Origin of the sequence: Nitrosomonas communis, assembly GCF_024102715.1 — a bacterium.
GTDB lineage: Bacteria > Pseudomonadota > Gammaproteobacteria > Burkholderiales > Nitrosomonadaceae > Nitrosomonas > Nitrosomonas communis_B.
In genome coordinates this window covers 1-42,959 of record NZ_JAGFJM010000002.1, presented here as the reverse complement: position 1 = coordinate 42,959, position 42,959 = coordinate 1, and the positions used below count along the sequence as shown (strand labels likewise).

General features: G+C 45.9%; 42 protein-coding genes and 1 pseudogene. 21 read left to right on the top strand and 22 right to left on the bottom strand.

Annotation, left to right across the window (positions count from 1 at the left end; all coding sequences use genetic code 11):
- Positions 1-15: 15 nt before the first annotated feature.
- A complete protein-coding gene (gene prmB, locus J5I83_RS00235; RefSeq protein ID WP_304052341.1) occupies positions 16-942 on the bottom strand; it encodes a 50S ribosomal protein L3 N(5)-glutamine methyltransferase in 927 nt (308 codons plus the stop codon).
- 83 nt (positions 943-1,025) lie between these two features.
- On the opposite strand from prmB, the gene tadA reads away from it, so the two are divergent.
- Entirely contained in the window at positions 1,026-1,511 is a 486-nt protein-coding gene (gene tadA, locus J5I83_RS00230; RefSeq protein ID WP_304052339.1) for a tRNA adenosine(34) deaminase TadA, read from the top strand.
- Positions 1,508-1,987 (top strand): L,D-transpeptidase, encoded by a 480-nt coding sequence (locus J5I83_RS00225; protein WP_304052338.1) that lies wholly within the window; start codon positions 1,508-1,510, stop codon positions 1,985-1,987. The genes tadA and J5I83_RS00225 overlap by 4 nt, the downstream gene beginning before the upstream one ends.
- A 99-nt stretch (positions 1,988-2,086) precedes the next feature.
- Here the strand turns inward: J5I83_RS00225 and J5I83_RS00220 are convergent, their stop codons facing one another.
- From J5I83_RS00220 to J5I83_RS00205, 4 genes are all read right to left on the bottom strand, one after another.
- A complete protein-coding gene (locus J5I83_RS00220; protein WP_304052337.1) occupies positions 2,087-3,418 on the bottom strand; it encodes a hypothetical protein in 1,332 nt (443 codons plus the stop codon).
- A gap of 136 nt (positions 3,419-3,554) precedes the next feature.
- Entirely contained in the window at positions 3,555-4,217 is a 663-nt protein-coding gene (locus J5I83_RS00215; protein ID WP_304052336.1) for a hypothetical protein, read from the bottom strand.
- A 47-nt stretch (positions 4,218-4,264) separates the two neighbouring features.
- Entirely contained in the window at positions 4,265-4,804 is a 540-nt protein-coding gene (locus J5I83_RS00210) for an NUDIX hydrolase (protein ID WP_304052335.1), read from the bottom strand.
- A gap of 51 nt (positions 4,805-4,855) precedes the next feature.
- Positions 4,856-5,341 (bottom strand): hypothetical protein, encoded by a 486-nt coding sequence (locus tag J5I83_RS00205; RefSeq protein WP_304052334.1) that lies wholly within the window; start codon positions 5,339-5,341, stop codon positions 4,856-4,858.
- A gap of 221 nt (positions 5,342-5,562) precedes the next feature.
- On the opposite strand from J5I83_RS00205, the gene ligA reads away from it, so the two are divergent.
- The 3 genes from ligA (at position 5,563) to def (ending at position 9,485) form a co-directional block, all read left to right on the top strand.
- On the top strand, positions 5,563-7,602 hold the full coding sequence (gene ligA, locus J5I83_RS00200; protein WP_304052333.1) for an NAD-dependent DNA ligase LigA: 2,040 nt from the start codon (positions 5,563-5,565) through the stop codon (positions 7,600-7,602).
- A 613-nt stretch (positions 7,603-8,215) separates the two neighbouring features.
- Positions 8,216-8,962, top strand: a complete 747-nt coding sequence (locus J5I83_RS00195) for an S-methyl-5'-thioinosine phosphorylase (RefSeq protein WP_304052332.1) — start codon at positions 8,216-8,218, stop codon at positions 8,960-8,962.
- On the top strand, positions 8,952-9,485 hold the full coding sequence (gene def / locus J5I83_RS00190; RefSeq protein WP_304052331.1) for a peptide deformylase: 534 nt from the start codon (positions 8,952-8,954) through the stop codon (positions 9,483-9,485). Before J5I83_RS00195 ends, def begins: the two co-directional genes overlap by 11 nt.
- A 23-nt stretch (positions 9,486-9,508) precedes the next feature.
- Here the strand turns inward: def and hemJ are convergent, their stop codons facing one another.
- The 3 genes from hemJ to J5I83_RS00175 all read right to left on the bottom strand — a co-directional run bounded on the left by hemJ (position 9,509) and on the right by J5I83_RS00175 (position 11,524).
- Complete coding sequence (hemJ, locus tag J5I83_RS00185) at positions 9,509-9,922, bottom strand: protoporphyrinogen oxidase HemJ (protein ID WP_304052330.1); 414 nt, start codon at positions 9,920-9,922, stop codon at positions 9,509-9,511.
- A 157-nt stretch (positions 9,923-10,079) separates the two neighbouring features.
- Positions 10,080-10,778: an arginine N-succinyltransferase gene (locus J5I83_RS00180; protein ID WP_304052329.1), complete on the bottom strand. Its 699-nt coding sequence runs from the start codon at positions 10,776-10,778 to the stop codon at positions 10,080-10,082.
- A 20-nt stretch (positions 10,779-10,798) separates the two neighbouring features.
- A complete protein-coding gene (locus J5I83_RS00175) occupies positions 10,799-11,524 on the bottom strand; it encodes a glycosyltransferase (protein WP_304052328.1) in 726 nt (241 codons plus the stop codon).
- 90 nt (positions 11,525-11,614) lie between these two features.
- Between J5I83_RS00175 and J5I83_RS00170 the strand changes: the two genes are divergently transcribed.
- Together J5I83_RS00170 and mnmA are read left to right on the top strand one after the other, a co-directional pair.
- A complete protein-coding gene (locus tag J5I83_RS00170) occupies positions 11,615-12,064 on the top strand; it encodes an NUDIX hydrolase (RefSeq protein WP_304052327.1) in 450 nt (149 codons plus the stop codon).
- Between the two features lie 4 nt (positions 12,065-12,068).
- The gene (gene mnmA, locus J5I83_RS00165; protein ID WP_304052326.1) at positions 12,069-13,154 is read left to right on the top strand and encodes a tRNA 2-thiouridine(34) synthase MnmA; all 1,086 of its coding nucleotides are present in this window, start codon (positions 12,069-12,071) and stop codon (positions 13,152-13,154) included.
- Positions 13,155-13,184: 30 nt separating this feature from the next.
- On the opposite strand, the gene J5I83_RS00160 is transcribed toward mnmA, so the two are convergent.
- Positions 13,185-13,811 carry a glutathione S-transferase gene (locus J5I83_RS00160; RefSeq protein ID WP_304052325.1) on the bottom strand — a complete coding sequence of 209 codons (627 nt, stop codon included), beginning with the start codon at positions 13,809-13,811 and terminating at the stop codon, positions 13,185-13,187.
- Positions 13,812-13,918: 107 nt separating this feature from the next.
- Here J5I83_RS00160 and purB point away from each other — a divergent pair, with 107 nt between their 5' ends.
- From purB to sdhA, 12 genes are all read left to right on the top strand, one after another.
- Positions 13,919-15,295, top strand: a complete 1,377-nt coding sequence (gene purB, locus J5I83_RS00155) for an adenylosuccinate lyase (protein ID WP_304052324.1) — start codon at positions 13,919-13,921, stop codon at positions 15,293-15,295.
- Between the two features lie 152 nt (positions 15,296-15,447).
- The gene (grpE, locus tag J5I83_RS00150) at positions 15,448-16,035 is read left to right on the top strand and encodes a nucleotide exchange factor GrpE (protein WP_304052323.1); all 588 of its coding nucleotides are present in this window, start codon (positions 15,448-15,450) and stop codon (positions 16,033-16,035) included.
- Between the two features lie 74 nt (positions 16,036-16,109).
- The gene (gene dnaK, locus J5I83_RS00145) at positions 16,110-18,041 is read left to right on the top strand and encodes a molecular chaperone DnaK (RefSeq protein WP_304052322.1); all 1,932 of its coding nucleotides are present in this window, start codon (positions 16,110-16,112) and stop codon (positions 18,039-18,041) included.
- 205 nt (positions 18,042-18,246) lie between these two features.
- Positions 18,247-19,362, top strand: a complete 1,116-nt coding sequence (gene dnaJ / locus J5I83_RS00140) for a molecular chaperone DnaJ (RefSeq protein WP_304052321.1) — start codon at positions 18,247-18,249, stop codon at positions 19,360-19,362.
- Between the two features lie 332 nt (positions 19,363-19,694).
- On the top strand, positions 19,695-21,041 hold the full coding sequence (locus J5I83_RS00135; protein ID WP_304052319.1) for a porin: 1,347 nt from the start codon (positions 19,695-19,697) through the stop codon (positions 21,039-21,041).
- A gap of 244 nt (positions 21,042-21,285) precedes the next feature.
- Entirely contained in the window at positions 21,286-21,852 is a 567-nt protein-coding gene (locus J5I83_RS00130; RefSeq protein WP_304052317.1) for an aminodeoxychorismate/anthranilate synthase component II, read from the top strand.
- A 40-nt stretch (positions 21,853-21,892) separates the two neighbouring features.
- Positions 21,893-22,918: an anthranilate phosphoribosyltransferase gene (gene trpD, locus J5I83_RS00125; RefSeq protein WP_304052315.1), complete on the top strand. Its 1,026-nt coding sequence runs from the start codon at positions 21,893-21,895 to the stop codon at positions 22,916-22,918.
- Positions 22,919-22,927: 9 nt separating this feature from the next.
- Positions 22,928-23,821 carry an indole-3-glycerol phosphate synthase TrpC gene (locus tag J5I83_RS00120; protein WP_304052313.1) on the top strand — a complete coding sequence of 298 codons (894 nt, stop codon included), beginning with the start codon at positions 22,928-22,930 and terminating at the stop codon, positions 23,819-23,821.
- A gap of 152 nt (positions 23,822-23,973) precedes the next feature.
- Positions 23,974-25,590 (top strand): OprO/OprP family phosphate-selective porin, encoded by a 1,617-nt coding sequence (locus J5I83_RS00115; protein WP_304052312.1) that lies wholly within the window; start codon positions 23,974-23,976, stop codon positions 25,588-25,590.
- Between the two features lie 215 nt (positions 25,591-25,805).
- Complete coding sequence (gene sdhC / locus J5I83_RS00110) at positions 25,806-26,195, top strand: succinate dehydrogenase, cytochrome b556 subunit (RefSeq protein ID WP_304052310.1); 390 nt, start codon at positions 25,806-25,808, stop codon at positions 26,193-26,195.
- A complete protein-coding gene (gene sdhD, locus J5I83_RS00105) occupies positions 26,189-26,542 on the top strand; it encodes a succinate dehydrogenase, hydrophobic membrane anchor protein (protein WP_304052309.1) in 354 nt (117 codons plus the stop codon). The genes sdhC and sdhD overlap by 7 nt, the downstream gene beginning before the upstream one ends.
- Position 26,543: 1 nt before the next feature.
- On the top strand, positions 26,544-28,307 hold the full coding sequence (gene sdhA, locus J5I83_RS00100; RefSeq protein WP_304052305.1) for a succinate dehydrogenase flavoprotein subunit: 1,764 nt from the start codon (positions 26,544-26,546) through the stop codon (positions 28,305-28,307).
- A 32-nt stretch (positions 28,308-28,339) separates the two neighbouring features.
- Here the strand turns inward: sdhA and ftsB are convergent, their stop codons facing one another.
- The 6 genes from ftsB to J5I83_RS00070 all read right to left on the bottom strand — a co-directional run bounded on the left by ftsB (position 28,340) and on the right by J5I83_RS00070 (position 34,540).
- Complete coding sequence (gene ftsB, locus J5I83_RS00095) at positions 28,340-28,633, bottom strand: cell division protein FtsB (protein ID WP_304052303.1); 294 nt, start codon at positions 28,631-28,633, stop codon at positions 28,340-28,342.
- On the bottom strand, positions 28,633-29,916 hold the full coding sequence (gene eno, locus J5I83_RS00090; protein ID WP_304052301.1) for a phosphopyruvate hydratase: 1,284 nt from the start codon (positions 29,914-29,916) through the stop codon (positions 28,633-28,635). Before eno ends, ftsB begins: the two co-directional genes overlap by 1 nt.
- 163 nt (positions 29,917-30,079) lie before the next feature.
- Positions 30,080-31,741, bottom strand: a complete 1,662-nt coding sequence (locus J5I83_RS00085; protein WP_304052299.1) for a CTP synthase — start codon at positions 31,739-31,741, stop codon at positions 30,080-30,082.
- Positions 31,742-32,620: 879 nt separating this feature from the next.
- Entirely contained in the window at positions 32,621-33,040 is a 420-nt protein-coding gene (locus J5I83_RS00080; RefSeq protein WP_304052298.1) for a biopolymer transporter ExbD, read from the bottom strand.
- Positions 33,040-33,813 carry a MotA/TolQ/ExbB proton channel family protein gene (locus J5I83_RS00075; protein WP_304052297.1) on the bottom strand — a complete coding sequence of 258 codons (774 nt, stop codon included), beginning with the start codon at positions 33,811-33,813 and terminating at the stop codon, positions 33,040-33,042. The genes J5I83_RS00080 and J5I83_RS00075 overlap by 1 nt, the downstream gene beginning before the upstream one ends.
- A gap of 4 nt (positions 33,814-33,817) precedes the next feature.
- Positions 33,818-34,540 carry an energy transducer TonB gene (locus J5I83_RS00070; RefSeq protein ID WP_304052296.1) on the bottom strand — a complete coding sequence of 241 codons (723 nt, stop codon included), beginning with the start codon at positions 34,538-34,540 and terminating at the stop codon, positions 33,818-33,820.
- Positions 34,541-34,874: 334 nt separating this feature from the next.
- Here J5I83_RS00070 and J5I83_RS00065 point away from each other — a divergent pair, with 334 nt between their 5' ends.
- Together J5I83_RS00065 and J5I83_RS00060 are read left to right on the top strand one after the other, a co-directional pair.
- Positions 34,875-35,291, top strand: a complete 417-nt coding sequence (locus J5I83_RS00065; protein WP_304052294.1) for an RDD family protein — start codon at positions 34,875-34,877, stop codon at positions 35,289-35,291.
- 58 nt (positions 35,292-35,349) lie between these two features.
- Entirely contained in the window at positions 35,350-36,585 is a 1,236-nt protein-coding gene (locus tag J5I83_RS00060; protein ID WP_304052293.1) for a dicarboxylate/amino acid:cation symporter, read from the top strand.
- An 80-nt stretch (positions 36,586-36,665) separates the two neighbouring features.
- On the opposite strand, the gene J5I83_RS00055 is transcribed toward J5I83_RS00060, so the two are convergent.
- From J5I83_RS00055 to J5I83_RS00025, 7 genes and pseudogenes are all read right to left on the bottom strand, one after another.
- Positions 36,666-37,277, bottom strand: a complete 612-nt coding sequence (locus J5I83_RS00055) for a hypothetical protein (protein WP_304052291.1) — start codon at positions 37,275-37,277, stop codon at positions 36,666-36,668.
- Positions 37,278-37,403: 126 nt separating this feature from the next.
- Positions 37,404-37,970, bottom strand: a complete 567-nt coding sequence (locus J5I83_RS00050) for an NAD(P)H-dependent oxidoreductase (protein WP_304052290.1) — start codon at positions 37,968-37,970, stop codon at positions 37,404-37,406.
- A 510-nt stretch (positions 37,971-38,480) separates the two neighbouring features.
- Positions 38,481-39,593 carry an NAD(P)-dependent alcohol dehydrogenase gene (locus J5I83_RS00045; RefSeq protein ID WP_304052288.1) on the bottom strand — a complete coding sequence of 371 codons (1,113 nt, stop codon included), beginning with the start codon at positions 39,591-39,593 and terminating at the stop codon, positions 38,481-38,483.
- Positions 39,594-39,689: 96 nt separating this feature from the next.
- Positions 39,690-41,234 carry an FAD-binding oxidoreductase gene (locus J5I83_RS00040; RefSeq protein WP_304052286.1) on the bottom strand — a complete coding sequence of 515 codons (1,545 nt, stop codon included), beginning with the start codon at positions 41,232-41,234 and terminating at the stop codon, positions 39,690-39,692.
- Between the two features lie 12 nt (positions 41,235-41,246).
- On the bottom strand, positions 41,247-42,206 hold the full coding sequence (locus J5I83_RS00035) for a hypothetical protein (protein ID WP_304052284.1): 960 nt from the start codon (positions 42,204-42,206) through the stop codon (positions 41,247-41,249).
- Positions 42,207-42,220: 14 nt separating this feature from the next.
- Complete coding sequence (locus J5I83_RS00030) at positions 42,221-42,550, bottom strand: cytochrome c (RefSeq protein ID WP_304052282.1); 330 nt, start codon at positions 42,548-42,550, stop codon at positions 42,221-42,223.
- A 203-nt stretch (positions 42,551-42,753) separates the two neighbouring features.
- Positions 42,754-42,959: pseudogene (locus tag J5I83_RS00025) on the bottom strand (ABC transporter ATP-binding protein); the annotation flags it as partial.

The following is a 42,959-nucleotide window of genomic DNA, read 5'->3' as shown; positions in this document are numbered from 1 at the left end:
CAAAAAATAAGCAAGCTAAGTTAAATCGCTTCGCTTCAACATGAAAACAAATTGATCACCTGCGCTTGTTTCCAGCCAGGTAAAAGGCGTACGCGGAAAGATTTGCTCAAGGATAGCGCGATTATGGCCAATCTCGACGATCAATATTCCCTGCTCGGTCAGATAGTCAGCGGCCTCGCGCAATATCGTTCGTGTTATGGCCAAGCCATCCAAGCCACCTGTCAGCGCAATCTGCGGTTCATGGTGATACTCTTTGGGGAGTGCTGCCATCGATTCGGCATTGACGTAAGGTGGATTGCTCACGATTACATCATAGCGTCGGCCGTGCAATGCACTGAATAGATTGGACTGAATTGGATTGATGGTATGCGATAGATCATAACGGTTTATATTTTTATGCGCGACATCCAGTGCTTCAGCAGAAATATCCACTGCATCAATCTCTGCATTTTCAAAAGCGTGAGCCAGTAATACAGCCAGACAACCTGAACCAGTGCACAAATCCAGTGCAGAATGGATAGCAGCAGGATGTTTGATCCAGGGCATCAATCGAGTTTGCAATAATTCAGCGATAAAAGAGCGCGGGATGATAACGCGTTGATCGACGTAAAAACTAAAGTCACCTAACCGGGCTTCATTTGTTAGATAGGCAGTTGGAATTCTTTCGCTTACGCGTTGTTCAATGAGATGAATGATCTGATCGCGCTCTGACTGAATGATGCGTGCGTCCAGGAATAGATCTAACTGATCCGGGGTAAGATGCAATGCATGTAAAATCAGATGAGCGGCTTCATCGTAAGCTGTGGGAAAACCATGGCCAAAAAACAAGTTAGCTTGATTGAAATAACTTACTGCAAAACGCAACAGGTCACGTAGTGTATTCAGCTCATTGCGGGCATGATTAATGTTGGGAAGTTTTGATTCTTGGGAAGGCGTTACCATATGTGGCAATAAAAGAAAACTTGCATGCGATGTGAATGTAGCATAAAAGATGCGCTGATGCTTGAATTATTCAATTAAATCATATGAACACACTCTTCAGGAATGACCAATATTTTATGCAGGCAGCACTTGATCTTGCCCTCAAGGCACAGGCGTTGGGAGAAGTTCCAGTCGGCGCAGTGATCGTTAGAAACGGCGAAATCATCGGCCGTGGCTATAATCGTTCTATCAGCGCGATGGATCCCACAGCACATGCAGAGGTAATGGCTTTACGTGATGCAGCCCAGAATTTAGGTAATTATCGTTTATTGGATTGTATGTTGTTCGTTACCCTAGAGCCTTGCACTATGTGCATAGGGGCGCTTTTCCATGCCAGGATCAAGCGTCTTGTGTATGCTGCCGCAGATCCCAAGACAGGTGTCTGCGGAAGCGTGTTGAATTTACCAGCAGAATCAGGACTTAATCATCATTTGGAAGTGAGTGGTGGTGTGCTGGCAGACGAGGCGAGCAGCTTGCTGAAACAATTTTTTATCATGAAGCGGAGTTCTGGCAAGGCCACATTATTATGAGAATCCATATCAGCATTAACCGACAGCAACTTGTGCTGTTGAATGATGAGGGCAAAGTTGTCAGAGATTACTTGATATCTTCTGCCAGAAACGGTGTCGGTCAGCAGCGAGGAAGCTTCTGTACACCACTAGGCAAGCATATTATCCGTGCCAAAATTGGGGATAAATTGCCAGTCAATACCGTCTTCGTCAAACGTCGGCCTACTGGAGAAATTTACACGCCCAAACTGGCAGAACGCTTTCCCGGCCGGGACTGGATCCTGACACGTATCATGTGGTTGTCAGGATGTGAGATCGGTTTTAATCGATTAGGGCTGGTTGATACTATGCGCCGCTATATTTACATCCATGGTAGCCCCGATAGCGCAAAGATGGGCAAGCCCGGTTCGATCGGCTGTATCCGCATGCACAATTGTGATTTGCTGGATTTATTTGAGCAGGTGGCAGTGGGAACAGCCGTTGAGATTACTAGCTGAGCGCATTATTCCCGATTTTATTAGGAGATGGTCTGATATCTTCCCGGAAGCAATTTGTGATTAAGTGGCATGCTATTATCAGTCGAGGTAAAGATCATGCTAAGGGGTAATGGTAATGGTGACAGTGTCGATAAAAGTGCCATTAGCGATACCGTCCAGATTGTCATCAACAGCGAAAGTTATGGTATAAGTGCCGGGAGGAAGTCTATTTGCAGAAACATTCAAAATGGGAAAATGGTCGAATGCCCATAGATCACCACCATAGACGCGAACCGGCTGGTTTGATTGGATAAATTCAAATTGATCATTTAACCAGAATGTTCCCATTGGGGTAAGCGCTTGCACCCAGTAATCTACCTGATTATTTGCATAGACACCGGGATTGAGTGACACAGTAAGCGCCAAGATGTCGTCTTGTGTCAAGGCTAGGGAATCATTTAGCCGATTGGCAAAAATAGTGGGGGTGGGCGTTGATAGCTTGGGAGGATCAGGACTGGGTGCATCATTAAAAAACCATGAGATATTGCTGTTAAAGTAAATTCGACCGTGAATGATTGCGAAATGTACGGGATTGATTGCCATTGCGCTAATTTCACATGCTGAAAGGGATGCTCTACTGTTATCAAAACTAAAAACAATGTCGGCAGTATCAGTGAACCCAACAAATTCCAGTTTTAACGAATAATCATCGGCAGTGTTTGCTAATCCGTCCAGTCCGCTCATAGCCAGCCGCACAGTAGCCACATCATCTGCAGCCAATATACGTTGTATTTCGCCAGCAAAAATTCCCTGCTGCATGACGGCCTCGGTATTCTGGATATTGAATAACGCACCGACGCTACGAGCAGCATTTGCAGCAAAGGTGTTGCCAGGCGGAAGATCGGTTAGATCACGGCTATAAGTCGTTGTATCGACTTTTGTTGCGATACTGAATGGATTGTTGTTGCTTTTACGGAACCAGTGAAGATTAATGTCATCACCGCGTAAATCATCACCGGAACCAATGATGCCATCAGCCCCTTTGTCAAGGTTAAATTGATTGTCAGCACCCTTGATGGATTGAGTAAAATTTCTATCTGTGCCACCCAATCCTGATTCTGAGGCAAGATTGGGATGTCCTAGGCCAATACAATGTCCCAATTCGTGCAGTGCAACCGATTCAAAATCAAATTGGTTGGGAGGAACATTGCCGCTATCTGTGGTGATATTACCGAGTGTAGGAATCAAGTTATTCCAAGTAGTGATGACGTTCTGGATAGGAAGCACCATTTCTTGGGCATGAGGGGATGAGGGTGATATGCCAATCGTTACGGTTAGAATTCCGCCTGCACCACTGTAACCTGGAGGATGAGTAATGATATTGACGCCATATTCTTCTCCTGCGAATCCGAATGTTCCTGCAAAAGAGGACGAAGCTACACTGATTATCATTGAAAGTAATGCTAGCTTTAAGCCGGTGAGTCTGAGAAATTCGGGTTGAAGGCGTATGCGCGTCATCTTGATCTATCAAACATAAATGATCGGCGTTGCTTTAGCTGTCATGATGGGTATGCTGACAGATTTGTGGTTACTTGATTTTTTTAAGATCAGATCGTTGCATAATTGTTTTTAGCTGTTGCTGAATCGAGTGCAGGTGCTGAATTTCCTCAATATCGGGAAATTGTTCAGCTGTCCATTTAAGCCCGTGCCAGGAAATATTTTTTCTTGCATTAAGATCTCCCTGTTCAAATATTTCAGCAGATTGATATCGATTGGGATAAATTTCAATAATAGTAACAGGTGCATCCAAGATACTTTCAATTGGAGAAAAAAGTGCTTCCCGCTGTTGTTTGACTTCTTGTATCTTATTGCGGACAAGCGTCGAATCAAATTCCAGAATTTTTCTTTCTGTTAGTATACGCCATAAGTGATCCAGAGCATTGGGCTCCAGATAAGCTTCATAGGTGCCGGCCTGTTTCATATAGGGCGGGCGATAGATCTGTATATAGCCATCATTGAAAATGGTCAAAGAGGCGCTCTCCAGAGCATCTCTCGTGCCTCCCAGTGTTTCTCGGTAGAATACGATGATTGTGTTTTGCTGATGTGATCCAGAAGCGACCGGGATTAAACGTGATTCAGACGAAGTGGTTATTCCCTGAGCTGCGATACCCTGAATGGTATATAGCATTAAGAGTATCGTCAGCAAGAACGTTATCCACCCGCAACATTTGTTTTCCAGCAGAAATCTCATGATCGATGACCTCACCATCTATTTTGTAAGAAGCCTATTATTGACAATCATGACGGGGCTTGATCGATCACACCCATATGAAAACTAATCTGACCTTGGCGGCGTTCTTCCAGGTAGCGCTTCAAAGGATCATGAATCACGCGGAAAGCTATGTCATTCCATGGAATTTCGTGCTCATCGAAAAGCCTGACTTCCAGACTTTCTATCCCGGGAGAAAAATCCATATCCAGCAAACGAGCCTGAAACAGAAGATAGACTTGACTGATATGAGGCAAATTATAGACAGCGTATAAATCACCAATCTCTACTCTTGCATTGGCTTCTTCCAATGTTTCGCGGGCAGCTGCATGAGCTAATGTTTCATGGTTCTCCATAAATCCTGCAGGTACCGTCCATTTCCCTTGCTTGGGCGCAATTGCACGGCGGCACAATAGAATTTTGTCTTTCCATTCCGGAATACATCCAACGATCATTTTGGGATTCTGGTAATGAATGGTATGGCAAGTGGAACAGATAAAGCGAGGTAACGTGTCACCTTCAGGTATGCGCAATACGAGGGTAGCACTGCAATGACTACAGAATTTCATAGTTGTTGTATCCGGTCAACAAAGGGTATTCCAATACACAAGGCTGCAAATTCATTTTACGATATCAGGCTTTTTAGGGGGAATCACATCGTAATTTAGAGTCCGCGTTCCAATGGGAGGTTTAGGGATGGGCTTGACTGTAGAAATCGCAGGCTTTGCTGCAGGAAATATGTCAACCGCCGTAGTGGGGCTGGCAGTACTTTTATCGTCCGCTGGGCGGTCACTTGATTCGATCTTATTATCGGGCAGCAAGCTCTCATTGCTAATGGAATGAGTCTCTTCTGCGGGTGAAGACTCTGTAATGGCTGCATCATTTTCTTCCGCTAACCACCCATATGAAATGCCAGTGAGTATTGCTGCGAATAACAGTGCCGCTGCCGTTATTTTTCGCCAATCGAAAGGTGGTTTTTCGAAAACTGCAAGGGGTTCATCAGCAGTTTCTTCCGGGTGCGTGCCTTCAAGTGATTGCGGAATCTGATTGAGCTTGATGCGAATCTTGAGTTGTTGGTCGTTCATAATGAGAATGGATAGAAACATATCAACACTACCAGTTATTGTAGTGATCTAGAGATCAAACAGCGAGAAGATTTTAAGGGGAAAGCTGAATTCATGGTGCAAGTGTCATTTGATCGTAGTAGCGCGGATGATCTTTGAATCGTACTGACGTCAGCATTTCTGAAGGGTAAAATCATCAAAGCATACCCAATTAAAAAAACCATCACTGATTTACCTTTACAAGCGAATATCTTGGAATTGACATGAATGACTCCATCGAAACAATCCGGCAGCAAGTGGAAGCATTACGGGCAGCGATTGATATGCATAATTATCGGTATTATGTGCTGGACGCTCCGACCATCCCGGATGTGGAATACGACCGGTTGTTTCGTGAATTGCAGCAAATCGAGCAGCAATATCCTCAACTGGTGACTCCTGATTCTCCTACCCAGCGGGTAGGAGCTGCACCGCTCAAAGAGTTTATCCACGTTACTCATCGTACTCCCATGCTTTCCCTCAATAATGCGTTTGAAGATGCTGAGGTGGAAGCATTTGATCGACGTATACGCGAAGAGTTAAATATCGACGCTGTTGAATATACGGTAGAACCCAAATTTGACGGCTTGGCAGTCAGTCTGACCTATGAGCAAGGTGTATTAACGACAGGTGCAACACGTGGTGATGGCTATACGGGGGAGGATATTACGCTCAATTTGCGCACCATTAAATCGATTCCTTTGCACTTACCCATAGAGCAGCCACCTGCCTTGCTTGAGGTGCGTGGCGAAGTGCTGATATTGAAGGCAGATTTTGAACGGCTTAATCTGGAGCAGCAGAAAAAAGGTGAAAAGATCTTTGCTAACTCACGTAATGCGGCAGCAGGTTCGCTCAGGCAGCTTGATCCTGGCATTACAGCGAAGCGCAGGCTGACTTTCTTTGCCTATGGCGTCGGTGTTCATGAAGGCGAGCCTACGCCCTATAGTCAACACAGTGAAATCATTGCCTACCTGAGATCATTGTATTTTCCGATTGCGCACGAGTATAAAGTGGTTACCGGGGTCACGGCATTATTGGCTTGCTACCATCAGATGGCGACTTTGCGTGATAAGCTACCTTATGATACCGATGGTGTTGTTTATAAAGTGAACAGCTTGACGCAACAGGAAAAACTGGGGTTTGTCTCGCGTGCACCACGATTCGCCATTGCGCATAAATATCCTGCGCAGGAAGCAGCGACCGAATTACTTGGTATTGATGTACAAGTTGGTAGAACGGGCGCTTTGACACCTGTGGCAAGATTGGTGCCAGTTTTTGTCGGCGGTGTGACCGTAACCAATGCGACGCTGCATAATGAAGATGAAGTCAAACGCAAGCAGATTATGATTGGTGATAAGGTCATTGTACGCCGGGCAGGAGATGTCATTCCTGAAGTGGTGGGAATTGTCCCTGAACAGCGGCCACCTCACACAAAACCTTTTTTAATGCCCGATCACTGTCCAGTGTGCGGTGCACGGGCAGTGCGCCTGCCGGGAGAAACAGTCACACGGTGTACCGGTGGTTTGTTTTGTCCGGCGCAGCGCAAGCAGGCGATTTTGCATTTTGCTTCGCGCCGTGCCATGGATATCGAAGGACTCGGTGAAAAATTGGTCGATCAATTGGTAGATCATGCCATCGTGCGTACCCCCGCTGATCTTTATAAACTCGGTATTGCCGCATTGGCCAATCTGGAGCGTATGGCCGAGAAATCAGCTAATAATGTTCTGCTGGCAATTGAAAAAAGCAAACGGACTACGCTTCCCCGCTTTATTTATGCACTGGGCATTCGCCATGTAGGCGAATCTACTGCTAAGGAACTGGCGCATTTTGCCGGCCAGCTTGATCGCTTGATGGCGATGAAGGTGGAACAGTTGCAGCAAATTCCGGATATCGGTCCGGTCGTGGCGCAGAGTATTGCCGATTTTTTTGCCGAGCAGCACAATCGGGAAGTGATCGAGCAATTGCGCAGCAGCGGTGTCAGTTGGCAAGAAAGCGCTGAAGTGGCTATACCAGCCAGCAGCCCTATTCGTGGCAAGACTTTTGTTCTGACTGGAACGTTACCCAACATGAGCCGAGAGACTGCGAAAGAAAGAATCGAGCATTTCGGTGGAAAGGTCACAGGCAGTGTTTCCTCAAAAACTGATTATGTGGTGGTGGGTGCTGATCCTGGTAGCAAATATGGCAAAGCTGTGGAATTGAAAATTATGATATTGGATGAAGCAGCATTGCTGGAATTGCTTGATGGCTGTGCGAGCAGCAGTTGATATTGATATGTTGATTTATTAACCGATCAGAAAGCAAGACAACTGTTGATGGATACAGAGTTGCTCGTATGCGTGCAAATGTTAATGAAAACAGTTGAACATGAGGACAAAGAGATTACCACGGTGTAATCGAGTCAACATTTATTAGTTTTTTGTGTAATAGAAGGTGTGGTGGTGCTTAGGCTCTGGAATTTGGCAGATTTATTTTGTTACGGGTCCTTACCGGATAATAATTGCTTTTACTGATTTTCCCGCTGGATTTCGATTTTTTGTATGAGACTCGCTATAATCGCAAGCTTTGAAGCGAGCGTATTCATTGGAAAGCATCATCGCGCCTGAATTTGACAGAGGGAGTCGTACTGCTTTTGGATGATGTACTTGACGAAGGATTCACACTTGCTACGATTCATTAGCGTATTAGGAATAATGATGCAAAAGCATTTTATAGCGATGCTCACAGATGAAACTATTGATTAGGCAAAACCGGGATGAGCAGATTTTATCGGTATGACATTGCCAGGCTCAATATCTATTTAACTATGGCATGGATAGAGAAGGTCTATGGTGAATATAACTACAATTTATGCCATTAAGGGATAAAGTAGAAAAAAGTATGCTTGCAATTATTGGTGGTAGCGGGATGACCAAGCTTGCTTGTCTGAAAATATCTCATCGGCAGATCGTGAGAACGCCTTATGGTGAGCCATCCGGACCTTTGACCTTTGGCAAAATCCATGATCAGGAAATTGTATTTCTGGCGCGACATGGTCACGGCCATACTATTCCACCACATGCGGTCAATTACCGCGCGAATCTCTGGGCGCTGCATTTATTTAAACCAAAAAAGGTTATTGCGGTCGTATCGGTAGGTGGCATCCGCGCAGATTTGATCCCGGGTAGGGTAGTGGTGCCAGATCAAATTATTGATTATACCTATGGCCGGAATTTCACCTATTTTGATAATACCGATAGGCCTATTACTTATACTGATTTTACCCATCCTTTTTGTCTGGATACGCGCAACTATTTACTGACAGCCGCAAGAGAGGCAAACGAAAACATTATCGATGGGGGAGTTTATGCTGTTACGCAGGGGCCGCGGCTTGAGACGGCGGCAGAGGTGAATCGGTTGGAGCGAGATGGAGTAGATATGATCGGCATGACCGGTATGCCAGAAGCAGTACTCGCCAAGGAATTGGGATTGCCTTATGCCGCCATTGCGGCGGTGGCGAACTATGCGGCAGGGCGTGGCACCAGCGTTCGAGCGATTCCGTTAGAGGAAGTTTATGCCGTTTTGGAGAACGCCATGGTAAGTGTACGAAATATATTGGAACATTTGGTAAAAATAAATGACGATTAGAACTGTTTTGAGAATGGGTGATTCACGCCTGTTACAAGTGGCAAAGAAAGTAAATACATTCAACACACCCGAACTCGATGGGTTGATTCAGGATATGCGCGATACGATGGCTGCGCTAAATGGCGCTGGATTGGCTGCACCGCAAATTGGCATTGATCAGCAGGTGGTTATATTTGGTGTGGAATACAATCCGCGCTATCCGGAGGCTGAGACGGTGCCTTTTACCGTCTTGATTAATCCTGTTTTGACACCTTTGACAAAAAAGATGGAAGAAGACTGGGAAGGATGTTTGAGTGTTCCAGGTATGCGTGGTATGGTTCCCCGCTATACCCGGTTACGCTACCGAGGTGTCGATCAGTATGGCAATACCATTGACCGAAGCGTCGATGGTTTTCATGCGCGTGTGGTGCAACATGAATGTGATCATCTCCACGGCATACTTTATCCGATGCGCATTACGGATTTTCGCAAATTTGGTTTCACGGCAGTATTATTTCCAGGTCAGGAAGTCATGGACGAGTAATCTGTATCAGGGAAGCAGCAAGATTACCAGGGCTTCACCACGACGAGCATGACTACTGCAAATAAGATAACGACAGGAATTTCATTGAACCAGCGATAATAAACATGGCCGTGTTGATTGCGATCATGTTTGAAATTAATCAATAGTTTGCCGCAATAAATATGGTATGCAATCAACAGCAGGACCAGTGCTAATTTGGCATGCAGCCAGGCGCCAGAGAAACCGTAACCGAGCCATAACCAAGTTCCGAATATCAGCGTTAACAATGCTCCTGGTGTCATGATACCGTAATAAAGTTTGCGTTCCATCACTTTGAAGCGTTCATTTCCTGGCTGGTCGTTACACATGGCATGATAAACAAACAATCGAGGTAAATAGAACAAGCCAGCAAACCAGGTAACCATGAAAATAATATGTAATGATTTAATCCAGAGCATAGAGGGTAACCTTTAAATTTTGGGAAAAAGTATGTTCGATAAATCCTGTCATCTTGTAAAGTATAACTGTTAGTTGAATAGTTTTAACTTGTTGGACACCAGCGCAGTGTCAAGCAAAGTTGTTGTATGAGCGCAGGGTTTTGCACGCAAAGGCTGATTATTCTTTAAGCTTGATATTGATTTTGCCATCTGTCACTTGAATATTTTCGACGCCTTCGGAAAAGGATTGCCAGAATCCTGGGTCGACACCAAATTCACTGACCAGATCGATATTTTTTATGCCACCCAGCCAAGCGTTAGGGATGGGGATACCCATGATGCTGACACCTTTGAGGATAATGACGGGTTTGTCATGCTGATAGGCCATGCCGATGCCGGCATTGAAACGGAGTGTTTTGCCACCCAGTACCGGAAAATCCTCTTCAAGTGGAATGAGCAGCTTTGCGCTGACGAGATTATCGGCCAGATCGATGGCCAGCTTCTGTGCAAGATCGGTATTTTTAGCGAGTAATGCATTCAGCTCCCGTTCGGTGAAGCTGATTTCACGCGGGGCATTTTCTTCAGAATAGGGTTCCGGTTTCAGGAATCCGTCTTCACCGATCTCATGATTTTCTTTTTCATTCATTGTGCGCGATGAGAATTCAGGCGCATAGCCGAGCGCATGCAGTTTGGCCGTAAGTGTTTTTTCTTCCTTTGTACTGAGTATAACTGGGGTAAACGAGGTGGTGAAAATGTAGGTCTTGAGTACCCAGTAAGTGCCCGCTATAGTGACAGCGATGGTGAGTAGCACAATCAGCAGGATATGACTCCAGCGCATATGAGCAGTTTCTTTATTGGTGTGTTCAGTAGGATGCATATGTTTAGGTGACTGAGGAGTTAACGTCGCCCGTCATACCACATCGATAGCCATTTTTTGTCATGCAGCGATCGGTAGGGATGGAGGATAAGACGTAAAAATTGTCCAAAAATTTCTCGCTTGCTATAGAGTTTAATTTTTCTTGCCGATGTTACGAGAGGGTGGGTTGTTAGAATCGTAAATTTGAGACGGTGGGCCTGGCCCCACTTTTTGAGTTTTTGACTGAATTCAATCTCCTCTGCTGCGTAGAGTTCCAGATTGAAACCACCTATTTCATGAAATGCTTTACTGTTACATACCATTAATGCACCTGCGGCCCAGCCGAATAAAACGGATAATACTGTCCATAGCTTTAATATTGCATTTGCCCACCAGGGCTGTCCTGGCATCAGCAGGGTGCTGCCAGCACCGACATGCTTGCCTTCCTTGATCAATCGAAAGATATCGGTTAATAATTCCTTGCTCAGCAGACAATCCGCATCCAGAAATATCAGCCAGTCTCCAGTGGCAGCGGCAGTGCCAGCAGTACGTGCGCGGGCAATGTGATTGATTGGTTCAAAAATGACGCGTGCTCCCGCCTGCTTTGCCAGCTTGGCTGTGTTGTCGGTAGAATTGTTATCGACCACGATGATTTCGTGAGTAAAACCAAAATTATGGTTGGCGGCAAGTGCTTCAGTAACAAACTGTAAACACTGACCAATCAAACGTTCTTCGTTGAAAGCTGGAATAATGATTGAAATATGCATGAAAAATATACTCTCATCAATATATTGCTGGCATGATGATAGCAAGTTTTAGAGATACGCTTCTTTATTAAATTAATCCGTACAACAATCATGATTTGGAAACCTAATGTTACGGTTGCCGCCGTTATCGAGCAAAATGGCAAATATCTATTGGTAGAAGAAGATCAACAGGATCAGGGCATACAACTCAATCAGCCCGCCGGGCATTTGGAACCTGGCGAATCCATTATTGAGGCGAGTATCCGGGAAGTACTGGAAGAAACGGCTTATACTTTTATTCCCCAATGGCTGATAGGCATTTACCACTGGCATTCTTACGCTGCTGACACAACTTTCCTGCGTTTTGCGCTGTCTGGTATGGTGACTGACTTTGATCCGAATCGAACGCTGGATAGTGGCATTTTGTGTGCTGCCTGGTTTGATCTGCATGAGATTCGTGAACGCAGTAGCTGCCATCGCAGTCCACTGGTGATGCAATGTATCGAAGATTATTTGGCTGGGAAACGCTATCCTCTGGAAATTATTACACATTATGATTGAAGTCATGAGGAAACAGCGTGTCATAGTAGGGATGTCCGGGGGGGTAGACTCTTCTGTTGCAGCCCTTTTATTAAAAGAACAGGGTTATGAAGTGATCGGTTTGTTCATGAAGAACTGGGAAGATGATGATACTGATGAATATTGTTCATCCCGCCAGGATTTCATCGATGCGGCATCAGTAGCAGACGTTATCGATATTCCGCTGGAAGTAATTAATTTCTCGGCCGAATATAAAGAACGCGTATTCAGTATGTTTCTCGCCGAATATAAAGCCGGGAGAACACCTAATCCGGATGTATTGTGTAATGCTGAAATCAAGTTCAAGGCTTTTCTCGATCATGCTATTACCCTTGGCGCAGATTATATTGCCACGGGCCACTATGCGCAGGTACGTAGGGTCAATGATTCGTATCAGTTATTGAAGGGTGAGGATGGCAACAAGGATCAGAGCTATTTCCTGTATCGTTTAAACCAAGAGCAACTGGCAAAAGCATTATTTCCTGTTGGTCATCTTTACAAGCGCGAGGTGCGTCAAATCGCACTTGAGCACAAGTTACCGAATTTTTCTAAGAAGGACAGCACTGGCATCTGTTTCATCGGCGAGCGGCCCTTCCGTGAGTTTCTCAATCGGTATTTACCGCATGAACCAGGAGAAATCCAGACGCCAGAAGGGAAGGTAGTCGGCAAGCATATCGGCCTGATGTATTACACTATCGGGCAACGGCAGGGACTGGGTATTGGTGGTACCAAAGATGGCACTGAAAAGCCGTGGTTTGTTGCAGCTAAAGATATGGCAAGAAATGTATTGATCGTGGTGCAGGGGCATGACCATGCGACATTGCTCCGATCTACCTTATGGGCGACTGATCTGTCCTGGATCAGTGGTAAGGCACCTCATTGCAACTGGGTGTATGCAGCAAAAACCCGTTACCGACAAATTGATGCACCCTGTGCTATTAACCGTATTGGTCAAGGCAGCTGCCAAATTGACTTTGCGCAGCCACAATGGGCAGTGACTCCAGGGCAATCTGTAGTGGTGTATGAAAGCAAGGTATGTCTCGGTGGAGGGGTGATCACTGGCAGTGAATGATTGGTGTTCATGGCGAACTTGCCGCAGCATTCAACTGGCTTTATCTGTTGGTGCCGTACTGATAAAGGATTCGCGTTGCTCCAGTTTATCAATCAATTTGGCAAGATTGGGATAAGATTTGCGCCAATCGATTTGCGGAAAACGAAATGTCAAATAGCCCATCGCACAGCCCAAAGCGATATCGGCCAGTGTCATTGTCTCTTCTTCACACCAGTCGTTACTGTCCAGTGCCATGGCAGCGGCCGCTAAGCCCAAATCAATTTTCTTTTGCTGACGGCTTATCCATTCTTGATTTTGCTGGTTCTCAGGGCGTTTAAGTTCCAGGAAAATGGTTGCTGCAGCATCACAGATACCATCTGCCAGTGCTTCCCAACGCTTTACTGCCCATCGATGAGGGCCAGATTCTGGAATAAGGCGGAAAGTGGAATCGGTATGCTCCAGAGAATCCAAATATTCTGCAATCACGCGTGAGTCAAACAGTGTTTTCCCATTATCCATAATCAGGACAGGGATCTTACCCAGCGGGTTGTGAGTGGTAACGTGGCTATCGGTATTCCAGGGAATATCGATAGCAAAATCATAGTTGATGTACTTCTCAGTCAGAATAATGCGAATTTTGCGTACATAGGGACAGGTCAATGATCCAATCAGTTTCATGGGGTTATCCTTTGATTAACTGGAGATGCTGATTATACGCAGCTGCGCCATTCATGGTGATAACGGCCTATGTTAAAATATCCATTAAAACAAGGACACAGAAAAAAATGAGTTTTTCCCCTATTTATGCGCTTTCTCCGCTGGATGGTCGCTATCACAATAAAGTTGAGGATTTGCGGCCCTATTTCAGTGAGTTTGCCTTGATTCGCTACCGGGTGCGAGTAGAAATTGAATGGCTCAAGGCATTAAGCAATGAACCAGCCATCTCAGAGGTGCCTGTCTTTTCTCCTGCTACGATGGCGCAACTGGATAATCTGACAGAGAATTTTTCCAGCGCTGATGCGGAAGCGGTCAAAGTGATCGAAATGCATACCAACCATGATGTCAAGGCGGTCGAATATTGGCTGAAAGCATCTTTGTCAGAAAATGCTGAAATTAGTCGCGTGGCTGAATTCATTCACTTTGCCTGCACTTCGGAGGATATCAATAATCTTTCGTACGGCATGATGCTGCAAGCAAGCTGCAATCAGGTGATGCTGCCGATGCTCCAAAAAATTATCGACAGTCTGACGCGCTTGGCGCATCAACTGGCAGATGTTGCCATGCTGGCTCGTACCCATGGTCAACCTGCTACACCCACAACCATGGGTAAGGAAATCGCCAATGTGGTGTATCGTTTGCAGCGTGGCTATGACCAACTTGCGAACGTGTCCATTTTAGGCAAAATCAATGGTGCGGTGGGCAATTACAACGCGCATACCATTGCCTATCCTATGCTGGACTGGGAAAAATTTGCTGGAGCTTTTGTTGAGAAACTAGGCCTGACTTTTAATCCCTATACCACCCAGATTGAGCCGCATGACACCATCGCGGAGCTGTTTGATGCTTATGCACGTATCAATACGATCCTGCTGGATATGGACCGCGATATGTGGGGGTATATTTCACTCGGTTATTTCAGACAGAAAACCAAGGAAGGAGAAGTAGGCTCATCTACCATGCCGCACAAGGTCAACCCCATCGATTTCGAGAACTCGGAGGGCAATCTGGGCATGGCCAACGCGTTACGCAGGCATCTGAGCGATAAGCTTCCTGTCTCACGCTGGCAGCGCGATCTGACTGATTCAACCGTACTGCGCAACATGGGGGTAGCGCTTGGGTATATGTTGTTAGCCTACGATTCCTGTCTAAAAGGATTAGGTAAGCTGGAGATCAATACCGCGCGATTACAACAGGATTTGCAGGATTCCTGGGAGGTGCTGGCAGAACCTATTCAAACGGTCATGCGTCGTTATGGAGTAGCCAATCCTTATGAACAGCTTAAAGCACTGACGCGCGGTAAGGCGGATATTACTCAGGAGACCTTGCATCAGTTTATTGCCAATCTGGCAATTCCTGAAGCTGACAAGAAACGTTTATTGGAATTAACCCCGCAGAATTACACAGGATTGGCGGCCCGGCTGGCCACCAAAATCGGCAGCTAGCGATCACTATTTTCCATCGATTTTTTAGTGTATTAAGAATAACGTTGTAGCAATTTTTCTTGTGATTAGGCTATTTGCTAATCTAAATGAGTTGAACGGGTTGAAATTGGAATAACGATCCCAATATAACATCCCACAATCGGGAGGTAAGTATGCAAGAATCAAATAAATCACAAACAGATGAACAGGAGTTGATACCGGTGAGCGGTGAAATAAATGAAGCTGAAGCTTCCAAAGATAAAAATACCCATGAGACCGAGTCACAAGTGGAGATAATGCCCAGTCTTGAGGAGTTACTGAAAGAGGCTGAGTTAAATGCAGCTGAACATCATGATGCCTGGCTGCGTGCCAAAGCAGAAGCTGAAAATATCCGTAAGCGAGCTCAAGCAGATATTGCTAATGCACATAAATATGCTATTGAAAAATTTTCTACTGAATTGCTAGCGGTCATGGATAGCCTTGAAGCTGCGTTGGCGGTCGAGAATGCGACACTGGAGAATTTTAAAAATGGCGTGGAATTGACACAGAAGCAGCTAGCTGCTGTTTTCGAGAAATTCAATATTAAGGTTATCAATCCAGATGGTGAGAAATTTGATCCCCATCAACATCAGGCAATGTGTATGGTGGAATCAGAACTTGCCCCAAATACAGTTACCCAAGTATTACAGAGAGGCTATATGCTGCATGATCGGGTGATTCGTCCGGCAATGGTAGCGGTTTCAAAGGGTAAAGATACTTGAGATTTCGGTAGAAGTCTCCATTTCCAGATTTTAGATAAATTGTTAGTTTTAACCTCTTAAAGGATCGAGCAAGTATGGGAAAAATAATTGGGATCGACCTGGGTACCACCAACTCGTGTGTCGCAGTGATGGAGAGTGGTAAACCCAAGGTGATTGAAAATTCGGAAGGTGCACGAACAACTCCTTCCATCGTGGCTTACACGGATGATAGTGAAATTCTGGTAGGTGCTGCTGCTAAACGGCAAGCCGTGACCAATCCAAAGAATACCTTGTTTGCCGTAAAACGGCTCATCGGCCGCCGTTTCGACGAAGACATGGTGCAGAAGGACATTAAAATGGTGCCGTACAGTATTGTTCGCGCCGATAATAATGATGCCTGGGTTGAAGTACGTGGCAGGAAGATTGCGCCACCTGAGATTTCAGCACAAGTGCTGATAAAAATGAAAAAAACGGCTGAAGATTATCTGGGAGAACCGGTAACCGAAGCAGTCATCACAGTACCTGCCTACTTTAATGATTCGCAACGGCAGGCTACCAAGGATGCAGGCCGGATTGCAGGTTTGGAAGTCAAGCGCATTATCAATGAACCGACTGCGGCTGCTTTGGCTTTCGGCATGGATAAAAAAGAAGGTGACCGTAAGATTGCCGTATATGACTTGGGTGGTGGCACTTTCGATATTTCCATTATTGAAATAGCAGAGGTAGAAGGCGAGCATCAATTTGAGGTGCTTGCTACCAATGGAGATACCTTCCTCGGGGGGGAGGATTTTGACTCGCGGGTGATCGAATATCTGGTTGATGAATTCAAGAAAGAAAGCGGTATTGATCTGAGAAAAGACATGCTAGCCCTGCAGCGTCTGAAAGATGCAGCAGAGAAGGCCAAAATTGAGCTGTCATCCAGTCAACAGACAGAGGTCAATCTGCCTTATATCACGGCAGATGCTTCAGGACCGAAACATCTTGCGATCAAAATCACCCGCGCCAAATTGGAGAGTTTGGTGGAAGAATTGGTCGAACGCACGATTGCACCATGCCGTACTGCAATTAAAGATGCAGGTTTGTCTTTCTCGGATATCGATGACGTGATTCTGGTGGGTGGACAAACCCGCATGCCTAAAGTGCAGGATAAGGTTAAAGAGATTTTTGGCAAAGAGCCACGTAAGGATGTCAATCCGGATGAAGCGGTGGCAATTGGCGCGGCGATTCAGGGTGGTGTATTAAAGGGTGATGTCAAGGACGTGCTGTTGTTGGATGTGACGCCGTTATCGTTAGGCATTGAAACCCTCGGTGGTGTCATGACCAAGCTGATTCAAAAGAATACGACCATCCCGACCAAAGCACAGCAGGTGTTTTCCACGGCGGATGATAATCAGACTGCAGTGACGATTCACGTACTGCAAGGTGAGCGGGAAATGGCATCGGGTAATAAAAGCTTGGGACAGTTTAATCTGACAGATATTCCATCAGCGCCACGCGGCATGCCGCAAATTGAAGTGACTTTCGATATTGATGCAAACGGTATATTGCATGTATCAGCCAAAGACAAAGCGACTGGTAAGGAAAACAAAATCAAGATTCAGGCGAGCTCAGGTTTGTCGGAAGATGAAATTCAACGCATGGTCAAGGATGCCGAGGCACATGCTGAAGAGGATAAGAAAGTATTGGAACTGGTCAACAGCCGCAATCAGTGCGATGCCATGATTCACTCAGTCAGAAAGTCGCTGACAGAACATGGCGACAAACTGGCAGCAGATGAAAAAGCAAAAATAGAAGCTGCACTGAAAGATGCGGAAGATGCACTTAAGTCAAATGACAAGGATACAATTGAAGCAAAAACCCAAGCACTAACCGAAGCTTCTCAAAAACTGGCAGAAAAGATTTATTCGCAGGAACAGACACAGTCAGCGCATGCTAAGACTGAATCAGCTTCTGCTAAGAAAGATGAGAAGACAGTAGAAGGTGAAGTGGTTGATGCTGAATTTGAAGAAGTGAAAGATAAGAAATAATTTCTTTTTAGCTAGTTGTAATTGGCGCTAAGACGCAGAGATGCGAGGATAAAAAGATTCCTTGTTTGCTCTGCGTTTTGATATTTCCTTGTAGGAAAATCATTAACTTTTTAAATCAGAATTAAACTGGATTTGAATAAAGGTAGCAAAATGATCATCCAGTCAATTTGCTGCTTTGACCAGATCCTGATAGCCGGAAATTTTTATGAGCAAACGCGATTATTATGATGTGCTTGGTGTCGGCAGAGATGCTGACGAGAGTGAAATTAAAAAAGCTTATCGTAAGCTGGCGATGAAATATCATCCAGACCGGAATGCTGGCGATGCAAAGGCGGAGGAGCGTTTCAAAGAAGCTAAAGAAGCGTATGAGATCCTGTCTGATGCCAGTAAACGGACTGCCTATGATCAGTATGGCCATGCAGGTGTAGATGCTAGTGCGGCAGCAGGTGCGGGGGCGCATGGATTTGGCGATGCATTCAGCGATATTTTCAGTGATATTTTTGGCATGCGTGGTGGCGGAGGGCGATCCAACATTCATCGCGGTGCAGATTTACGCTATAACCTGGAAATTACCTTAGAACAAGCTGCCCGTGGTGCTGAAACCAAGATTCGCATTCCTACCATGGTGATTTGTGATACTTGCCATGGTGATGGTGCCAAGCCTGGCACTTCACCGAAAACCTGCACGACATGTGATGGGCATGGTCAGGTCAGAATGCAGCAAGGTTTTTTCTCTATCCAGCAAACATGTCCCAAATGTCATGGCAGTGGCAAAATTATTGCTACCCCATGCTCATCATGCCATGGCGCGGGCCGCGTCAAGCAGCATAAAACCTTGAGTATTAAAATCCCGCAAGGTGTTGACGAAGGTAATCGCATTCGTATCTCAGGCGAGGGTGAAGCGGGGATCAATGGCGGCCCGCCAGGGGATCTGTATGTTGTAATTCATTTATCAAGCCATCCCGTGTTCCAACGTGATGGCAATGATTTACATTGTGAGATACCCATTAGCTTTACCGCAGCAGCTTTGGGTGGAGAAATTGAGATCCCTACTCTGGATGGTCATGCGAGAATCAAGATTCCTGCGGAAACACAAACCGGCAAGATTTTCCGTTTGCGGAACAAAGGAGTAAAAGGTGTACGTAGTCACGCTGCTGGTGATCTCTTATGTCATGTGGTGGTGGAAACACCTGTCAACCTTACTTCACGCCAGAAGGAATTGTTGCAGGAGCTGGAAGATATTAGCCAGAAAGATAATTCTCGTCATAGTCCACGAGCTAAATCATGGATGGAAAAAGCGCGTGAATTCTTCTCAGAATGAAGTTAAATCTGCTTGCTTTATCTCATCAGTTATTGACAGTAGGTGTAAGGGATAGGTCTGGCAGGCGCTGGTTTATTGAGAGATAATTATCATCTCATAGATAATTTTTAATCTTCTAGAAGGGTAGTGAGTTTGCGTGCAAGAGTACAAAAAAGTGAAAATTTTTTAGATGCTTTTTAAGCTCTGCCTGCATTTAATTACTGTCGCAATCCATCATATCTGACCCAATGCGTTACGCTGCTTGCGGTATTAATCACGGCGCAACTGGCAATTATTTAAAGTGACATAGCTTTTTATCTTGATTTAGCAAAGTAACTGCAAAGTAGAAATATATGTTGAAATATCCGCAATGGCTGCACTTTGCTGTAATGGTCAGTATGCTGGTTATCATTTCACATGCTGATAACCTTGGAGCTAATAATCTAATAAACTTTTTAAAGAGCAGTAGAGTAGAATTGGGTGGCTGGATTAATGCTGGCGCAACTTTTAATCCCAGTCAGACTGACGGCTATAATGGCCCTGTCATTTTTGCCGATCAAGCCAATCGGTTCCAGCTCAATCAATTCAATGTGTTTATGCGCCGTTCCGTAGTATCAACAGGTGATGCATGGGATTTTGGTGGACGCGTTGATTTCATGTTTGGAACAGATGCTATTTTTACGCAAGCTTTTGGTGTGCCAACTTTCGACGTCAATACTGGCGAGCCACGCAGTAGAAGTAACTGGGATCTGGATTTGTGCTGTGCTTCTACGCGTACTTACGGTATTGCACTTCCACAAACTTACTTAGAAGCTTATGCGCCCCTTGGGAAGGGACTCAACGTCAAAATAGGTCATTTCTACACCCCCACTGGTTTTGAAACAGTGCCTGCACCCGATAACTTCTTTTATACGCGCGCTTATACCTTGAATATCGGTGAGCCTTTTACGCATACCGGTTTGCTGGCAAATTACCATTTCAATGAGAACTGGTTAATCATGGGGGGGGCGATTACTGGCAGTGCTATGGGTGGCTGGGACGGTGGTTGGGATAAAGAATTGGGTAACTGGGGTGGAATTGCTGGTTTTACTTGGACCAGCGACAATCATGCAACCACACTTCATCTCTCCGGCACTTATAGCGAAACGTCTACACGGAGTAGTGAGCCTTGGGGGTTTTATAACATTGTGCTGCAGCACAAGATTACTCCTAAAACCCTGCTGGTTTTACATCATGTATATGGCCATGCTGGTGGGGTCTTGCTAAATAATCAGAAATACACCAATGTAATAAAAGATGCTGAATGGTATAGTTTTATCACCCATCTCTACTATGATCTCACGGATAGCTTGTCAATAGGAATACGGGGTGAGTGGTTTCGTGATGCTGATGGTTTTCGTAATCCATCGCCTTTCCGGGTAGCGGCTGCTACCAATATTGTGAATGGGAGAGTGGTTAGTTACGCAGGCGATATCAGCAGTGTAACTGTTGCGCCCGCTGATTATTATGCCGTGACTATTGGTATGAACTGGAAGGTGGCTAAGGCACTGAAACTTAAATCGGAATTGTTACGGAAACTTAAGATTCGTCCCAACATACGCTACGATAGGGTAGATGCTTATAAAACTGCTGCTTATAGGCCTTTTGCCGGCAATAAAGATCAGATCTTGTTTTCACTCGATTTCTTACTTCCTTTTTAACAATCGATTAGGGTGCTCAACGTAACAATAGCATATTGGGATTTGTACTTTGGACAGCTAACAAGCTGAAAGATATATCAAATGATAGGGGTCGCTAGAAGTGGTCCTATTAATTTCCGTCACGATGATTAAAGCTGCCGGTTTTAGCTGGTAATTATTTAGTTCGTGATAAAATTGCTACCTGAAAAGCTGATCTAACACCTGCTTATTTCCTGCACGATTACTTGTTTCACTGATATAAAAAATGCTGCTGATGATCGACAATTATGATTCTTTCACCTATAACCTGGTGCAATATTTTGGTGAACTGGGGGAGGAAGTCGAGGTTTTCCGTAATGATGAAATAACGCTGGAACGTATTAAACAGCTTCATCCTGACAGAATAGTCATTTCACCTGGTCCTTGCACGCCGAATGAAGCGGGGATTTCCGTGCCATTGCTTAGGGATTATAGTGGACACGTTCCTACACTGGGGGTATGCCTGGGTCACCAGAGCATCGGACAGGCGTTCGGTGGTCGCATTGTTCACGCCAAACAACTCATGCATGGCAAGACTTCTCTGATTTTCCACCATGATGTCGGGGTATTTCGTGGCTTACCCAATCCGTTTGTGGCGACACGCTATCATTCTCTCGTAATTGAACGCGAAAGCTTGCCGGATTGCCTGGAGATTACCGCCTGGACAGAAGATGGCGAAATCATGGGAGTGCGTCATAAATCACTACCGATTGAGGGGGTACAGTTTCACCCGGAATCGATCCTGAGCGAGCATGGTCACCAACTACTCAAAAATTTTCTGGTTGGCGGGTGAACAGTCAGATATTCAGTCCTTTCATCAAGTAATTTAATCAGTGAGCCCACAAGAGATATTGATTCGCCTGATCGAGCATCGGGAAATTCCATACGATGACATGCTGGTGCTGATGCGGCAAATCATGTGTGGTGAGTTGTCACCGGTGATGATCGCGGCAATCATCGCCGGTTTGCGCGTAAAAAAAGAAACTATCAATGAGATTGCTGCCGCAGCGCAGGTGATGCGCGAGTTTGCCAGCCGGGTGGATGTGTCTGATCTGACCCATCTGGTCGATACCTGTGGTACCGGCGGCGATACTTCCCATACTTTCAATGTATCGACTGCATCCGCCTTTGTTGCGGCTGCAGCAGGTGCGCAAGTGGCCAAACATGGCGGTCGTTCGGTTTCCAGTAAATCGGGCAGTGCGGATGTGCTGGAAGCAATAGGAATCAATTTGACTCAAACACCTCAGCAAATCGCTCAATCGATTGATCAAATCGGTGTCGGCTTCATGTTTGCACCCAATTTCCATAATGCTATGAAATACGCAGCACCAGTGCGGCGTGAACTGGGTGTGCGTACCTTATTCAATATTCTGGGGCCGCTGACCAATCCTGCTGGCGCCAGGAATCAGTTACTGGGCGTATTTGATGTTCGGTTGGTTAGCATCATTTCGCGTGTGTTACAGCGCCTCGGCAGCCATCATGTCATGGTTGTCCACGGCTATGATGGTCTGGATGAAATTACCATTACCGGCGAAACTAAGGTGGGCGAGCTTAAGCAGGGGGAAATTTATGAATATACCATCCAGCCGGAGGATTTCGGTATTACCAGCGCGCCGATTGAAACAATCAAAGTTTCCGATCTAAGCCATGCGAAAGAAATGTTGCTGTCGGTGCTGGACAACCAGGCCGGACCAGCGAGAGACATTGTGCTGCTGAATGCAGGTGCGGCTATTTATGTGGCAGGAATCACTACATCGCTTGCTGAAGGGGTTGAGAAAGCACGCAGTATTCTCGCCAGTGGTGCGGCAATGAAAAAGATGCAGGAATTAATCGCATTTTCCAATCATAAAAGTAGCTAGGATTTAAGCATGTCCGATATTCTAAATAAAATTCTTACTGTCAAAGTACAGGAAATTGCCGCTGCCAAGGCATCAAAACCATTGGCGGCGATGAAAGCAGAGGCTCAAGCAGCAGTGGCACCACGCAATTTTGTTGGTGCAATTCGTACCAAAATTGATCAAGGTTTGCCTGCTATAATCGCTGAAATCAAAGCGGCGAGCCCTAGTAAAGGGTTATTGCGTGGATGGCTAAAGTCAGCAATGGCGCCTGCTGATCTGATTATGGGAAATACACGCAATGCAGTGATCGAAGATTTTGATCCAGCTCAGATTGCGGCAAGTTATGCCAGGCATGGCGCTGCCTGTTTGTCAGTTCTGACAGATAAACAGTTTTTCATGGGAAGTGCGGACTATTTAAAGCAGGCACGCGCCGCCTGTGAGTTACCGGTGTTACGCAAGGACTTCATGCTCGATGATTATCAGGTATATGAGGCCCGTGCCATGGGTGCAGATTGTATCCTGCTAATTGTTTCTGCTTTTTTGCTGTTTCCTTATCCCGATGAAAAACACGCAATCGATCCGCTCGCTCGCATGCTTGAGCTTGAGTCGCTGGCACATGCACTTGGTATGGCGGTGCTGGTTGAAGTGCATGATGCAAATGAACTTGATCTTGCCTTGCAATTGGCTACGCCTCTGATTGGCATTAACAATCGGAATTTACGTACTTTTGAAACTCGTCTCGATACTACTTTGCAATTGATTGAGCGCATTCCACCAGAGAGAATCATCGTTACTGAAAGTGGTATCAAGACACCTGATGATGTCGCCTTGATGTGCGCACATCAGGTGAATACCTTTCTGGTAGGGGAAGCATTCATGCGTGTTGACGATCCAGGTGTGGAGCTGGAGCGCCTGTTTTTCTAGTATATTTTGTTTTTCCAGTTTATTTTCTGAATCGAAGATGGTTTTTAGTTTTGTCATAGTAATGACACAAAAATGTCACAATTGTCATAAAACTGTAATATTGCTCTTCTACCATTCTGTCCCAATTACTGACAACTCATTTGGGGCAGACTATGAAATTAACCAAACAGGCATTCGCATTTTCACTTGCACTGAGTGCGGGGGCTGCTGCCGACGCGCTGGCACTGGATCTTTACGTCGACACCAAGACCAAACAGATTTATACCGAAGCTGGCGCGGGGCGGGAGCACCTGGGATCATTTGTTCGGGTGGAAGATAAGCAAGCGAGCACGCCAGCAACGGCACCTGAACCCGCCGCTCGGGCAGCGCCGGCAAGTTCGGCTGAGATGACTGCAATTCGGGAAGAACTGGCACAAAAAACCAACGCGATTACCGCCCTGGAAGAACGTGTCAAGGAGACTGAGAAGGTCAAGGCGAAATACGGACCTGGCCTGCATTTTGAATCTGCCGATGGCAATTTTACGGCAGCCATCGATGGCCGTCTTCAAGTCGACTCACAATACAATATTACCAATGACGTTCTGCCCGCCAGCGGTGCTTCCACTCCAAATGAATTAAATAGCGGAGCGAATATCCGCCGAGCCCGGCTGGGAGTGGAAGGCACCCTCTACAAGGACTGGTTTTACAAGTTTGAGTACGATTTCAGCCGCGGCAACGGCTCGGTCACATCAGGCATTACCGATGCCTTTTTGCGCTGGACTTATCCCGGCAGCCCTTTCTCGCTCAAAGTGGGCTCATTCAAGGAACCGTTCAGTCTGGAAGAAGCGACCAGTAACCGTTTTCTTACCTTCATCGAACGGAACATGATCGTCAATACTTTTGTTGATAACCCCAATACCTATAAAACCGGTATTGGTGCTAACTGGGCAGAAGAGCGCTTCCAGGCCGGCATTGCTTTCCAGACTGAACCGGTGGGTAGCTGGTCCAGCGCCGCCACTTCGGTGAATCCGAATGGTAATAACAGCCGGAATAACGGCTCGGGTGATACCAGCTGGGAAGTGATAGGCAGGATCTCGTTTTTGCCATGGAAGGAAAGTGAGAGCAAATTTTTCCACATCGGTGGCTCAGGCGGCCATACCGTGGTAAACAGTCAATTTCGTGCAAACGGCCAATTCAACAATGGCGGCATGTCATTTGTCGCCTTTCCTGGAACCAACGTAGACCGGACAAGTATCCTGAATACCAGCAATTTGACGCTGGGTAATCTGGACGCCCCCGGTTCGCGCATTATTGATAACTACAATCGTTTTGGCGCTGAAATGGCGCTAGTGTATGGACCTTTCTCCCTGCAGGGTGAATATATCCAGACCGATATTCATGGCACAGGGTATAGTGGTGAATCGCTCTTTGGTTACTATGGTTATGCCAGCTATTTCCTGACGGGTGAATCCCGTACTTACCGCAAAGAAACCGGCGCCTGGGGACGGATCAAACCCAACCGCAATTTTGATATGAAAGGCGGCTGGGGCGCCTGGGAGATTGCTGCCGGCTATGACTATATTAACCTGAACGATGGCAATGTTCGCGGTGGCAAGGCTGATACCATAAAATTTGGCCTGAACTGGTATCCGTTGTCGCATGTGCGTGCGATGGCCAACTATATTCATGTGCTTGATGTGAACACAGGCGGGGTGGCGGATGCGCGCAGCGCAGGCTTCAATAATGCCAATCTGGATATATTTGAGACACGCGTGCAATTCGATTTCTAGCGTATTAAATGGAAAACTTGTACATGGCTGAGGCTTTGGTGGTATGAAATCAGCCATGCAGAGTAAGCGTGGAGTAGATTGCTTGGTACGTCAATTGATTGGTAATTCCCTAATTGCCGTTGTGCGACACGGTATAACAGATTAAACTAGACTCAATACTGAGCTGTTAGTTTTGTCAGATACTTAAAAAAGTATACCGTGATTCGCTAAATGCTATGGAAACAAAACTTCAAAGAAAGCGACCTAAATATCTAAATCTTTTTAAGATTAAGCAGCCATTGCCAGCCCAGGTTTCTATTTTGCATCGCGTCAGTGGGGTGCTATTGTTTTTCCCGGGGATTCCTTTGTTACTATACAGCCTACAGAGGCTATTGGAATCGCCCGAGAGCTTCACTGAGATCCGGCTGATATTGAATGATCCACTTGTTAAGTGCGCATTATTGCTGTCACTATGGTTTTTTTTACATCATTTCTTTGCTGGTATCCGGTTTCTGGCGCTGGATTTGCATTATGGCAGTTCTTTGGAACAAGCACGTCTCAGCAGCAAGTTAGTTTTGATAGCAGGTTTTATTCTAACTGTGTTTGCTGGAGTTTGGTTATGGTGAAAGAGACAAATCGCATTATCACCGGGGCGCACTATGGGTTACGGGATTGGTTAATTCAGCGTATTACCGCGGTATTGATGGTGATCTATGTATTGCTACTGATGTTTCTAATCAGCTTCTACCAAATTTTTGATTATGCTGCGCTGAAAGCATTATTTGTCAATCAGTGGATGAGAATCGCTTCTTTTTTATTTTTTATCAGCCTTTGCTGGCATGCCTGGGTAGGCGTGCGTAATGTATTGATGGATTACATTCATGCCGCAAATATCCGTCTGACGATACACATAGCAGTTATCATTTCATTATTTTTCTATCTTATTTGGTTTGCTGAAATTTTGTGGGGTTAATGTGACCATCACTAAACGAAAATTTGATGTCGTGATTGTTGGTGCAGGCGGAGCAGGAATGCGAGCCGCGCTGCAATTATCAGAAGCCGGTCTAAAAGTAGCCGTACTGTCTAAGGTATTTCCAACGCGCTCACATACAGTCGCTGCCCAAGGTGGTATTGCCGCTTCTCTGGGTAATGTTACCGAGGATAATTGGCATTGGCATATGTATGACACAGTAAAAGGATCGGATTACTTGGGTGACCAAGATGCGATTGAATTCATGTGCCGACAAGCACCTGAAGTCGTTTACGAGCTGGAACACTATGGCATGCCATTTGATCGGCTAGAGAATGGCAAAATTTATCAACGTCCTTTCGGCGGACATTCGCAGAATTTTGGTGGCACGCTGGCGACACGATCCTGCGCAGTGGCTGATCGCACTGGCCATGCCATGCTGCATACGCTTTATCAGCGTAATGTGAGTGTCAATACCCAGTTTTTTGTTGAATGGATGGGATTAGACCTCATTCGTGATCAGCAGGGCGATGTGCTTGGTATAACCGCTCTGGAAATGGAGACGGGTGAGATCATGATTCTGCAAGCAAGGGCGACATTATTTGCTACTGGGGGGGCGGGGCGCATCTTTCAGGCAAGTACCAATGCATTTATTAATACCGGCGATGGACTTGGCATGGCTGCGCGTGCCGGTATCCCGCTGCAAGATATGGAATTCTGGCAGTTTCACCCTACTGGCGTGCATGGCGTGGGTGTGCTGATCAGTGAAGCCGTGCGCGGAGAAGGCGGCTATCTGCTCAATAAGGATGGGGAGCGTTTCATGGAGCGCTACGCACCGCATGCCAAAGATTTGGCTAGCCGTGATGTGGTATCGCGTGCTCTGACTACTGAAATAAAAGAAGGCCGGGGTTGTGGTCCAAACGCGGATCACCTTTTATTGAAACTCGATCATCTGGGTGCCGAGGTAATTAAATCGCGCTTACCCGGAATACGTGAGATTGCCATTAAATTCGCTCATGTCGACCCCATTGAACAGCCTATACCGGTTGTTCCAACTGCTCATTACATGATGGGCGGAATTCCGACCAATATCCACGGCCAAGTGGTCGCACCTTATAAAACAGGGCCGGAAGAAGTTGTGCCAGGTTTTTATGCGGTAGGCGAGTGTGCCTGCGTTTCCGTGCATGGCGCAAATCGGCTGGGGACGAACTCACTACTGGATATAGTCGTGTTCGGACGCGCTGCAGGTAATCAAATCATTGAAGATTTGAAACGCAATCCTCACCATAAACAACTGTCCGATGATATTGCTGATAAATCGCTTATGCGCTTAGCGCGTCTAGATAATCAGAAAGATGGCGAAAATGTCGCGCATGTAGGCGATCTACTTCGAAGAACAATGCAGACATATTGTGGTGTATTCCGTTTTGCTGACATGTTACAGCAGGGAGTGGAAAAAATCAGTGAAGTGGCGGAGCGCGTCGCGCAAACGGAAATCAAAGATAAAAGCAAAGTATTCAATACTGCCCGTGTTGAAGCATTAGAGCTTGATAACCTGATCGAAGTCGCAATCGCCACGATGGTATCCGCTGAGGCTCGTTGCGAAAGCCGTGGCGCCCACGCTCGCGATGATTTTCCTGGGCGTAATGATGACAAATGGCTCAAGCATACTTTATTTTTCAAAGAAGAGCAGCGTATCGACTACAAACCGGTCCGTTTGAAGCCTTTGACGGTAGACTCATTTCCGCCTAAAGCAAGAACTTATTAACCAATAACGTTCTGTCAAACTTTATTGTCGTTCTATTTATGAGTCATTTCTTCATTGTTCTCCAGAATCTGGAAAAAAACCTCATCTTTTCGTATCATGCCCAATTCATTCCGGGCAAGCTCTTCAATCGCGTCGAGTCCTTGCTTGAGATTATTCACTTCTGCTTCCAGGACAGTATTTCGGTTCTGTAATTTCTGATTGATTTGGCGCTGTGCAGTAATTTGTTGATCTATCTCAAATACATTCAACCAGCTTCCTTTGCCATACCATAACGGATATTGCGCCAGAGCAATCAATATAACAAGCGTTAAAGCTAGTTTTTTCATTACTTTAATTGATAGTAAGCTCTCCGACCTGGATATTTGGCCATATCGCCAAGATCTTCTTCAATACGCAGCAGCTGATTATATTTTGACAAACGATCAGAACGGGACAGTGAGCCAGTTTTAATTTGCAGCGCATTGGTTGCGACTGCAATATCAGCAATCGTTGTGTCTTCAGTTTCGCCTGACCGATGGGATATCACGGCAGTATAACCGGCACATTTTGCTGTTTCGATAGCGGATAAGGTTTCTGTCAGCGTGCCAATTTGATTGACTTTTACCAGTATCGAATTAGCAATACCCCGTGCGATTCCTTCCCGCAGTATTTTGGTATTGGTAACGAATACATCATCGCCAACGAGCTGCACCAGCTTGCCTAGCTTACTGGTAAGTACCTCCCAGCCGTCCCAATCGTGCTCGCTCATGCCATCCTCAATACTGAGGATCGGATATTTATCTACCCAACTGGCGAGATAATCGGCAAATTGAGCAGAGGTCAAACTGAGTCCTTCAGACTCTAAATGATATTTTCCATCTTTATAAAACTCTGAACTCGCGCAATCTACGCCAATTGCAACATCTGAGCCTGGCAGATATCCTGTCTGATCAATCGCTTGTACGATAAGTTTGAGTGCTTCTTCATTATTCATCAGATTAGGCGCGAATCCTCCCTCATCACCAACGGTTGTGGACATATTTTTTTTATTGATGAGCGCCTTGAGTGTATTAAATATTTCAGCACCGCAACGGACTGCCTCACGAAAGCTTTGCATGCCCAATGGGATAATCATGAATTCCTGCATATTCAGATTATTATTGGCATGTGCACCACCATTGATCAGATTCATCATGGGGACCGGCAGGGACATCGCGCCAATACCCCCCACATAGCGGTAGAGCGGTAGACCAGATTCTTCAGCAGCTGCTTTGGCCACTGCCAATGAAACGGCCAAAATGGCGTTAGCACCTAGTCTTGATTTGTTTTCGCTGCCATCCAGATCAATCAGTGTCTGGTCGATGAAAGATTGTTCAAAAACATCAAATCCCATAATGGTTTCTGAGATTTCGGTGTTAATGTTTTCAACTGCTTTTAATACGCCTTTTCCTGAATAACGCTGTTTATCTTCATCGCGTAACTCTACCGCCTCTTTAGTGCCAACAGACGCACCTGAAGGAACTGATGCGCGTCCAAGCACACCAGACTCAAGCAATACATCTGCTTCAATGGTCGGGTTGCCACGGGAGTCTAAAATTTCACGGGCGATTACATCCACTATTGCACTCATGCGACTTTCCTTGTAGTTATTTCACTTAAATATTATTGTTAAGATTATTTATGTATAGATGAATCAATTATTTCTTGTGATTTGATTATTCATGAAAGGTAGTATGATCAATCATAATCGAAGTTATAAAGCACATGGTAACGATTCAGATAGCATCCTTTAATTAATCGGCACTTTTTATTGCTGATCCGGCACGTTTGCTGGCAAAATCAAGGGCAGCTTTAACATAAGCTTTGAATAAAGGATGTCCCACCCTGGGAGTCGAAGTAAATTCCGGATGAAACTGGCAGGCAACAAACCAGGGATGTTCAGTTTGCGACAACTCGACCATTTCACATAAATTTTCTTCTGAAGATAAGCCGCTTATTTGCAGTCCCGCTTGCTCTAGTCGGGGAATAAACTCCGCATTGACTTCATAGCGATGACGATGACGTTCAATAATTTTGTCCGCACCATAAATTTCTCTTGCCAGCGAACCTGTTTTAAGGGTGCATTCCTGCCCACCTAGACGCATAGTGCCTCCAAGATCTGTCTTTGCTGTACGTTTCTCAAGGCGACCCTCGCGTGTACGCCACTCGCTGATTAAACCAAGTACGGGGTAGGGGGTGTTGGGATTGAATTCTGTGCTATGCGCACCTTTCAGTTTAAGCACATTGCGTGCATATTCAATCACAGCCAGCTGCATACCAAGGCATATGCCCAGATAGGGAATACGATGGACACGAGCGAAATGGATGGCGTTTATCTTTCCCTCAACGCCGCGTTTGCCAAAGCCGCCCGGAACCAGAATAGCATCCTTGTCCTTAAGACAGTCTGTACCATTTTTTTCTATATCTTCTGAATCGATATAGCATATGTTTACCTTGCTGCAGGTATGAATGCCGGCATGTATCATCGCTTCTGATAAGGATTTGTAAGATTCAGTCAGATCGACATATTTTCCAACTAATGCAATCGTGACCTGGTGTTGAGGATGTTCCAGGGCATAAACAAGTTTTTTCCAGACTGAAAGATCAGCAGATTTCGCCAGAATATTCAGTTTGTGGCAAATGATCTCATCCAACATCTGCTCATGCAGCAATGCAGGTATTTTGTAAATACTATCGACATCAATTGCTGAAATTACTGCTTCTTCTCGTACGTTGGTGAACATGGCAATTTTGCGTCGTTCCTCTTGTGGAAGTAAACGGTCGGCACGGCAGAGCAATACATCAGGTTGTATCCCAATTTCTCTTAGCTCTTTTACTGAATGCTGTGTGGGTTTGGTTTTTAATTCTCCTGCTGAGCCAATATACGGTAATAAGGTCAAGTGGATAAAGCAGGTATCCTGGCGCGGAAGTTGCACAGCCATTTGTCTGATTGCTTCCAAAAAAGGCAAAGATTCAATATCGCCAACAGTGCCACCAATTTCTACAATGGCGACTTGGGCATCATTGACACCATTATGGATAAAAAGTTTGATTTCATCGGTAATGTGGGGAATAACCTGCACCGTGCCGCCAAGGTAATCTCCTCGTCGCTCTTTACGAATGACACTTTCATAGATTTGACCAGTCGTAAAATTATTGCGTCGGGTCATTTTTGTACTGATGAAACGCTCATAATGTCCTAGATCGAGATCGGTTTCGGCGCCGTCATCAGTGACAAAAACTTCCCCATGCTGGAAAGGATTCATCGTGCCTGGATCGACATTGATATAAGGATCCAGTTTTAGCATCGTTACTTTAATAGCACGGGATTCTAGGAGAGCTGCTAACGAGGCTGCGGCAATGCCTTTACCTAAGGAAGATACCACACCGCCAGTCACAAAGACATATTTGGTCATGGGGCGCAATGTTAACTCAAAAAGAACATGATGGAAACCCTGCGTAAGTTTCTGCTGCAAACTTTGAGGTAACTAGGTTGATTTTTTTGAGATTGTTGCAAAATTAAATTGACTGAAAGCATATAGTTCTAAATTAGTATCTACTTTGAAAGCAAATAGGATTTAATCACTGAGAAAAAATTTGTACGCAAGAAGTTAGTTTTTAACAGAAGTGATAGCGCAGTTGCATAAGTGAATTTGTAAAAACTGCAAAACTTTCAGCCTATAAAAAAATAAAGCGCCATTTTGTTCTTAGGCCTGAAGTGCTTAAATTACGCTACGCCAAGAGTGCTGGCGAATATATGTTACTGTCGTCATAGGACGATATCTGAATGACTATTATAACGTCGTTGATAATACGTGTTGAATCAAAATTTATCGCCTGATTGCGCTGATTATCTGTATCTGACTATCAACAATGTAAGTTTTCTCGCGTAGTGGTTCGATTTGAATGACACTGTCTTTTTTAAACGACTGTTGAGCTATTTGTATCAAATCAGTAGTGATTTTTGGGTAATCTTAATGGGTTAGTATTGATTAGAGACCGTTTCATATAACCGGCTGAGGTAGGAGAGGAGTGATAACTCAGGGAACTTGCAGCGATGATTTGCAGTACGCTAGCAGATGGCAGGATAATAAAAAAGTGTAGGCTATCTTTCATAACTAGCATATCAGTGGATCGTTCCGGCATGATATTTACAAAAATGCCGCCCGGTCTGAGCTTGTCGAAGGCCAATGCCAAGCCAGTTGCTTAGCGACGCGACAAGTTCACCGCACAGAATAAAGGTTTTACTGGAACGATCCGCTAGCACAGCGGTAGCAAAATCTGACTGGTGTTCTTTATTCGAGTGTGGGATCCGTGATAAAACCGATCTTTGTTAATCCAGCTTTAGCTGCAATACTCATGACGCGTGCCACGTGTTCATATTGTGTATCTTTATCAGCACGGATATGCAGCTCAGTATTAGGAGAGTTTTGTGCTGATTGCGCAAAGCGTGGCGCCAGTTGTTCCAGTGTGATAGTTTCGCCATCCCAGAAGAAACTGCCATCTGCACGAATAGCAAATTCAATGTGTTCGGATTGCGTTGTATTAGGGTTGCTCGCTGCTTTAGGCAAATCGATTTTTACCGAATGGGTGAGCAACGGCGCAGTAATAATGAAAATAATCAACAAAACAAGCATGACGTCCACCAGCGGGACTACATTGATCTCAGACATTGTTGTTTGTCCCTGATAGCGGCCTGAACTACCAAATGCCATTATTGCCTCCCTTCAAGTGCTGATACTGTCTTCACAGGAGACATTAATTGAGAAGCATGATTTTCCACCGCCGAGGTTTTGATACTGTCGCTTACTTTGTTGCCAACTGTGACGATAGTGAATAAGTCATGCGCGAACGCATCCAGCTTTGCCATCCACAGCCGGTTTCGCCGGACGAAGGCGTTATAGGCCAATACTGCTGGGATGGCAACGGCTAATCCCAGCGCGGTCATGATCAAAGCTTCGCCCACAGGCCCGGCTACCTTGTCCAATGTTCCTTGTCCCGAAATGCCAATTTGAATCAGTGCGTGATAAATTCCCCAAACAGTACCAAACAATCCGATATAAGGCGCAGCTGAACCCGCTGATGCGATGATGGTGAGGCCGCTCTCAATGCGCGTTGCTTCCTGATCAATGCCATTGCGTAGAGTGCGTGTCAAAAAATCACTTGCGCCGCCTGCCATGGCTAACTTCTCTAAGCCATGCTTATGTGTGTCAGCCGTGACATCGACCGCCAATTTTGCGAGATGCGCAAATGCATTATTGTCGGTGGAAGTACTTTTCATTTCCAGTTTTAATTCTTGCAAGGAATCGACTTCCCAGAATCGTTTTAGAAAAGCGTTGGCACGCCGGGTGGCCATAAGGTTGCTGACACTCTTTGTAATAATTAAATACCAGCTGGCAACTGAAAGGGAGAGCAACACAATGAGTACACTCATCCCTACATGATCGATCTGGGCTAGAAAATGAGAAAAACCAAGATTTTCTTCCATTATATTAATTTCCTTGTATTACAAAATTGAAAGGTTGCAAGGCGATAGCCCGTACGGGTTGACCATTGCGTACTGCAGGTCTGCAGCGCCAGGTTTTTACCGCAGCTAGCGCTGCATTATCCAGACGAGAATAGCCGCTGCTGTTGATGATGCGCGTATTGCTGATACGGCCTGATTCATCAAGTTCAACTTGTAGCGTGAGCTTACCTTCTTCACCCAGTTTGCGCGAAAGGGCAGGATAATCCGGAGCACTTAACTCTGGGCAGGATACGGATAATTCAGATGAGAGCGTAACAGGACCTGTTTGCATTTGTTCTGGGCGGGCGGCTGCTACAGTTTGGGTTTCTTGTTTTCGTGCAGGATCAGGCTCACGCACGGGCTCTGGCTCTGGAGGAGGCGCAATAAAATCCTCTTTGGGTAGAACGGCAGCGTTGGAAACGAGCTGACGCTGTTTGGGCTGCGGTTGTGTTTTTTTAACAACTTTGGGTTTTTCTGGAGGGGTGGGTATATGCTCCGCTTTTAAATCAACTTTTGTCGCTTCAGGTGCTTCAATCTGAGGTTGTGGCGGAACGATTAACTCGGCAGATAGTGTAATTGTTTGTGGTCTCGTCAAAGGAAACCGATGGTGCCACATGCCATAGAACAAGGCAGCATGTACAATGAGGACAAATAGTAAGCTGCTAAGAGAAATGATTGAAATAGTCGAGTTGCGTTTTGTATGAATCATACAGTTAACGCCCTCCAAGCGGGAAAAATTGTCTGGTCAAGTTGCGTCTTATTTGGAATTGATGGGCAGGGATCTTAATTTTTTGAGCGACTTAATGAGCTCGTTAGAATTTAATGAAATTAGTTTGTATATTAAAGTAAATGATAATAGTTATCAATCATTGGTCATTGAGAATTTTATTTTTGGGGCAACTAAACAGTTTGATTCTCGAGGCAAAAAGTGAAATGGACCAGATGGAATGTCATACAATGTGCCATTCGAAAAAGAGAAGTATCTTTGATTAACTTAGAAAATTAAAAAAATGGCTCCAGTGATAGGAACCTAGTAAGCTGATATGATGAATTTGACTCCTCGGTTTTGGCGGCGTGCAATAAGCATGCTTTATGAATCTCTGCTGTTACTTGCAGTCTGGTTTATAGCCAGTTTTATTTTTCATTTTGTATTCCGTGATACCACGGCAGTGTATTTCAAACCGCTATTTCAGTTCTATTTGTTGTTTATTGCCGGAATTTATTTCATCTGGTTCTGGACACATGGTGGCCAAACCTTGGCCATGCAAACCTGGAAAATGCGTGTGGTATCAGCCGATGGCAGCAAGCTCACGACTCGACAAGCCATTACGCGTTACCTCTTTGCTGTGATCGGTATTACTTTCATTGGTTTCGGGATTATATGGGCATTCTTCGATCGTGACCGGCAGTTTTTGCACGATCGGCTCGCCGGGACACGTATCATAAAAGTAGAAAATTGAGACTGAAGACTAAATTAAATTCATTCGTATCATATCCAGCCGCAAACCGGAGGCTTCCATGCCAAAAATAGCGCTCAATATGCAAATTTTGTTGGGTGCATTGTGTGGTATTTTACTGGGCGCTGGGCTTGCCATGCTGGATCGGGATTCGTCCATTTCTCAGAATAGTTTGTATATCGCTAGTCTGATCAGCACTTTATTTATCGATTTATTGAAAATGGTACTTGTCCCATTAGTATTTACCTCCATTGTGGTTGGTGTTGCCAATTTACGTGCACATCAGCAAATGAATCGGGTATGGCAAATCACGCTTGGTTTTTTTGCATTCACTATGGCATTGGCCATTCTACTTGGGCTGACCGTAGCGAATGTATTCCGACCGGGCGAAGGGCTTGAAATTACAATGTTTAAGGATGCCATACAGGGTTTCGAAGTTAGTCAGATGTCGTTGCCGGAGTTTTTTGCGCATTTCCTGCATTCATTGTTTATGAATCCATTAACGGCACTTGCTCAGGGTCATATCCTTGCTATTGTGGTGTTTGCATTGTTACTGGGAATTGCTCTGGTGGTCGGTGGGGAACGTTATCAGAATATCCTCATTCTGATGAAAGAGTTTCTCGAGCTGATACTGATGCTGGTGGGCTGGATCATGCGCCTTGCTCCGCTTGGTATCATGGCATTGTTGCTACAATTGATCGTTGCTCAGGATATCACCCTGCTCACCACTTTGATTAAATTCATTGCGATTGTTATTGGCGTAACATTATTTCATTGTTTGGTCGTATTGCCGCTAACCCTTTATTTAATGACCGGCATGACGCCTGTTAAATTCTGGAAGGGCGCGCGTGAAGCGTTGATTACCGCATTTGCAACCAGTTCCAGTGCGGCAACCATGCCGATCACCTTGCGATGTGTGGAACAGCATTTGCACGTCAAGCCCGATGTGGCAGGCTTTGTCATCCCCCTTGGAACAACCATGAATATGGACGGAACGGCATTATACGAGGCGATTGCCGCTTTATTTGTTGCCAATCTTGTGGGCATTGAGCTCGATATTATGCAGCAGCTGATCGTTTTCCTGATAGCCATGCTTGCCGCCATCGGTGCACCGGGCATTCCCAGCGCGGGTATGGTGACCATGGTGATGGTGTTGCAGGCAGTAGGTCTGCCCGCCGAAGCGGTAGCTATTTTGCTGCCTGTTGATCGTTTGCTGGATGCGTTTCGTACCATGGTTAATGTTGAAGGGGATATGATAGGCAGCCTGGTCGTACAGAAGTGGATAAGAGGTGCTTAGCAATGACGAATTAATCCATTCAGCAGCAGGTGAGAATCATATCTCGATCAAACGAATTAACTTTTGCTTGATATCGGTGATTATACTGGCCTGACGCGAATTACCCGTGGATCATCTGCGAATTCCAATAACAAACGGCGCACGCGTGCTTGCCAAGCATCGGCAAAGGCGCGACGCAATGTATCATCTGCACGATTTTGTAAGATGGCCATCAAGCGCCCGCTTTGCGCTGGGTCACCCGGTACCCAAGAAATGTCGAGTTCCACGGCTACACTTGTCCCACTATCGAGGCGCTTAAAGTGTATGGCTTCTCCTTCCCGCTGCGCTGCAAAACTAAGCAAGCCCATGCGCTTGAAATGTCCTTGTATGCCATGGAAGCCATTGCTGGCCGCTGCACCTGTCAATAATGTCAATACTTGCGCCATTACACCGGTGGTGCCTTCACACTCTGGCGCAGGCATATGCACTGCAATCGCGCCACGCTCGGCAGGCTCATCTGGGTAGAGTGCATGCAAGGCGGCGCGCCCGATGAGGAATGCACCCGCAACAGTAGGGCATGAATGACCGGCCAGCCGCACCGCATCGAGATAACGGTATTCCAGTATGCCATCACGTGCCGCACCTAATAAGGCTGCAAATGGATCGCGCGTCCGGACGACAGGAGCCAGTTCATAAAAATCGGGAAAATCCATGGATCATTACCTCTTTGATTAAAGTAGAGTGTAATCATTGCTCTAATCAGGCTCGCAATAAATACCTCAAATTAAATAGTCGAATTGATAGCGTTACGCTGTAACAACTACACAATAAATACAAGATCATGTTCTCATCGTTTTAAGCGCCTGTGCCCATTTGTACAGCTCGTTGAGCAGAGATGTGCCTGAGCTGATGTGATGGTCGCTAGGTGTGAAATTCTTGCTGTCATCAATGAGAGTGGAAACATTTTGAACTGACACTGCTTCTACCATAGGCATCATTTTCAAGGTAGTCAAGGTCAGTTTCTCAATCAGTGCGGATCGGAGTCCTCCTGAAACGCCACCGTAACTGACGATACCGGCTGGCTTATAATTCCATTCTTTATAAACATAGTTCAGTGCATTCAGAAGCGATGGAGGGGGGCCGAAGTTATACTCTGGAGTAACGAACACATAGGCATCTGCCGTATTGACGCTGGCGGCCCAGTTTTTGGTGTGCTCATGCCGGTAATGCTGGAGAACAGGATGTTCTGGCTCATCGTAAACAGGAAGATTGAATGCTGCAAGGTCGATCAGTATGGCTTCAAATTGACCATGCTGTATTGCCATGTGATGGAACCACTTAGCAACATATGGTCCAACCCGACCTGGTCGGGTACTGCAAATGATAATATGGAGTTTAAGTGTCATTATTTTTCTTATTGAAGGTATGAGTAATTAGATCGTTGCAAATATGGCAGCGACTGAAAGATCGTATAATCGTGTAGTCTTGCTGCTATTTTATCGTTTTGCCTACTTTTGGTTTCATCCCCGGTAAAACAGTTTGTGCATTGACAGGATAGTGACACAGCGTATGTTGAATGGTGATCCATTGATCAGGCGTGAATATTGCCATGGCTCAAACACCATTGAAGCGGTCAACACCTGAATTCTTTTCGCTGCCGAGGGGATTATAGGGTAAATCATTCACTGATTGATCATTGATATGGTTCATGCCTGTCGCAAGTTGCTGCGCAAAGTTCAGGTCAGGTAAAACCTTTGGTCCCTTTCCGTGCTACCATTGCCCTTAATCGGTAGTTGGTCGAAATTGGTATGGAGTAAAAGAGATGGTCCATTTTTTCTTATGATCTGATTCTTTCCTTTGCATTTTCTGGTGAATCGGCTAAAGTCGGTATACTGAGTGAAATTTCATGAATTTTGTCATTGCAGCCGGATAACCGGCTTAATGGTGATACCTTTCTCACTATCCTCCGCTGCCTGATTGATTCGATCGAGAGGATAAAACTTCACTAGCTTGTCGAAAGGAAACCTTCCTTGTTTGTAAAGCGCAACGAGTGCAGGAATAAAAAGATCGGGCTTGCTGTCACCTTCAATGATCCCGATAATACGTTTTCCTGTCGTCATCACGCCGTTTACATCAAAGCTAGCTTCAGTCCCCAAGGCAGGTGCGCCAACTATACCGCAGGTCCCTCGTATTGCCAGCGCATCAATGGCTTGGCGTAATACTGTCGGGCGCCCACTCGATTCGAGTGCAAAATCAGCACCTCCAGCCGTAATTTCACGAACAGCCGCGACTGGATCGGTTTCGCGACTGTTGATCGTATGAGTTGCGCCAAGTTCCATGGCCAAAGTCAGGCGCGCTGGAACTACGTCTGCAGCGATAATGGTAGTAGCGCCTGCAACACGTGCAGCCATTACGGCGCTCAATCCTACTGCGCCGCCGCCGAATGTTACAAAACTGCTGCCAGGGCTGACTTTTAATGCGTTCATAACGGCTCCCGCGCCAGTTTGAATACCGCAACCGAGCGGTCCAAGCAATTCCAGTGGTGCGTCTTTCGGTACTTTGATCACGTTGCGTTCGTGCGCCAGCGCAAAGGTGCCAAATGATGATTGCCCGAAGAAATGATCGTGAATCGGTTCTTGTGCAGTGGCTGCTCCAGAGGTTGAAGTGCTGCCATCCTCGCGTGCTCCATCAAAATTCAACGCATAAAAATGCGTACAGTAGGTCAGATCACCCGATAAACATGGCCTGCAATGACCGCACCACATATAGGTCAGCACGACGTGATCGCCAACAGCTACTTTTTTCACATTGCTGCCGACCTGCTCGACGACGCCCGCCCCCTCATGCCCAAGCACAATTGGCAGCGGCACATCATAGAGCTGATCGCGTGCGACCATATCAGTATGACACATGCCAGTGGCCACGATTCGAACGCGTACTTCATCGGAACGTGGCTCCTCTTGCAACAATTCTTCGATCTGAAAAGGTCCTCCTTTTTGTCGAATTACTGCTGCCTTGATTTTTTTCATTTGCCCTCCCACTGAAAATGATTGTTTTTTGTGAGCTATAGCGCCTCTCTATGCATGCGTTTGTATCAGTGCCATCGGTAATTGATGCAGCAGAAACTATCGAATTCCCGATTTTCCCGGCGCAAGAATGCCATTCGGATCCAGCGCATGTTTGAGTGTTTTGTGCACATTCCGCTGCACCGGCCCATAGGTCTCTGCCACTTTATCCATAAACGCAGTGTTGACGCGATAGGTGCCGTAACCTTGCGCCGAGAATACGGTCAGCAGTTCATCGAAACATTGATAAGCAGCTTTCGTTTGTTCGGGATCGGTTTTATCGTACAGCACGTCAACGATATGATGCATGTCGCGCATGCCGACAATAAATTCACCGGAATAATCCAATCCATATTTAGCAAGAATCTGCTTGGTAAGAGCCATTTGTTTGAGTGTTTCACTGCCACGTGCTTGCGAAACAGGCGCAAACCACATCGAGCCGCCGCCTCCGCGCCAGTTATACAAGGAGAACTCCGTGAGCGTCATATCTCCGCGCATCAGTTTGGCACGGTAATTAAATGCAGGATCATCGCCCATTTCCTGTTCGGTCAGGATCTTGGCTTTGCCTGATCGGCCAAAGGCTTGTGTGACGATTTGCCAATTGACGTCGATTTGTTCCTGAGTGCCATAGAGCGCGGCATACACATTCCAGATTCCCAGTTTATGATCCTTCGTAATTTTACGGACAGCTTCATCCGAGATAGAACCCGGCCCAGAGACATAATCGCTACGTCGGGCTATTACCGGTGCTTCGTATAATGCATGGGCGATGACGACCGCGTTGGGAATGATGCCATTGATGCGCAACGGTCGGATCGTTTCCACAATTTCTACGATATCTTCTTCATGCTGGTACTGAATAACGAAAGGTTTAAATGCCGGTGGCGCCGGCATGAGCCAGAAACCAAATTTAGTGACTATGCCATAGTTGGATTGTGTGAAAATTCCATCCAGATAGGGACCATAACCCCATTTGAATACCTGCCAGGTATTGGAATTGGGCATCGAACCCATGCCGGTACGCAATACTTCGCCGTTAGCTAATACGACTTCCATGCCACAGGCAAACAGAAAATGCTCGCCATAAGGGGTATAACCCACCCCGCGATCCAGGGTATTGCCGACCGGCCCCGCAATGGCAGTGGGTGCGGGCATGGATAGCCATAATCCCAGCTTATGCTCGTTGATATAATCATACAATTGCTGATAGGTGACACCTGGCTCAACCAGGGCGTAAGCCAAATCCTTATCGACCTCGAGAATACGGTTCATGCGTTTGAGATCAAGTACTACCTGCCCGCGTTCTGCTGGCGCTGCGGAGCCATAACCCAGATTTTTCCCCGTGGAAATCGTCCAGATCGGCACTTTGTGTTGATTACAGATAGCAACGATTTTCTGGATCTGTTCGACCGTTGTCGCCAGCAATGCTGCGGAAGGCATATGATTGGCATCGGGGACCGGCATCATGGTCTTGATGTAGGGTGCGAGTTGTTCTGCGCTCGTGAGCACAGCCGCATCACCAAGCACATTGCGGAAACTGCTGATGGCCGCATCAAAAGTTTGCTCGGCTACGCCTTTGGGTAATGCGATATATTGACTGGTCATTCTGTATACTCCTTACACGTCCATTATGAACGAGACGAAATGTGTTTGCGCTAATCCTTGCGATGATCTCTCTCTATGCTGATTACTTTGACTTGATTCATATACAAATGCACGGCGAGTGCAAGATTCTTGCAACATTTCCATGCCAAGCGCAGTAGCAGCAATGGCATAGCCGGTAGCTTCTACCCAGCTTGTACCTTGGTAAGGTTCAGTTGCTGCATCATTTGCTGCGTTGTTGGGGAAAGTTGAGCGTTCGTTTGGTGGGGGAGGTACGGATTCCCATTTTGTGGATGTTTTCCAGCCCAGTAGCGTACTTGCTTCGACCGGGGAAATACCTGCACAATGGAGCTGCACTGTCGCTTGCTCGGCTGACCGGTAAGACCGGAAGCAGGATATTGATTGGCCTCTTATTGCCTCATTGCTTGCCGTTTCTGCCTCTGCGAGAAAATGTTCGACGATGGAAAAACTATGCTGATTTTGGGCAAGCCTGGATGCCAATAATCCTCCTGCACTGAATACAGGGGATGCGGTGGTCCACACATGACGAAGCGGCAGGGACATGTCATCGCCGGAATACGTATGTAAACCAAGCGACAGCAGATGGCCATCAATACTTCGGATCAATTCAGTGAAGATTGCTGCGATGGCATCATCCATAATGGCAATCCAGCGACCAGGAGATTGTTGCAATACTTCAGCTATACCAAACGGATTAGCCAGGACTGCAGTTTCTAATTTTGTCACTGGTAACAAGCCCTGCTGGTTGTGGGTATAGCTGGTCCAGGCAGCATTGGCACCGCTGTTGAATGCTTCGTTGATGGCTGTATTTCCCAGCAATAACCTGTAATTCCGGGCTTTGCCAGCAGTAGGCTGATTGGTGGGTATGGCCGGAACGATGGAAGGTAAACCCAGAGCTAGCCACGTTCCACCAGTGAACATACCTTTGATGAGGCTGCGTCGTGCTTCGTCCATAGTAGGCGACCTCCTTAATGTTCAGTTTCTTTTTTTGAAATGAAATCAACTAATTTGACTAACGATTCATCATCGATTTCTGAAGAACGGAAGGCGGGCATGGCCCGCTTGCCGTTGCGGACAATTGCACGAATATATGCCGGGGGCAGTTCTCGATTGCGAATGGGCGGTCCAACTTGAGCTTCATGGCAATAAGCGCAAATCTTGGCATAGATTTCAGCGCCATTTTGCCATGCGAATCCGGGATGAGGTGTTTCCTCAGGTGTCGACCATGCAGGGCTTATCGCGAGAATAGCTGTGAATATGAAACCAAAAACTATCTGTCCCAATTTTATTATTTTCATACTGATCCTCCGGAGAATTTCAGTTAAAAGCTAAATTGGTAATCTTGCGTACTGATGCACGAAAGAACTTAGCTTTGGAAGTTAACAGCAAGCCTATCAGAGTTTCAGGTTTCGTCAAAATATTTTTGCTATCAGATAAGGTTAATTTTATGAATATTGATCAATTCTTGAGATACTTTTTAAACGTGATTACCTTTATTCTGCTAGCTGCTCAGTTGTCCAAGGAATCCTCCTGACTGGTGATTCCAGAGCATGGCATAGAGTTGATCATGCGAGAGCAGTTCAGCGTGACTGCCTTGTTCAACAATGCGTCCTTTATCTAATACGATGAGTCGATCCATGGCGGCAATGGTGGATAAGCGGTGGGCAATGGCAATAACTGTTTTGCCCTGCATGAGCTGATACAGGT

Coding starts and splice junctions, on each gene's coding strand:
- prmB (WP_304052341.1), bottom strand. CDS start 942: ATGGTAACGCCTTCCCAAGAATCAAAACTTCCCAACATTAATCATGCC.
- tadA (WP_304052339.1), top strand. CDS start 1,026: ATGAACACACTCTTCAGGAATGACCAATATTTTATGCAGGCAGCACTT.
- J5I83_RS00225 (WP_304052338.1), top strand. CDS start 1,508: ATGAGAATCCATATCAGCATTAACCGACAGCAACTTGTGCTGTTGAAT.
- J5I83_RS00220 (WP_304052337.1), bottom strand. CDS start 3,418: ATGATAATCAGTGTAGCTTCGTCCTCTTTTGCAGGAACATTCGGATTC.
- J5I83_RS00215 (WP_304052336.1), bottom strand. CDS start 4,217: ATGAGATTTCTGCTGGAAAACAAATGTTGCGGGTGGATAACGTTCTTG.
- J5I83_RS00210 (WP_304052335.1), bottom strand. CDS start 4,804: ATGAAATTCTGTAGTCATTGCAGTGCTACCCTCGTATTGCGCATACCT.
- J5I83_RS00205 (WP_304052334.1), bottom strand. CDS start 5,341: ATGTTTCTATCCATTCTCATTATGAACGACCAACAACTCAAGATTCGC.
- ligA (WP_304052333.1), top strand. CDS start 5,563: ATGAATGACTCCATCGAAACAATCCGGCAGCAAGTGGAAGCATTACGG.
- J5I83_RS00195 (WP_304052332.1), top strand. CDS start 8,216: ATGCTTGCAATTATTGGTGGTAGCGGGATGACCAAGCTTGCTTGTCTG.
- def (WP_304052331.1), top strand. CDS start 8,952: ATGACGATTAGAACTGTTTTGAGAATGGGTGATTCACGCCTGTTACAA.
- hemJ (WP_304052330.1), bottom strand. CDS start 9,922: ATGCTCTGGATTAAATCATTACATATTATTTTCATGGTTACCTGGTTT.
- J5I83_RS00180 (WP_304052329.1), bottom strand. CDS start 10,778: ATGCATCCTACTGAACACACCAATAAAGAAACTGCTCATATGCGCTGG.
- J5I83_RS00175 (WP_304052328.1), bottom strand. CDS start 11,524: ATGCATATTTCAATCATTATTCCAGCTTTCAACGAAGAACGTTTGATT.
- J5I83_RS00170 (WP_304052327.1), top strand. CDS start 11,615: ATGATTTGGAAACCTAATGTTACGGTTGCCGCCGTTATCGAGCAAAAT.
- mnmA (WP_304052326.1), top strand. CDS start 12,069: ATGAGGAAACAGCGTGTCATAGTAGGGATGTCCGGGGGGGTAGACTCT.
- J5I83_RS00160 (WP_304052325.1), bottom strand. CDS start 13,811: ATGAAACTGATTGGATCATTGACCTGTCCCTATGTACGCAAAATTCGC.
- purB (WP_304052324.1), top strand. CDS start 13,919: ATGAGTTTTTCCCCTATTTATGCGCTTTCTCCGCTGGATGGTCGCTAT.
- grpE (WP_304052323.1), top strand. CDS start 15,448: ATGCAAGAATCAAATAAATCACAAACAGATGAACAGGAGTTGATACCG.
- dnaK (WP_304052322.1), top strand. CDS start 16,110: ATGGGAAAAATAATTGGGATCGACCTGGGTACCACCAACTCGTGTGTC.
- dnaJ (WP_304052321.1), top strand. CDS start 18,247: ATGAGCAAACGCGATTATTATGATGTGCTTGGTGTCGGCAGAGATGCT.
- J5I83_RS00135 (WP_304052319.1), top strand. CDS start 19,695: ATGTTGAAATATCCGCAATGGCTGCACTTTGCTGTAATGGTCAGTATG.
- J5I83_RS00130 (WP_304052317.1), top strand. CDS start 21,286: ATGCTGCTGATGATCGACAATTATGATTCTTTCACCTATAACCTGGTG.
- J5I83_RS00120 (WP_304052313.1), top strand. CDS start 22,928: ATGTCCGATATTCTAAATAAAATTCTTACTGTCAAAGTACAGGAAATT.
- J5I83_RS00115 (WP_304052312.1), top strand. CDS start 23,974: ATGAAATTAACCAAACAGGCATTCGCATTTTCACTTGCACTGAGTGCG.
- sdhC (WP_304052310.1), top strand. CDS start 25,806: ATGGAAACAAAACTTCAAAGAAAGCGACCTAAATATCTAAATCTTTTT.
- sdhD (WP_304052309.1), top strand. CDS start 26,189: ATGGTGAAAGAGACAAATCGCATTATCACCGGGGCGCACTATGGGTTA.
- ftsB (WP_304052303.1), bottom strand. CDS start 28,633: ATGAAAAAACTAGCTTTAACGCTTGTTATATTGATTGCTCTGGCGCAA.
- eno (WP_304052301.1), bottom strand. CDS start 29,916: ATGAGTGCAATAGTGGATGTAATCGCCCGTGAAATTTTAGACTCCCGT.
- J5I83_RS00085 (WP_304052299.1), bottom strand. CDS start 31,741: ATGACCAAATATGTCTTTGTGACTGGCGGTGTGGTATCTTCCTTAGGT.
- J5I83_RS00080 (WP_304052298.1), bottom strand. CDS start 33,040: ATGGCATTTGGTAGTTCAGGCCGCTATCAGGGACAAACAACAATGTCT.
- J5I83_RS00075 (WP_304052297.1), bottom strand. CDS start 33,813: ATGGAAGAAAATCTTGGTTTTTCTCATTTTCTAGCCCAGATCGATCAT.
- J5I83_RS00070 (WP_304052296.1), bottom strand. CDS start 34,540: ATGATTCATACAAAACGCAACTCGACTATTTCAATCATTTCTCTTAGC.
- J5I83_RS00065 (WP_304052294.1), top strand. CDS start 34,875: ATGATGAATTTGACTCCTCGGTTTTGGCGGCGTGCAATAAGCATGCTT.
- J5I83_RS00060 (WP_304052293.1), top strand. CDS start 35,350: ATGCCAAAAATAGCGCTCAATATGCAAATTTTGTTGGGTGCATTGTGT.
- J5I83_RS00055 (WP_304052291.1), bottom strand. CDS start 37,277: ATGGATTTTCCCGATTTTTATGAACTGGCTCCTGTCGTCCGGACGCGC.
- J5I83_RS00050 (WP_304052290.1), bottom strand. CDS start 37,970: ATGACACTTAAACTCCATATTATCATTTGCAGTACCCGACCAGGTCGG.
- J5I83_RS00045 (WP_304052288.1), bottom strand. CDS start 39,593: ATGAAAAAAATCAAGGCAGCAGTAATTCGACAAAAAGGAGGACCTTTT.
- J5I83_RS00040 (WP_304052286.1), bottom strand. CDS start 41,234: ATGACCAGTCAATATATCGCATTACCCAAAGGCGTAGCCGAGCAAACT.
- J5I83_RS00035 (WP_304052284.1), bottom strand. CDS start 42,206: ATGGACGAAGCACGACGCAGCCTCATCAAAGGTATGTTCACTGGTGGA.
- J5I83_RS00030 (WP_304052282.1), bottom strand. CDS start 42,550: ATGAAAATAATAAAATTGGGACAGATAGTTTTTGGTTTCATATTCACA.